Here is a 57,671-nt window from a genome sequence, read left to right on the forward strand (position 1 = left end):
TAACGGGTGATGCCAATGGTGATTTCAACGTTCAGATCGATGCCAGCGGTGTTGCTCCGGCTAACCTGAATGTCGTTGATGTACAGGGTACCAATAACGCGCGCTTTGCACTGGCTAATGGCCCGGTAGATCTGGGTAACTATAAGCACAACCTAGTCAGTAATGGTCAAGGCGGCTTCAAACTGGTAGCCGATAAAGCAGCTCTGACACCAAGCACCGCGGGTGTGCTGGCTGTCGCCAATACCATGCCGGTTATCTTTAATGCTGAGTTAAGTTCAATTCAGAATCGTTTGGATAAACAAAGTTCGTCAGCTAACGAAAGCGGTGTGTGGCTCACTTACCTGAACGACAGCTATAACGTGAAAGGCACAGCGGCCAACTTCAACCAGAAGTTGAATGGCATGACTTTAGGTGGCGATAAAGCCATTGATTTAGGTAATGCCGTATTCAGTATCGGTAGCTTCGCCAGCTACAGCAGCTCAAATATCAAATCTGATTACCAGAGCAGCGGCAGTGTGGAAAGCAACTCATTGGGTGCTTACGCGCAATATTTGGCTAACAGCGGTTATTACATTAATGGTGTGCTGAAAACTAACCAGTTTAAACAGAACCTCAGTGTGACTGCTAAAGGCGGCAGCGCCACCGGCAATACTAACTTCTCCGGTCTGGGTCTGGCCATGAAGGTAGGTAAACATATCAATATCAATGAGATGTATATCTCTCCTTATGTCGCGCTGAACACCTTTAGCTCCGGCAAGAGCCAGTACCAACTGTCTAACGGCATGGAAGCACAGAGCCAAGGCGCACGTTCTACCACTAGTACTTTGGGGATGAACACCGGTTATCGCTTTGTGTTGAATGGTGGTACTGAAATTAAGCCTTACGCTATCTTCTCAGTGGATCATGACCTGATGGCCAGCAACAAGGTGATGGTTAACAACGAAATGTTTGATAACAGCCTGAAAGGGACCAGAGCTAACGCAGGTGTGGGTGTCAATGTAAACCTGACCTCTAACCTGTCAATCGGTTCTGAAGTGAAAGTCTCTAAAGGTAAAAATATTGCGACCCCAATGACCATTAATATGGGCGTTGCTTACACCTTCTAAATAACACGTTAAGTTCTTCATGTAGCAATGAGAATGGTGTGTCAAAAAAGGGAGCCAGTTACGGCTCCCTTTCCTATATCTAGCTAACCTGACCCGCCAACAGCGAGTTAATGGCTGGTCGAGGGAATCACATTTCTCAGCCAACTGCCCCAACGGCGCTGATAAAACGCCTGCGTATGGGTCATCAGATAGTGGCTTACCCCACGCTCTTTCTCATTAACCAGACAGAAATCGACCGGGCGATCATCCGGTGCATGGTCACTGGCCACATTGCCCGCTTCCTGAATTAGCTGATCTATCTCTTCGGGCGAACCATCCACTTCTAACCCAATCAGTAAGTTAGCTTGCTCATCCACACTTTTATCATGCATCAATGCCAGAAAAGCACGCCGCACCGGTTTGCGCTGGCTGAACAGTTGGATCAACGCATCAACCATCGCCGCCGGATACTCTTCCGGCTGGCCCAACAAGATTTGGCTCTCTTTATCCACCATCATTTCAGCCGGTTGGGCTAAACCGCCATTTTCCAATAGCATCGCCACTTCTTGCGGCCAAAACTCTTTGCCATGTTCTGATTTCGGGTTCAGGAACAGATGTGCACCCTGTGTCATTTCAAATAACACTCGTACTGGCATAGCAACAAAAGGCTGCTTTTCGAGGTCAGTTTGCTCATCCTCAGCCTGGCTCAGCGCCTGTTGCAATACTTCTGGCGAACTGAAGAAAGGAATAACTGATTCACCATCCTGCTTTTCCCAATGCAGAATATTGACCCCATTGCCCGCAGTGAAGGTCATCTCGCTATCCTCACCGCCCGGTTCTGAGCCGGCCACCAGCACTAACACCGTGGCGTCCAGTAACGTGCGGAAAAAAGCAGTGCGATAAATTGACTCAGTTGCCGCCAATTTTAGCAACGACTCCAGACTCTGGTCCTCATCATGGTGGTGATCATGGTTATCATTGGCAGGTGGTTGTAGCAAACTCATCTTGTACTCCGAAAAACGTCAAGCAGATCGAACAAAGGGACGTAAATGCGCCCCATTAGTAGCTTACAAAGCCAAACGAAGGGGAAGCGCGCCGTTCGGGTCGTAGCGGCGTGAGCCGCCGGAGTGCCCGTGGGTGTGCTAGCCCCTTCATTCACCAAACTTACTGTTTTGCTTTCGCCAACAACAAATTAGCAATGGTACGAACACCTAAACCTGTAGCACCGGCAGACCATTGTTCAACCGCACTTTTACGGTAAGTGGCAGAGCAGTCAATATGGAGCCAACCTTGTTGGTAGTTTTTCACAAAATGCGACAGGAATGCGGCGGCAGTACTGGCACCCGCACTGTAGGCAGCGCCCGCCACATTATTCAATTCAGCAAAGTTAGATGGCAACTGGCTGCGATGGAATTCCGCCAGCGGTAAACGCCAGAAAGGTTCATGTTCACTTTGCGCGCTGTTCAGCAGCGCTTGTGCCAGTTCATCATCAAAGCTGAACAGAGCATGGTAGTCGTTACCCAATGCCGTTTTGGCCGCACCGGTTAAAGTGGCAGCATCTATAATCAGCGGTGCGTTTTGTTCAGCGGCATCAATCAGGCCATCAGCCAGTACCAGACGCCCTTCAGCATCGGTATTCATGATTTCTACAGTTTTACCATTGCGGTAACGGATAATATCACCCAGTTTAAAGGCATTACCGCTAACCATATTGTCGGCACAACACAGATACAACTTCACACGCTGTTTCAAGCCACGCGCCGCCGCCAGGGCCAAGGCTCCCATCACGGTGGCTGCACCGCCCATATCGGATTTCATCGAGTCCATGAACGCACTCTGCTTCAGGCTGTAACCGCCGGAATCAAATGTAATTCCTTTACCTACCAGACAGGCCATTACCGGCGCATCAGGATTACCGGTTGGGTTATAATCCAAGGCCAGCAATACCGGTGCACGATCAGATCCACGACCCACGGTATAGATCCCAGCATAACCCTGCTCGCGTAGATCTTCGCCTTTGGTAATACGGTAACTGACCGCATCGCACGAGACGGCACACATCAAATCAATGGCATTTTTAGCCAATTGCTCTGGACCTAAGTCTTCCGCCGGTGCGTTGATCGTGTCGCGCACCCAATCGATAATTTTTATGCGTTGTTTCAGTTCAGTTTTTTCGTTCTCTGGCAGTTCTGCCCACTCCACGCTGCGCTGACCTTTTGGCCCACGGAACCCTTGCCAAAATGCCCAACTTTGCTCCAACCCCCAGCCCTCGCCAGCCAGTTTTATGTGCTTGATTCCCTGCCCATCTATTTTGCGCGCAGCACGTTGAATCGCACCTAATTTACCGTTGTCCGTCAGGTGGATAGTCATCCCTTCAGCATCGGTACTCAACAGCGCTTTCTCGCCCCAACGGGCATCTGCCGGATTATGCGACAGGGATACTTGCATCAATTCTGTTGTCATTATTACCTCGTTATTATTTTTTGCTGTTATTCAGCTAGTTATACGCAGCCCTGTGTTGACTGCGGCGGACCCAATAATATTTCTTTGTATAAGGTATCAGATCAGGTACAAAAAAGGCCGCTTTCGCGACCCTACGATACTCACTCAAACTCATCCAACCACACTAATAGAATGGCCTCTAGCACTTTTTCATTCGATTTCTGCGGATCGTCGTCAAAATCTTCCAGAGAGCAAATCCATTGATGCATATCGGTAAAACGCACAGTTTTCGGATCGGTATCCGGGAATCTGTCGTAGAGTGCTTCACCGATTTCCCGAGTATCTTGCCACGTTAAGCTCATATCAATGCTCCCGCGCATGGTTAATGGTATAACGCGGGATCTCAACTACCAAGTCTTCGTCGGTCACTCTAGCTTGGCAGCTCAGGCGACTCTCCGGCTCCAGACCCCAGGCTTTATCCAACATATCATCTTCCAACTCACTGCTTTCTGGTAAGGAATCGAACCCTTCACGCACCACGCAGTGGCAGGTGGTGCAGGCACAGGATTTCTCACAGGCATGCTCAATATCGATCCCATTGCGCAAGGCAACGTCGAGTATCGTCTCACCTTGGGTTGCTTCCAGTACTGCACCATCCGGGCAAAGGTCTTTATGGGGCAGAAATACTATTTTGGGCATGATTAAACCTCATCCACTGAATGACCAGCCAACGCACGGCGAATGGAAGCATCCATCCGGCGCGCAGCAAAATCTTGCGTTTGCGCATCTAACGCTTTGATCGCAGCTTCGATTGCGTGTGGGTCGTTACCCTGCATCTGCTGCTGTAATAAGGCCATCGCCTGAGCGATAGCGGTACTTTCTTGCTCACTGAGTAATGCTGCATCTTCTGCCAATGCGCCTTGTAAACTCTCCAGCACACGGGATGCTTCGACCTGTTGTTCCGCTAACTTACGCGCACTGACATCACTTTGCGCATTCGCCATCGAATCTTTAATCATATTGGCAATTTCATCATCAGATAGTCCATAGGATGGCTTAACCTGAATCGATGCCTCAACACCGGTGGACTTCTCCATCGCGGTAACACTCAATAACCCGTCAGCATCTACCTGGAAAGTAACACGAATATGCGCACCTCCTGCAGGGAGTGGCGGTAGGCCACGCAAGGTAAAGCGGGCTAATGAACGACAATCTTGCACCAATTCACGCTCGCCTTGCAGCACATGGATGTTCATCCCACTCTGCCCATCTTTAAAGGTGGTGAACTCCTGCGCGCGGGCCACTGGAATAGTGGTATTGCGCGGAATAACTTTTTCCACCAGGCCGCCCATGGTTTCCAGCCCCAATGAGAGCGGGATAACGTCAAGCAGCAGCATGTCACTATCGGGCTTATTACCCACTAAAATATCGGCCTGGATGGCGGCACCGATCGCCACAACTTTATCGGGATCAATCGAGGTTAGCGGCGTGCGGCCAAAGAATTGCCCGACTTGCTCACGCACCAGCGGCACACGGGTTGAACCACCAACCATCACCACTTCCAGCACCTCATCAGGAGTCACTGCGGCATCTTTCAACGCACGGCGACAAGACATTAATGTCCGTTTGATTAACGCTGCAATCAGCGATTCAAACTGCCCACGGGTTATTTGCCCCTGCCAGCCAGCAACAGAGACATCTACAACCTCGGCGTCACTCAACGCGATTTTAGCCGCGATCGCGGCATCAAGTAATTGCCGCTGAATACCATGATCATCACGGGAGTCAATACCTGCTCGTTCACGCAGCCAATCGGCTAATAGATGGTCAAAGTCATCGCCCCCCAGGGCAGAATCACCACCGGTTGCCAACACTTCGAACACACCACGGCTCAAACGCAAAATAGAGATATCAAAGGTGCCACCGCCAAGATCATAAACGGCAATCACCCCTTCCTGACCTGAATCCAGGCCATAGGCAATTGCCGCTGCGGTCGGCTCATTAAGCAGACGTAATACATGTAGCCCCGCCAGACGTGCCGCATCTTTGGTACCCTGACGCTGAGCGTCATCAAAATACGCCGGCACAGTGATCACGACACCATCCAGATCACCACTCAGTGCCGCTTGGGCACGTGCAGACAATACTTTAAGAATATCAGCAGACACCTGGATCGGATTCACCAACCCGCTGGCAGTCTGGATCATCGGCAAGCCATTTTCGCTGGGCTGGAATTGGTAAGGAAGATTAGGATAGCGCTGTACGATATCTGCCAAAGAGCGACCTATCATACGTTTAATTGAACTGATGGTATTGACTGGGTCCAATGCCGCCAAATTGCGGGCATTCCAACCAACATCAATACTATTTGCTTGATAATGAACCACTGAGGGCAAAAGATCCCGCTGTTGCTCATCAACCAGCGTTTGTGCTTTACCGCTACGCACGGTGGCGACCAATGAATTGGTCGTACCTAAGTCTATGCCTGCGGCCAGCCGACGTTGATGCGGCTGCGCAGTTAAACCAGGCTCACTAATTTGTAATAAGGCCATGTTGAGCTTCCATCAATCTATACTCGTCATACTTCAAGCTGCATATTCGTTGGCTACGTTCGTTACTCGGCCCATCCATAGGCCTCGCCTCTACGAGGCCGCTGCGAGCAGCGTTCAAATCTGCTCCCGGCAGATTTGTCACCAGAATCATTGACACCCGTCAACTCATCGGGACTCATTCACTTGCCGCCTTCCTGCAACTCGAATTATTTAGAGCATATAAAAACGTTAGTGACGCGCCCTAATAAGAAGTAGCTGGGCATTGCAGTCATCAATAAATTGAATTTTATTTATTCTTATCAATTAGATACAATTTCATTACCTTATCAGGCACTCAGGAAAAGTCATCAAACAGGCGCTCTTCAAGTTGTTCAACCTGCTGTTGTAACTTATCCAAAAAACGCAATTTACGCACAGTATCAGCCGCCAGTTCCCACTGTTGCTTATCCAGTTGCTCCACCATTTGCTGACTGCGCGTTTGTGTCATCAATGCTAAGCGGCTACCGAATGCAGCAAGCTGCGTTTCAGCATCGGGTTTGCGTTCAATCTCATCAAGCTCTTCACGCAGTTCCAACTGCTCTATCAGAAACGCAGTATCACGCATGGTGTGCTGTTCATTGCCTAAATCAAAACCCTGCAAAGATAACATATACTCGGCACGTTTTAACGGATGCTTGAGGGTTTGGTAAGCGTCATTGATGGTTGCGGCTTGTTGCAACGAGGCTAAACGCTCGCGTTCAGGCTGGTTAGCAAAACGGTCAGGGTGGAATTGACGTTGTAATTCCTGATAGCGGGTAGTGAGTTGGTTGCCGTCAACCAGATAGCGGGGCGGCAGCCCGAACAATGTGAAGTAATCCATAGCATGCTCTGGAATATAGTGATGACTTAGCAAATATTATACAGCCCTCTTGTTATGCAAGAGAGCTGTATGAAGCACAAGTGCCTGAGGTAGAAACAAAAACAGGAGTCAAACGTTAAAGCTTTCACCACATCCGCACTCACTTGAGACATTCGGATTGTTAAACTTAAAGCCTTCGTTCAGCCCTTCCTTGACGAAATCTAATTCGGTGCCATCAAGATAGACCATGCTTTTGCCGTCGATGATCACTTTCACACCTTTGTCTTCAAAAATGACGTCATCGTCGTTCATTTCATCAACAAATTCGAGTACATATGCCATACCAGAGCAGCCCGATGTCCTTACGCCCAAGCGCAGACCCAAGCCTTTACCACGGTGATTTAAAAAGGCACTGACCCGTTGTGCAGCACTGTCGCTGATTGATATCGACATACACCTTCCTCAACTCTGCTAACAATTGATAACCTATGTTACAACTACTTGGCAGTATGTTTGCTTTTGTAGTCGGCGATAGCTGCTTTAATGGCATCTTCTGCCAGAATCGAGCAGTGAATTTTGACTGGCGGTAACTCCAGTTCTTCAGCGATTTGAGTATTTTTGATCGCTTCAGCCTGATCGAGAGATTTGCCCTTCATCCATTCAGTTACCAGAGAGCTGGAAGCAATGGCTGAACCGCAACCATAAGTCTTGAAACGAGCATCTTCAATAATACCGGCTTCGTTGACTTTGATCTGCAATTTCATGACATCACCACAAGCGGGTGCGCCAACCATGCCACTACCAATAGTAGGGTCTGCGTTGTCGAATGAACCGACGTTGCGTGGATTTTCGTAATGATCGATTACTTTTTCGCTGTAAGCCATGTGATTACTCCTGAGTCTTAAAGTCTGGAATTAATGGTGAGACCATTCAATGCTGCTGATATCCACGCCCTGTTTGAACATATCCCATAACGGGGACAAATCACGCAGACGGCCAATAGATTTACGCACCAGTGCAATGGCGTAATCTACCTCTTCTTGAGTGGTGAAACGCCCCAGAGAGAAACGAATTGAACTGTGAGCCAGTTCGTCGTTCATCCCCAACGCACGCAACACATAAGAAGGTTCCAGACTCGCGGAGGTACAGGCTGAACCTGATGAAACAGCCAGATCTTTCAGTGCCATGATCAGCGACTCACCTTCAACATAGTTGAAGCTAATGTTCAGAATGCCAGGTGCGCCATTCTCTAAATCGCCATTCAGGTAAACTTCTTCGATATCTTTCAAACCATTCCACAAACGCAGGCGCAGTGAGCGCAGACGCGCAGCTTCGCTTTCCATCTCTTCTTTGGCGATACGGTAAGCTTCACCCATACCGGCTATCTGATGGACTGGCAAGGTGCCTGAGCGCATACCACGCTCATGACCACCACCGTGCTGTTGTGCTTCGATGCGAATACGTGGTTTACGGCGAACAAACAGCGCGCCAATGCCCATCGGACCATAAACTTTATGGGCTGAGAAGGACATCAAATCAACTTTCAGTTTGCTCAGATCAATCGGTAATTTACCAACACTTTGCGTTGCATCGACGTGGAAAATGATCCCGCGACTGCGGCACATTTCGCCGATTTCAGCGATATCCTGCACCACACCGATTTCATTATTCACGTGCATGATAGAGACCAAAATGGTGTCTTCACGCATGGCCGCTTCAAGCTGTTTCAGGTCGATAATACCGTTTGACTGTGGTGCCAGATAAGTCACGTCGAAGCCTTCACGCTCCAGTTGACGACAGGTATCCAGCACCGCTTTATGTTCGGTTTTACAGGTGATGATGTGCTTGCCTTTCTTTTGATAGAAATTAGCCGCACCTTTTATTGCGAGGTTATCAGACTCAGTTGCACCGGAGGTGAAGACAATCTCACGAGGGTCAGCACCTACCAGAGCAGCAATATCATTACGTGCAATATCAACGGCTTCTTCTGCCTGCCAACCGAACTTATGAGAACGCGAGGCGGGGTTACCGAAAATACCGTCCAGAGTCAGATACTGCATCATTTTTTCAGCGACACGAGGGTCTACCGGGGTGGTTGCTGCATAATCCAGATAGATCGGTGTCTTTATTTTTGATTCGGTCATTGCTCTTATGCTCCGTACATCACTTCCAAAACGTAAAATTCCGCAGATTCTGCTTATGCGCGCAGATTGACGTTAATCGTCTCTTGCGGTCGGCCATTAGCCGTACGGCGCGTATCGTTATTCTGACGATCCGCAACCTCTAGGATATCTTGGTTATTCACCAGCTCTGCCAGCGTAATATTGTTAAGGAAGCTGCTGATGCGCTCACTCAGATCACGCCACAAGGTGTGAGTCAGGCAACGATCACCGCCCTGACAGCCTTCTTTACCCTGACAACGGGTAGCATCGACAGATTCGTCTACGGCGGTGATTACTGCACCTACCGCGATTGCTGATGCATCTTTGCCCAGCAGGTAACCGCCACCTGGACCACGAACGCTGGCAACTAAGCCATTTTTGCGTAACCGTGAAAACAGTTGTTCCAAATAGGATAATGAGATCCCTTGGCGTTCAGAAATATCTGCCAGAGGAACTGGCCCGTCCTGGGAATGTAATGCCACATCAAGCATGGCGGTCACGGCATAACGGCCTTTGGATGTCAGTCTCATAGCTAAAATTACCTGTTGGTGAAAACAAGCCAGAATTCTGACATTCTTGACTGTTTTAGTCAACTATTTAACCTAGTAATTTACTCAAGTATTATTAACCTATTCCATTTTGAATAATATGGCAGGATTTTAATAATAACCAATTGATATAAAACCTTATTTTTTGTTATCTAACGCACTTTCACCCGCATCATGCTGTGGGTATTTATCCTGTTTTTCAATGGATGTCAGCATACCGCGCAAGATATTTAGCTCTTGAGCCTCTGGGCGTGCACGGGTAAACAGACGGCGCAATTTACTCATAATCTGGCCTGGATGTGCCTGTCGGATAAAACCAGTATGGGATAACACCTGCTCCAAATGCAGATAAAAGCGCTCCAGATCATCTACCAAAGGATAAGGAGCTTCCTCTTCTTCTATTACCGGTGCCGCAGCCTGCTGGCGATCAAGGAATGCTACCCGCACTTCATAGGCTAAAATTTGTACCGCCATCGCCAAATTTAATGAACTGTATTCGGGGTTTGCCGGGATCGCCACATGATAATGGCATTTCTGTAGTTCATCATTCGTCAGCCCTACCCGCTCGCGGCCAAATACCAATGCAACCGGAGCATGTTCTGCTTCGTGGGCGCTGCGCACACCACATTCACGCGGCTCTAACATTGGCCAAGGCAAGGTGCGTGAACGGGCACTGGTACCGACAACCAGACTACACCCAGCCAATGCTTCATCTAAAGTATCGACAATAGTAGCATTACCAATGACATCACTGGCGCCGGCAGATAGCGCAATCGCCTGCGAATCGGGTTTGACTAAAGGGTTAACCAGATACAAGTTGGTTAATCCCATGGTTTTCATGGCTCTGGCTGTTGAACCCATATTGCCGGTGTGCGAGGTTTCGACCAAAACGATACGAATATTGTGTAGCATACAAACTCTGAAGATAACGGGGAATCGCCATATCTTAACACAGACATATACCCAAGCTACTTCGAGTTGCAGGCAGGCGGCAACCGAGTGAGTCCCTGGGAGCTTAGATAACTAAGTGACCAGGGCAAATAAGGGCAGCCAACACCTCTGCATCTTGAAGGGTGACGGGTATAGGCATTTATCAGAACCCCTGCTATACTGCGCCCCGTTTCTCGTTCTTTAACATCCTAGTGGAAGATACCCATGCATCCGATGCTGACTATCGCCATACGCGCTGCGCGTAAGGCCGGTAACCTGATTGCCAAAAATTATGAAACCCCGGACGCTGTCGAAGCGAGCCAGAAAGGGACTAACGACTTTGTTACTAATGTAGACCGTGATGCAGAGCGCCTGATTGTCGAGGTCATCCGTAAATCTTACCCAAAACACACCATTATTGGTGAAGAGTGCGGTGAGTTGGTTGGTGAAGACGATGATGTACAATGGGTTATTGATCCACTGGATGGCACTACCAACTTCATCAAACGCCTCCCTCATTTCGCTGTTTCTATCGCTGTACGCATCAAAGGCCGTACCGAAGTGGCAGTCGTTTATGACCCAATGCGTAACGAATTGTTTACAGCCACCCGTGGTCAGGGCGCGCAATTAAACGGTTATCGTCTGCGCGGCACCAATGCTAAAGATTTAGACGGCACTATTCTGGCGACCGGCTTCCCATTCAAAGTAAAACAACATGCGCCAGCTTATCTGCGCGTGGTGGGTAAACTGTTTGAACAGTGTGCAGATTTTCGTCGCACCGGTTCAGCGGCGCTGGATCTGGCTTATGTGGCCGCTGGCCGTGTTGACGGTTTCTTTGAGATTGGTCTGAAGCCATGGGATTTTGCTGGTGGCGAACTGTTGGTACGTGAGTCTGGCGGTATCGTGACTGACTTTGCTGGCGGTCATAACCATTTCAGTTCTGGCAATATCGTAGCCGGTAATCCACGTATTGTTAAATCTATCGTTCAAGCGATGAGCGATGAGATTAGTGATGCATTGAAACGTTAATATCATATACCCGTCATCTTTCAAATTGCAGGTGTGTTGGCTGCTCTCGTTCACCCGAATCACTTACTCGAGTAAGTGATTCGGGGTTCTCTTGTTTGCCGCCTTCCTACACCTTGAAATCTATAGGGTATATACGCATCCAGCCATATAAAAAAAGCCAGTCGGCTAATCCTGACTGCCTTTTTTCTTTGTTAACTTTAGCGGCCAAAGGGCCGTATGCCGCCGATAAACTCCGGCTGACTAGAAAGATAGAGCAGCACACCGGCAAACAGCAGAATAATCCCGCCGGTTAATGCCAGAGTAGACCACGCAATAGCCCCCCAGGCTACCGGTGCACGATTACGGCTTAAGTACACCGCCAGACGCCGCGCATAATGGACAAACAGCGCCAGTAGCGAAATGGTCAGGGATGTTCCGATTGCCATCGCTATCGCTGACAAAATCCCCCACCCGTAGACGCCGATCACTTTGGCAAATAACAGCACCATAATCGCGCCGGAACAGGGCCGCATCCCCATCGCCAGAACAATCGCCAGACGAGTGCGCCAGTCATCACCAGCTTGTAGCTCTTGAGCACTAGGGAGATGGCGATGCCCACAACCACAATGGTCACTATGAACATGGTTGGCAGGCAACGGTTGTATACGTTGGATGCTGACTTTTTGCGGTTTGAGCAGTTTAATCTGCTGATAAAGACGCTTTAAGGCCCGTAAACACAGCAAAACCCCCAGTGCGATAACCAGCAGAAAACTGCCCTTCTCCAACCAGAAACTGCTTTGATGCAAATACCGTGATGAGAGTTGTAAAACACCCAGCAGTAACGTTACCAACAAGATAGCCACACCACCTTGCAATAGTGAGGCGGCAAAAGTTAGCTTCAGACTCTCTTTTAATTGTGCCGGATGGGTCGCCAAATAAGTGATAATCACCACTTTGCCATGCCCCGGCCCCATTGCATGCAATACGCCATAAATCAGGCTAAACATCATCAATGTAAAACCAGTCTGATGGGGATTAGCTTTAACTTGTTGCAGTAATTGGGCCATCTGCTGATGCATGCTTTTCTGCCAAACGACTGTTTTGAAAAGCATCTCAGGCCAATAAAGCCATGCCAGCTGGGCTGCACAGGCTAAGATCAGTAAAAACAGTATTAGCGGCCATAAATTTATCAGCCAGTGCCGGGGGCGTGAAACTGCCGTGATACCTACTGACATTGTACGGTAACCCGCTGTGCAAACTGTTTTCCTAGTTCCATGTCTTCTCCTGGCGAATCACTTTTATCCAACGATAATGCATACGCTTGTAACGAAGCATTGGGATCTGGGGTAAATAAGGTTAACTGGCAACTTTTCTCCATGTCAGTTGATAACCTTACCGCCTTGTTGCCCGCATAGGTCATGTCAACAAAATAGGTCGGGTCGTAAGTGGAGATGATGAAAGGCTTCCCCGCCAACGGTTGGGGTTCTGCCAGTGGCAAAATAAACTCTAAAACTGCCTGATGCCCCTTGCGGGATAAGTGATACTCTGTTGGTAAGTTTTTATATTTCACCGGTTTACCGTCACGATAAATATCGGTGAAATAATGCTGCCCCAGCACATTAGCCATCACTTCAGCCGCCAGTTTTTTCCAGATTTCAGAGTCACTTTTGGCATTTTCTGCATCATATAACAGATCGGCAGATGTGATTTCATCCATAGTCCATACCATTTTCATCCCCACCAGCATCTGTTTATCGCTAACGAAAGTGGCATCCATATCAATAAAACTGTGCGGATGGGCCTGCGCCAACTGGCTATAAACAAAAATCCCCCCCGCCAGCAGCAAAGCTATCCGTCGTTTAACCATCATATTGTTATGGTATAACATATCACACATTAATCAATCCTTAGATATTTTATGATGTGCCCAAAGTCATTGGTGTTACCGGCAGGCAGTCAGCTAACGACCCTATAGCTCAAGCACTACGGGGAAAACTGTGATGTAAGTTATAAGTCGATGTAAAAGCCCAGAGCCCCACTAAACCGAATAGAATCTCTTTTGCTATGCTTAAGCCTGATAAACAACAACACATTCATCACGGAAGGTTATATGAGCTTGGACACTCCCTCTGTGCCCCAGTTATCCGATCAACCGCTATCCGGTCAACAACGACGCTGCCATATGGTGCTGATGCTATTCATGCCTGCACACAAGGTACAACTGGACACCATCAGCCAATTCAATGGCGTCGGGCTAGCGACTACCCGGCAAGATATAACCGAGGTTGCTAATGAAATCCAGCGTTTCTACCATTTGCAGCTTAGCGCCGATAGTGACGATAGTTGTCTGATTCACGGTAGCCATCTTGATAAAAGGCTGTGCCTAATTCATTGGCTACGGCGTGGGTTACGCTATTGCCCGCATTTCGTTGAGAACCAGTTTGCTCCCCACCTGTATCAGGCTTTGTCATGGGATAACACGGTGCTATCGCAGCATCTGCCACAGATAATCAGCCAATGTGAACCCCATCTCAGTCGACAGTTAAATGAAAAAGACCGTCAGTTTTTACAACTGTATTTGGCTTATTGTGCTTGGGAAAATCGACAGCAGGTGTTGCCGGAATTATCACCCACTCAGCAACAGTGGTTAGAATGCAAACCCGCACTGGCGGCGGCTGACAGCTTGTTTGATTCATTTAATCCGTTATTAGGTCATGCGCTGAATAGAGTTGAACGGGATATGCTGATTCTGATGCTAACGATGATTAAAGCACACAGCTATCACAGCACTCAATCAGCGGAAGATGCCCGTCTAATCAACGCCATTCACCAATTGATCACGCATTTTCAGCAACTTTCGGGGATGACACTCAGTAGCAATGAAGCACTTATCAGCCAACTTTTTGCCCATCTCGCTCCCGCAATTGAGCGCTGTTATTTCAATATCGGGATTGATAATTCTTTGTTGGAAGAAGTTATCCAAAAATACCCGCGGCTGTTACGAACCACGCGACAGGCGCTGGCTACTTTTGAACAGGAATATCAGATTCAATTTTCTGTCGACGAAGTCGGTCTGATTGCCATTAGCTTTGGTGCCTGGCTGATGCAGGAAAATGCATTACAGGAAAAGCAGATTTTACTGCTGACGCGGAATAACCCAGAATTGGAAGAGCAAGTGGAACAGCAGGTACGTGAGTTAACCTTACTGCCATTACATATTAAATATTTACCCCACGACGTTTATCTGCAATCGGGTGCCCCGCCCGGTACTACTGTGGTGCTCACACCGTATGCCGTACGGCAACCTGAATCAACGCCCCCGCTGATTCAGGTACTACTACCGCTCACTGAGCAACAAAACAAGCAGTTACGCAGTGTGTTGGAGCTGCCTTAACTGGCAGACTCTGGCTGACTCGGCACTACCCGAGGGCGAATAAACAGTGCCGGGATCACAATCAATGCCATAACCCAGAACACCCCTCCCTGATAATGCTCAAACAGGAAACCGGAGATCACCGTCATGACCGCAATTCCCCCGCCCATCGCCAGTGCAGAATAAACTGACTGTAAACGGATCACATCCGGCCCACGTCGCGCGGCAATAAAACGCATGGCTGCCAAGTGGCAGACAGTAAACGAGCCACAATGTAAAATCTGAATCAAGATCAACCACGGCAATTCGGTGGTTGATGCCATTAAGCTCCAGCGCACTATCCCGGTGATCGCCGAAAGCAGTAATAAGCTGCGGGCAGTCCAGCGGCGAAATAGTACATTGCTAAATGCGAACACCAGAATCTCAGCGACCACGCCCAACGACCATAAATAACCAATGGTGGCGGCGGAATAACCAGCATCTTGCCAGTAAATAGAGCTAAAACTGTAATAACCGGCATGCGCACCTTGTAATAGGGTCACGCAGAGTAAAAAACGCCAGACCTGTGGCTCAGACAGTAATACTTTCCAGTGGGTGGCGACAACATTACGATGTTTAATCTCACCCTGCGGCATAATACTGGGTTTGAGGAGCGCCCCGAGTAACATGGCGGCGATACCGAAAGTCAGGCTATAGAGAATAGCCGTGTGGCCCCAAACAGAGACCAGCTTACCGGTCAATGCCGAACCGATAACAAAAGCCAGTGACCCCCACAGCCGGACCTTGCCGTAATCCATGGTTATCTGTTTCTGCCAGGTGGCCGCCAACGCATCGGTCAGTGGCACTAGTGGGCCAAAAAACAGGTTAAAACCCGCAATAACCACCATCAACCAGGCCCAACCATTACCAAACCAAAAACCCACCGCAAAGGCCAATGTCAGTAGTGCCAAAATTCGGATTGCTGTCACCAGATGAGAAGGATCTTTGACGCTGGGGGCAATGATCAGACTGCCAAGGAAACGGGAGATTAAACCGGCGCCCAGCAAGATACCAATGGTTTCCGGTGGAATGCCTTCCCCTTGTAACCAGATGCCCCAAAAAGGCAGGAAAATGCCATAAGAAAAAAAATAGGTGAAATAGCTGAGCGACAGCCAACGTGTTGATTGCAATACCATGAATCCCTCCAGGCTCAGCCCGATACTGTGACAGAGGCCTCTTCCGCTGGCAACGTTGTAATTATGCAAACATACAGTTTGAGATGAACTTCACATTTAAATAGGGTAATTTACAAAGTAACAACAGATTGCGCGGCCGCTATCGCATCGTTACATTCACGCTACAGATATCAATATCAGATATAAAAAAACCCGCATTCGCGGGTTTTCATTACAGCTTAACGATATCCAGCAATATTATGCGTAAACCGGTAAGCGGGCGCAGATAGCCAGTACTTTCTGTTTCACGCGCTCAATGGTTGCTTCATCGTTGATGTTATCCAACACATCACACATCCAGCCAGCCAGTTCGCGAGATTCCGCTTCTTTGAAGCCACGGCGGGTAATCGCTGGGCTACCGATACGCACGCCTGAAGTCACAAACGGACTTCTTGGATCATTAGGTACGCTGTTTTTGTTCACGGTAATATTCGCACGGCCCAAAGCGGCATCGGCGTCTTTACCGGTGATATCTTTATCCACCAGATCCAACAGGAACAGGTGGTTCTCAGTACCACCAGAAACCACTTTATAGCCGCGCTCCTGGAACACTGACACCATCGCTTTGGCATTGTTAACTACTTGTTGCTGGTAAATTTTGAACTCAGGCTCCATGGCTTCTTTCAATGCTACCGCTTTACCGGCAATAACATGCATCAATGGGCCACCCTGGTTACCAGGGAAAACAGAAGAGTTCAGTTTCTTGTACAGATCTTCATCACCGCCTTTCGCCAAGATCAGACCGCCACGTGGGCCAGCCAATGTTTTGTGCGTGGTCGTGGTAACGACATGTGCATGTGGAACTGGGTTAGGATAAACGCCAGCAGCAACCAGACCTGCTACGTGAGCCATATCGACAAAGAACCATGCGTCGATGCTATCAGCGATTTCACGCATTTTTGCCCAATCAACGATACCGGAATAAGCGGAGAAGCCACCGATAATCATTTTTGGTTTATGAATTTCGGCCTGACGCGCCAGATCTTCATAATCAATCTGACCAGATTCATCGATACCGTAAGGTACGATATTGTACAGTTTACCGGAGAAGTTAACCGGTGAGCCGTGGGTCAGGTGGCCGCCATGGGCCAGGTTCATCCCCAATACAGTATCACCGGGTTGCAGCAATGCAGAGTAAACAGAGACGTTTGCCTGAGAACCGGAATGTGGCTGAACGTTAGCGTAATCGGCACCGAACAACGCCTTAGCACGGTCAATGGCCAGTTGCTCAACAACGTCAACATACTCACAGCCACCGTAGTAACGTTTGCCTGGATAACCTTCAGCATATTTATTCGTCAACTGAGAACCTTGCGCCTGCATAACACGCGGGCTGGTGTAGTTCTCAGAGGCAATCAGCTCAATGTGCTCTTCCTGGCGCACCACTTCTTGCTCCATTGCACGCCATAAATCTGCATCATAATCGGCAATGTTCATTTCACGCTTTAACATCCGGCTCTCCTGACTTAGCTAACAAGTTATACCTAGTGGGCTACCCGTTTGGGTTCTAGCCCACAGTGTAAACTGTTTCCCCCCCGGTAAGATAGGTCTTGACAGAGGTTTTTACGCAAACGATTGGCTTCAGACTGCGTAAGGCTTTGACCTGTTCAGACTTCATCCAGTGCAATGGAATTATCCTCATATTCATCATGTGATTTTTTCACATTCTGTGAGCTGACACGTCAAGGTAATCCCTTATAAGTGGAATCTGCATTTACAAATTAGGGTGCAATCTATAAGATGCATTTAAAATACATGTATTGATTTACACACTATAATACCCAAAGTAATTAGCGTGGCAGCAAGGCTCGTAGATGGGCCGAGTAACAAAACCGCTGTGACGCCGAGTACCACGGGAATAAGGAGCACACCATGCTAGATAACCAAACCATCGCTACCGTTCAGTCCACCATTCCGTTACTTGCAGCCACCGGCCCCAAACTCACTGCACATTTTTATGATCGCATGTTTGAGCACAACCCTGAGCTGAAGCACATTTTCAATATGAGTAATCAGTTTAATGGCGATCAGCGTGAAGCTCTGTTTAATGCGATTTGCGCCTATGCAGCCAATATCGATAATTTGGCTGCACTACTGCCCGCTGTTGAGCGTATTGCTCAGAAACATACCAGCCTGAATATTCAACCTGAGCACTATGCCATTGTCGGCCATCATCTGATCAGCACTCTGGATGAGATGTTCTCCCCCGGCCAAGAAGTGTTAGATGCCTGGGGTAAGGCCTATGGTGTGTTGGCAGATGTTTTTATTCAGCGAGAAAGTCAGATTTATCAGCAGGGAGAGGCCAGCACCGGTGGCTGGCGGACCTTACGCCGTTTTCGTATCATTAAAAAAGAGATGCAGAGCGAGGTGATTTGCAGCTTTGTGTTAGCGCCGGAAGACGGTGGCCGGGTATTGGATTTCAAACCGGGGCAATATCTGGGGATTTATATTGAAGATGAACAACTTGAATATCAGGAAATCCGCCAATACTCACTCACTGCGGCACCCAATGGCAAGACTTACCGTATTGCGGTGAAACGCGAAGAACAAGGCACAGTTTCTAACTATTTACACCAGCAACTGCACGAAGGAGATAGTGTACGTATCGCTCCCCCTCGTGGCGATTTCTTTCTCGATATCTCACCAGAAACGCCTGTTGCATTGATTTCTGCCGGTGTCGGCCAGACGCCAATGTTAAGTATGCTCAATACCCTTCATGATAACCAACATGCAGCGCCGATACATTGGCTACATGCCGCTGAAAATGGCCGGGTACACGCGTTTGCCGATGAAGTCGCGACCCTTGCACAGAATATGCCGAATCTTAGCCGCCACGTGTGGTACCGCGAACCCACCGCTCAGGACCGTGCCGGTGATGATTATCACAGCCAAGGGCTGATGGATCTCAGTTCACATCAGTGGCTGGCGGCCGATCCCAATAGACATTATTATTTCTGTGGCCCGCTGGCATTTATGCAATATGCTGGCAGCCAGTTATTGGCGCAAGGGGTAGCATCCGCGCATATACATTATGAATGTTTCGGCCCACATAAAGTCATCTAACTATTGAATTTATCATCGAGAGGCTGCTCAGCCTCTCCTCTATTTCTGTTCTAAAAAAACCATCTGGTTATTACGTTTAAATTTGGTAGAACGTGATACAGATCTCATATATCCTACCTTAATATTGCCACGATGAGACATTCGGATGAATGTCTAGCTATCCATACAACTAAAATTAATAGTGTGGCTACAATTATCCCCTTACTATTTATTACTCGGTAATAGATTTTATTGCTGAGTGAAATAAGGCTGAATTGACCTACCATGAGTAAGAAATTCATAAAAAAAGAAGGGTTGGCATTGGTATCCATGGCGCGCTATTTAATTGGTGAGCGCCCCGGTAATCGACTTAAAACCATCGATGAATTATCAGAAGATTTCGGTATCTCAGTCGGTGTAGTTCAGCACGCATTAAAAGTACTGGAAGCTGATGGGGCGATCATCGTTGAGCGTCGAGGCCGTAATGGTACCTTGCTTATTGACCTGAATATGCCGCAGTTACTGCAACAGGCTGATTTAGGCAATATGGTATGCGCCATGCCACTGCCCTATACCAAGCTTTATGAAGGCTTGGCCAGCGGCTTAAGGGAACAATTCACCCTACTTCCGCTCTATTTTGCCCATATGCGCGGGGCCGAAGTACGTATCGAATGCCTGATAGATGGTGTCTACGATATGGCCGTCGTATCGCATCTGGCAGCGAAAAGTTATCTGAACGAAGGGAAAGTGTCACTGGCATTAAATCTGGGTAATGGCTCTTACGTGGACGGCCACCAGCTTATTTGCCGCCCTGGTGAGCAGCACAAAATTCGGCGGGTGGGATTGGACCCGCGCTCACCCGACCAATGTTTGCTGACTGACATTAAATTTGCTGGCCAACCCATTGAGCGGGTTGAATTACCTTATAGTGACTGTATCGCACATATTAACCGTGGTGATATTGATGCTGCTATCTGGAATCTGGCCGAAGATATTCCTCATGAACACTTGCAGGCGATCAAATTACAAGGTGATGAGCGATATATTCAGGCTTCGCAGGCGGTGATCCTCATCCGGCCAGATAACCATCCAATCAAATTATTACTGGAAAAAGGCATCAATGAGGCATTGTTGCTTAACCATCAGCGGGCAGTACAAAATGGCGAGATAGAGCCTCGCTATTAATATTATTTGCCTGGCTGCAAACTAAGCCATTTTCAGGAGGTCAACTCTTTGGAAATTTGTATTGATGCGCGTCTTAATATTCTGTGTCAATCAGGGATTATCGATACCGACATTGGTCAAGGTTTAGACCAAGTTATCAACCGCTTAGAGAATTTTTGGCAGCTACCGGTTAGGGGTGAGCAGGGCATGATGGCCATTACCCATATGGCGAATGCATTAATGCGCACCCGCCGGGGCGAAGAGATCCATGCCCTGGATCCGGCGATATTAGCGGAAATTACCCAAAGTGAAGAAATTTACTATATCCGTGAGATCAATCAGGATTTATTGGCCTATTTTTCACTAAAACCGACAGAAAACGAAATAGGATATTTACTCGCGAACCTTTACGGTCTATACCTTTCTAGTGACATACCTCCGCTGCGCTGAAATGAGCTTCGCGGATGTGTCGTTAAACAAACAACATCAGGGTCTTTTTTCACTAAATATTCAAAATAATAATAATTTAGCAAAATAATTCTGCCTCGGGCGCCCTTAGGACATCAAATGTTTTTAAAAACCCTTTTAAAACAAAATACTAAATTAATCGATGCCGCTATCTCATATTGGCAACAGGGGGAAATTTATCCAGACAGCTATGTTATTGACGTCGAACAAACTGAGGCCAATGCCCGTCTACTGGTTGAAACCGCCAGTCGGTACCAGATAAAACTGTATCTGATGAGTAAACAGTTTGGGCGTAACCCTGAACTATGCCGCCGTCTGCTGGCATGTGGTTTTCAGGGAATGGTCGCGGTTGATTTTAAGGAGGCGCGGCAACTATACCGCCATGCTATTCCTGTCGCTCATGTAGGTCATTTAGTACAGCCGCCCTCAGCAATGGTCGAGGAGATAGTGCGCCAGCGGCCAGAGGTCATTACTGTTTTCTCGTTGGAGAAGGCACTGGAGATCTCTCAAGCCGCGTACCGCCAACATACTATCCAACCGCTGATGCTGAAAGTATCTCAGCCAGGAGACGTACTGTATGCCGGGCAGGAAGCCGGTTTCGCCTTAGAAAATTTACCCGTAACTATTGCTGCCATCAATGAAATGCCAGCCGTGCGCCTGGTCGGGATAACACACTTCCCTTGCATGCTGTATGACCCCCACTCGCGCCAGACCTTGCCGACCGCTAATATGCATACCTTGCTGGCGGCCCGCGATATCCTGTTGGCACAAGGCGTTAACATTCAACAGATCAATGCCCCGTCAGCCACCAGTTGCACTACCCTGCCCCAATTGGCTCAATTAGGCGTGACACACAGTGAACCCGGGCATGCCCTCACCGGCACTATCCCCGCCAATCAGCATGCTGACCAACCAGAACAGATTTCTATGCTTTATCTGTCTGAAATCTCACACCATGTAGCTGATAGCAGCTATTTTTTTGGCGGCGGTTATTATCGCCGTGGCCATTTGCAAAACGCATTAATTTGGCATGACAATCAGTTCAGCCAACGCGCGGTATCTCCGATTGAAGATAGCAGTATCGATTACTGCCTGCGTTTGGCCGGTAAATTCCCAATTGGTAGCCCAATTATCATGAGTTTCCGCACTCAGATATTTGTTACCCGCAGTGACGTGGTATTGATGGATGGAATTCAGAGCGGAAAACCCCGGCTACTGGGCTGTTACGACAGTCAGGGTAATCAACTCAGGTAAAACAAGAAGCCAATGCTTTAGCCCTGGTAATAGGTTCTAATGATGGTCTTATTGAATGATATGGCCGATAAACAATATTGTTACTGTACTGATTGATAAAACTGCCGATATATTAGTTGTCGATATCGTAAGCACTACTAATGAAATTATGCATTCAGTAATAAAAAACTGCCGATATCTGGATGAAATTTCGCCCCTATACAAACCCTCTTCGGAGCCTACCCGATGATCAATCCTAACGGATACACCTACGCACACGAGCATCTCCACATTGATTTGTCTGGATTTAAAAATAATCTGGACTGTCGCCTCGATCAATATCAGCCGATTTGTGACGAAATGCGTGAACTGGTGAGTAAAGGGGTACTGAACATCATCGAAGTGACCAACCGATACATGGGCCGTAACCCTCAGTTTTTATTGAATCTGATGCGTGACAGTGGCATAAATATCATCGCATCAACCGGTTACTACACTGACAGTTTTTACCCGCAGAGGGTGCGTGAAAGTAGCGCACAGCAATTGGCACAAACCATGATTGATGAGATCGAGACAGGTATTGATGGCACGGCACTAAAAGCGGGCGTCATTGCCGAGATAGGGACCAGCGAAGGGGTTATTACCCCTGATGAGGAGAAAGTGTTTCATGCTGCAGCATTGACTCATCATGCAACTGGCCTGCCCATCTCAACCCATACCAGTTTCAGTACCATGGGATTGCAGCAAATTGCACTACTCAAACAACATGGTGTAGCGCTCGATCGCGTCGTTATCGGCCATTGTGACCTGAAAGAGCAAACTGATCTTATTGTGCAAATGATCGAGATGGGCGTGTATGTCCAATTCGACACCATAGGTAAAAATAGTTATTTCCCGGACCAACGCAGGGTCGCGATGTTAGTGGCGTTGGCTGAACGCGGGTTGCTGGACAGAGTCATGTTGTCGATGGATATCACCCGTCGCTCACATTTAAAAGCGAATGGCGGTAGCGGGTTTAGTTACTTAGTTGATTCGTTTGTTCCCATGTTACTGGCCGCAGGGATTTCCCACGCTCAGGTGGAAATGATGTTGCGCCACAATCCTAATAAATTTTTCGCCACGCAAGGAAAGTGATTATGAAGAAGATTGGCATTGCCGGGCTGCAACGAGAGTTAATACGCGAAATGATTGAGCAGACGGCACCTAATACCTTTGAGACATTTATTCTCTCGGACATGGATGCGGCTATCAAAGTGAAAGAAGGTCAATTGGACTATTATATCGGTGCCTGTAACACTGGTGCTGGAGCGGCATTATCAATGGCTATCGCGATTATTGGTTATAACAAAAGTGCCACTATCGCCAAGCCTGGAATCAAGGCGAAACCTGAGCAAATAGAGAAATTGGTGACTGAGGGCAAAGTGGCATTTGGCTTATCCGTCGAACATATTGAACATGCAATCCCACTACTGATTACACAGTTGCGCTAAAGGGGACACCACCGTGGATTATATTCATATTGTTGTGGTTGCTCTGCTGACAGGGATGACCGCGCTGCTTTCTCACCGTTCCGTTGCCGTGTTTCATGACGGTATCCGCCCTATTTTGCCACAGTTGGTTGAAGGGAATATGAGCCGCCGTGAAGCGGGGAGTATTGCTTTTGGTCTGAGTGTGGGTTTTATCGCCTCAGTCGGTATCTCATTTACCCTCTCGACCGGCTTACTTAACTCCTGGTTACTGTTTTTGCCAACTGACATCATTGGTGTGCTGGCAATCAATAGCTATCTGGCATTTGCTCTGGGTGCTGCGTGGGGTATTTTGGCCCTTACCAGCTTACCGGCAGTTAATACTGCGCTCACCTCATTACCAGTGAATTTTATCGGTTCTCTGGGGGAGTTGAGTAGCCCAGTGATATCCGCCTTTGCCCTATTCCCGTTGGTGGCTATTTTCTACCAATTTGGCTGGAAGACTGCGGTTATTTCCGCCTTTATCGTGCTGCTGACCCGTCTGCTGATTACCCGTTTCACCGGGCTATTCCCTGAATCAATTGAAATTTTTGTCGGTATGATTCTGCTTATCGGCATTGCCATTGCCCAAGACTTACGGGCAAAAACCCACCTGGGAGGTGGTGGCGGACACTCGGTATTTGAAGAGCGAACCCAGCGAATTATTAAGAACTTGCCGATGCTGGCGGTAGTGGGTGGATTAATTTCAGCCGTCGCCAGTATGAAGATTTTTGGTGGTAGCGAAGTATCAATTTATACACTGGCAAAAGCTTACGCGCCGGGTATCACGCCGGAAGAGTCATTGGCATTAATCCATCAGGCATCACTGGCTGAGTTTATGCGTGGCCTCGGATTTGTGCCGCTGATTGCTACTACGGCACTGGCGACCGGTGTTTATGCCGTTGCAGGTTTCACTTTCGTGTTTGTGGTCGGTTATCTGGTTCCAAACCCCTTACTGGCAGGGATAATCGGCGCGGTGGTGATATCACTGGAAGTGCTAATGCTGCGTTCCATCGGAAAATGGTTAGGCCGCTTCCCATCAGTACGTAATGCGTCTGATAATATCCGTAACGCCATGAACTTGCTGATGGAATACGCGCTGTTAATCGGGGCAATTTTTGCGTCGATCAAGATGGCCGGTTATACCGGTTTCACTATCACTACCGCCTTATATTTCCTGAATGAAGCTATTGGTCGCCCGGTGATGAAGATTGCCGCACCAGTGGTGGCGGTGATTCTTGCAGGTATCGTGTTGAACCTGTTCTACTGGCTGGGGTTATTTGTTCCAGCATAAATCCTTGGTACTTGAAGTTGCAGGAGTGTTCGCTTGCGGCCTACCTGCAACGCCAATTACTTCGAATTTAGGTGTAAAAAAGCCCGCTTGTGGAAACGGGCTTATTATCATGTCAATAGGTGGGGAAATGTGCCGAATGGGTCGTAGCAGCGTGCCCATCGGTGCAGTCTCTCCACCAGTCGCCAAATTTAAATCGCTTCTTCGTCTTGCTCACCGGTGCGGATACGCACCACACGAGAGACATCAAATACAAAGATTTTGCCGTCGCCAATTTTACCTGTCTGGGCCGTTTGCATAATCGCTTCAACGCAGGTATCGACAATATCGTCAGCAACCACAATTTCTATTTTTACTTTTGGCAGGAAATCCACCATATACTCAGCGCCACGGTACAGTTCGGTATGCCCTTTCTGGCGACCAAAACCTTTTACTTCTGTCACTGTCATCCCGGTGATACCAACTTCAGCCAGTGCCTCACGGACATCATCCAGTTTGAATGGCTTAATAATCGCGTCAATTTTTTTCATGGTGAATCCCTGTTTTACCAATTCTTGCGGCCAAAGCCTGATGTAATCGGATAGCGTCTATCTTTACCAAAATTGCGGGCAGTAATACGTGGCCCGACAGCCGACTGACGCCGCTTATATTCATTGATATCTACCAGGCGAATGACCTTACGCACGATAGTTTCATCAAAACCGTCTGCGACCAAATCAGTCACCGACTTATCCTGCTCGACGTACCCTTCGAGAATAGCGTCCAAAATATCATAAGGTGGCAGACTGTCCTCATCTTTCTGATCAGGAGCCAGCTCAGCTGACGGTGGACGAGTAATCACCCGCTGTGGAATCACATAAGAGACGGTATTACGGTATTCCGACAGTTTAAACACCAAGGTCTTTGGCACATCTTTCAATACATCAAAACCACCGGCCATATCACCGTACAGCGTGGCATAGCCCACCGCCATTTCACTTTTGTTACCGGTAGTTAATACAATACTGCGACGCTTGTTAGACAAGGCCATCAATACAACACCGCGGCAGCGTGCCTGTAGATTCTCTTCCGTGGTATCGCGCCCTGTTCCGGCAAACATCGGTGCCAGTTGGCCCATAAAAGCATCAAACATCGGCTCGATGGACAGCACATCAAATTCAATACCGAGAATTTCAGCTTCTTCTTTAGCATCCGCAATACTGATATCGGCGGTGTAGCGGAACGGCATCATCAATGCCTGGACTTTATCTTTGCCCAGCGCATCAACTGCAATCGCCAGTGTCAGCGCCGAGTCAATCCCACCGGACAAGCCCAGTACCGCGCCATTAAACCCATTTTTGGTCACGTAATCACGCACCGCCAACACCAGCGCTTCATACACTTGCGCTAATGGCGGTAACTCTGCGACAGGGGCCGTCATAGGGACCACATTGCACTCATTCAATTGCAATAAGGTAGTCTGTTCCGCAAAAGCCGCCAAACGATGCGTCATATTACCCGCCGCATCGAATACCTTGGAGCAACCATCAAAAATCAGCTCATCCTGCCCACCAATCTGGTTGAGATAGACCAATGGCAACCCGGTACGCTGGCAATGTGCTGCCATCAGAGTTTTACGAATATACGGTTTTTCACGGTTATATGGCGAGGCATTGATCGACAATATCACCTCTGCACCGGCAGCTTTAGCGGCATCTACCGGGCCATCGAACCATAAATCTTCACAGATAAGCAGCCCCAACCGGTAGCCATTCAGTTCCACGACACAGCTTTCATGACCGGCAGAGAAATAACGTTTTTCGTCGAACACACCGTAGTTAGGCAATTGTTGTTTAAAATAGCGCCCTAGCAATTTACCATCAGCAAACAGGGACAATGCGTTATACAAGTTGCCCTCTTCGCGCCACGGATGCCCCACCAGTATCGCCGTATGCTGCGTTGCCGCCTGCAAACGATCCAGTTGCGCTTCACAACGTTGATAAAAATCATCACGATACAGCAGATCTTCTGGCGGATAACCGGACAAAGCCAGCTCGGAGAACATAACCAGTGAGGCACCCGCCTTCTGCTGCTCATTTAAGGTTTGCAACATACGTTCAATGTTGCCTTCAATATCGCCAACCAGCCAATTCAACTGGGCTAACGCAATGGAAAGTGATCTGCTCATTTGTATTTAAACTCTATTTCAGCTTTATCAGGGAATAACTATTGCCACGCATTCACAATAATTATTCTTTAAAATCATTGGCATCCAGCTCATGGCGCGACAATAACTTGTAAAACTCGGTACGGTTACGCCCCGCCATCCGGGCAGCCTGGGTCACATTACCGGTGGTGATTTGTAGCAGCTTACGCAAATAATTCAATTCGAACTGATTACGAGCTTCAACAAAGGTTGGTAATGCCGTGTTTTCCCCTTCCAGTGCCTGCTCAACCAATGCTTCACTAATGACCGGAGCTGAGGTGAGTGCCACACATTGTTCAATCACGTTGACCAATTGACGCACGTTACCCGGCCAACTGGCGGTCATTAACCGCTTCATAGCATCAGTTGAGAAACTGCGGACAAAGGGCTTATGCCGCTTAGCTGATTCACGTAATAGATGATTAGCCAGCAGCGGGATATCTTCTGAGCGCTCATGCAGTGCCGGGATCTTCAGATTCACCACATTCAAACGATAGTAGAGATCTTCGCGGAATTCATTTTTTGCCATGGCTTTAGGCAAATCACGGTGGGTGGCTGAAATGACCCGCACATCGATACTTAAATCACGGTTACTGCCCAGCGGACGCACTTTGCGTTCTTGCAGCACTCGCAGTAATTTAACCTGTAAAGACAGTGGCATATCGCCAATTTCGTCTAAAAACAGCGTGCCGCCTTCTGCGGCTTGAAATAGCCCTTCACGGCTACTGACCGCACCGGTAAACGCGCCTTTAGCATGACCAAACAGTTCTGACTCCAACAACTGTTCCGGCAATGCACCACAGTTAATGGCGATAAAGGCTTTTTTCGCCCGAGGGCTGGCAGCATGGATAGCTTGCGCCAGAACCTCTTTACCGGTTCCACTTTGCCCGATAATCAGCACACTGACGTCAGATTGCGCCACCATTTTAGCCTGCTCCAGCAGGCGCAACATAACCGGGCTGCGGGTCACTATCTCTTCACGCCAGGTATCATCACCGGCAGGAATAGAAAGCTCTAAAGCTGCATCAATGGCTTTATACAAAGCATCGCGATCAACCGGTTTGGTCAGAAAACTGAACACCCCTTGCTGGGTGGCAGCCACCGCATCAGGGATAGAGCCGTGGGCGGTCAGGATAATCACTGGCATACCTGGCTGATGTTTCTGAATTTCGACGAACAGCGCCATGCCATCCATTTCATCCATACGCAAATCACTGATAACCAAGTCTATCTTTTCACGCATTAACAAACGCAATGCTTCCTGGCCGCTTTCAGCCGTGGTGACATTAAACCCTTCGCTGGTTAAACGCATCCCCAGTAACTTAAGTAAGCTGGGGTCGTCATCAACCAGCAGTAGATTGGCCGGTTTGCGTGGCGTCATGAGATTCCTTATTGGTGGCAGGTGGTACATCCGTTGGTGGTACCACTGGCGGAGTATAAGTATCAGCCGGTTTTTCTACCGATTGTGGGGCCGCTTTAGTATCAGCTTGAGGCGCTGTCGGCTTGGTTTCTGCCGGTTTGGTTTCAACCGGTTTAGCTTCAGTCGGTTTAGCTTCGGTCGGTTTGGCTTCAACCGGTTTAGCTTCAGTCGGTTTGGCTTCAACCGGTTTAGTTTCAGTCGGTTTGGCTTCAACCGGTTTAGCTGGCTCAACTTTGGGCTGTGGTTTAGCTTCTAGCGGTTTCGGCACGATGGCTGGTTTGCTATCCACATCCGTTTCTGGAATTTCATTCTGCAACTGCTTGCGTGATGAAAGCTGCCGTTCGATATCAGTCAGGTTTTCCAGCTTACGGGTAGTATCCAGTAAGTTATATTGCAACCGGACCTGGCTTTCTCGCAGGCGATCAATCTGGGTGTCCGATTCGTCCTGTAAGCGCTGGTAGCGAATGCGCTCTTCTGCCAGAGAGATGCGCAGCACCTGTTGCTCACGCCATAGCTGAATCAGTGGGCGCACAGCGCCAGGGACGCTTTGGCTATAACTGTTCAAACGCTCAACCACTTGACGACGTTCCGCCATTGAAGGCTCGGCACTGCTGACTAAAATGCCCTGCTTGAAGGCCGAAGGCCATGCCACTACCGGCAATGACTTCGCTAATGCTCGCGCTTGAGTAGACCCCATACGCTCTGCACAGTCCATTGCCCGTAGCCAGTACAGGGAGTTTTCCAGTGTCTCTTTATCATCAAGATCCCACAGCACATCGCAGGATAAGGTCCGATAATCAACGATTTTCGTTTCCGGTATGACCAACTGCACTGCTTGTGAAAAACGGCTACTGGCGGGATTATCAGTACATCCGGTAAGTAAGAGTGGGGCCAGCAACAATGCTCGCCAAAAAATACCCGTACCAGATTTGCCCGCGGGCATAGCTGCCGCAATTGATGTCGGACATGATAAAAAGACGGTCTTTTTAATAATGCTGCTCATAGACCATTTGTACATTATTCATTCATTCTCGGCGGTTAATGGCAATTCAACACGAAAGCAAACCGCAGCGTAATCAACAGCTACCAGTTGCAAGTCGCCCTGCATACGTCTGATGCAGTCCTGAGCAATACTCAGCCCCAACCCACTACCTTTGACGGCCCCTTTTCGCTGATGGCTTCCCTGATAAAAAGGCTCAAATATCATGGTTTCTTCAGAACGCGGGATCGGCGCCCCGGTATTGGCAATATCAATTTGTACGCGGTTATCTACCCGACGGCTGCGAATCCAAATGGTACCGGATTCCTCGCCATAGTGCACCGCATTGGAGTAGAGATTATCCAATACCCGCATTAATAATGTCGGATCTGCCCAACAAATGTCCGCTTGCAGATCCGTCTCAGTATGTAGAGTCTTGGCCCGTGCGGGTAAACTATGGGCTGAGATAACATCCTCAACCATTTCCGCCAGTTCAATATTCTCATGTTCACCGGGGCCGTCTGCCAGTTTACGGTTATAGTCTAATAATTGCTCAATCAATAATTGCAAATGACGACTGCTGTTATCAAGGATTGCCACAACTTCTTTTTGATCTTGCGTCAATGGTCCGGCAACCTCATCCGCTAACAATTCGGTCCCTTCGCGCATACTGGCGAGTGGTGTTTTCAATTCATGAGAGATATGGCGCAAAAACTCGTGGCGCTGTGACTCTAACCACGCTAAGCGCTCGCTGAGCCAAATAATACGCTGTGCCAGTGAGCGTAACTCGCGTGGCCCTTTAAATAGCGCCGTATTACCTAATGGTCGCCCTTCACCTAAGCGATTAATCATCCGCTCAATGCCTTTAACCGGCCCGATTATCATCCGGGTGAACAACACCACTAACAGCACACTGACCAAAAACAGCAACAGGGATTGCCAACCAAAGAATTGCCCACGTTCGGCAATATCTTTTTGTAATTGCTGACCGCGGGAGAAAATCACATCGCGCGTTGCCTGTACCATTTCGGCATTGGAGCGGGAGAACTGCTCTAATAGCGTTGACGCATTTTGTTCCGGGCCACTATTTTTACATTTAATATCAGAAAGTTGTGTCAGTAAACTGCTCAGAGTCTGATAGTAACGGGCATCTGGCAGGATAGAGGCGTGCGCATCAAGCATTTGAGCGTACTGTTTACGTTGGTGCTGATATAACTTTGCCAGTGTTGCATCATCTAATACACAGTACTGGCGATAACTACGCTCCATTTCGAGCGCCACACTGGTCATCGCCTCACTGCGCCGCGCATCTGCCAGCGTAGTACGATTAATGTCGGCCGCCTGCGTGCTTAGATGGTCAAGGCTTTGATAAGCCTGATATGCCAGCACCAATAAAGGTAACAGCACCAACAGAAATGCCATGAGCACCAATTGACGTAAAGAACGGGGGAATAAACGCCATCTTTTCAACGAAATCATCTCATTACCTATCATTCTGTGGTGATGCTAACTGACTGCGTGAGGATTACAATGCTTGTGCCCCAATTACCCGTCATATTTTAAGTTGCAGGTGTGTTGATTGCACTCAATAACCCGAATCACTGACTGATGTCAGCTCATTGGGATTAATGAGCCTCATCCTTGAGGCTCACCCTGCGGGCTAGCAGAAATGTTGTTCAAATCGGTTCCCGACCGATTTGTATCTCGTTTGCCGCCTGCCCACAACTTGAAGTCTATTGGGTATGTACCAGGAACAATGTCTCTTGATTGAGATAAAAAAAAAGCACCTGGCTTTGAGCTAAGTGCTTTTAATTAATGCGGCTTGTCCATTATCGTCAGAATCATCATCAGACCTGCTTTTATTGTTATTTGCAGTAAAAACGGCGAGCGTAGCGTATCTTTGACCATAATATACCCTAAATAATTCGAGTTGCGGGAAGGCGGCCAGCGCACATGCAGCTTGAAGTATGGCGGGTATAGATGTGACAACGGGGCAATAAATTGCCCCGTCGCAGAATATGTGGATGCCCTTAAGCATCGTCTCCAGTTTGATGAAGCCGAAGCAATCATCGGGAGGATGAGACGAATAGCATCCAAACATGTCCAAAATTGATGAACCATTCATCACAGCAGGACATAGGCGGTACCTCACTCAACGTGTCGTCCGATGTTTGATAAAGTGAATTCACACGATATCGGTTTGGTGGACGATAGGTACCAGTCTTAGGCATCATTCGATGGTTTATGAAGCGCATATTCCGCTTAACTGCGGGACTATCATAATAAGTTGAATGAGCAACTGTAAGTAATAATGCAGCTTGCGTGCCAAGTTTATTAAAAATAAATTAAGATTATGATTTAAAAGAAAAATAAACTTATTGAGCCGATTATTATCCACGTAATGCCCGCCAACTTGCATCAATTACTGCTGTTTTGTCGCCAATCCCCGACAGCAATCCCCTTATTAAATAAAAATGATATAAATCAAATATTTATATGTCTCCTATTTGAGACAGGTTGCAGGGCTATTGTCGCAATTTACCGACAAAACAATAAAGACATTTAAAATCAGTAAGTTAAAAAATATAGTGGCATTTAATTATCCGTGCATCTTTTGACCGCCCGTTACTCTTCCCTTTGGAGGCATGCTGTTTAAATCATTATTACTTTATAAATTATGAGGTTTGATAACTCACAAATATGAGTAACGTTGATTACTTGACTCAGGTACCGACAAGAAATTGCCAAAATGCAGCAAAAGAAAACACAGACAGCGACACTTATTGATAATCGCTCTAAAAATATGACCTTGTTTTTAGTGAACTTGCCACCTGGGAACTATCGATTAGTCGTTACAGGATTGGCAACCGACCACCAGATTTCTAGCAAAACCTTTCATATGACATTAGCGAATCAGACCACGGGGTATGACTCAATTTATTAAAGATAAATGAATATATCTTAAGCCCTTATCAGCATGCGTAAAAAAGGGGCATCAACTGATGCCCCTGTTATCACAATCAAAGCCGATTCACTTAACCTAATTGCTTACGCGCATTACGGAACATACGCATCCACGGGCTATCTTCGCCCCACTCTTCTGGATGCCAGGAGTTACTGACGGTGCGGAAGACCCGCTCTGGGTGCGGCATCATTACTGTTGCCCGCCCATTGGCGCTAGTCACCGCAGTAATCCCGTGAGCTGAGCCATTCGGGTTAGCCGGATAAACCTCGGTCACCTCACCCTGATTATTCACAAAGCGCAATGCCACCAGATTGTTCTGCTCAAGCTGCGCCAGATGGGCCGCATCACGCACTTCAACCCGCCCTTCACCGTGAGAAACAGCAATTGGCAGGCGAGATCCGGCCATCTCTTGCATAAACAGTGATGGACTATTGGCCACTTCAACCAAACTGAAGCGTGCTTCAAAGCGATCAGACAGGTTGCGGACAAAGCGTGGCCAATGTTCAGCCCCTGGAATAAGTTCACGCAGATTAGACATCATCTGACAACCGTTGCAGACCCCCAAGGCCAATGTTTCTGGGCGATGGAAGAAGGCTTCAAACTCATCACGAACCCGGTTGTTAAACAGAATAGATTTCGCCCAACCTTCACCCGCCCCCAGCACATCACCGTAAGAGAAACCACCACAGGCCACTAAGGTCTGGAATGATTGCAAATCAGTTCGGCCGGCCAGCAGGTCACTCATATGTACATCGATTGCATCAAACCCGGCACGATGGAAGGCGGCAGCCATTTCTACGTGGGAGTTAACACCCTGCTCACGCAATACGGCCACTTTTGGCCGAACCTGCTTGATGATATAAGGTGCGGCAATATCTTCTGCGGGATCAAAGGTCAGTTGGACATTCAGGCCCGGATCAGTTTCAACCTGTTTAGCTTGATGCTCTTGATCAGCACAATCAGGGTTATCGCGCAGCCGCTGCATTTGCCAGGTAGTTTCTGCCCACCACAAGCGCAGAGTACTGCGTTTCTCGCGGTATACCACCTCAGTGCCACTGCGAATATCGAAGCTATCCCCCTCAACAGCACGGCCCAGATAGTGAACACAGTTTGCCAGACCGTGGTCTGCCAGAATTTTTTCCACCTCAGCACGCTGTTCAGCACGTACCTGAATCACTGCTCCCAGCTCTTCATTAAACAGCGCCGCCAGCGCGTCATCACCCAAGGTGTGAATATCAACCTGCACCCCACAGTGACCGGCAAAGGCCATTTCAGCCAGTGTCACCAGTAAGCCGCCGTCAGAGCGATCGTGATAGGCCAGTAATGCCTGAGAGGCCACTAAGCACTGCATCGCATTAAAGAAACCTGCCAGTTGCTGTACATCGCGCACATCAGCAGGTTTATCACCTAACTGACGGTAGACTTGCGTCAGGGCGGTTGCACCCAGGGCATTGTGGCCAGCACCTAAATCAATCAGTAACAGCGCGTTATCGCCTTTATCAGTGCGTAACTGTGGTGTCACCGTATGGCGAACATCTTCGATACGGGCGAAAGCAGTAATGACCAGAGAGAGCGGTGAGGTCATTTCGCGCTGCTCATCACCTTCCTGCCAGCGGGTTTTCATCGACATGGAGTCTTTGCCCACCGGGATGGTAATCTCCAGCGCAGGACATAGCTCTTCGCCCACCGCACGCACCGCCTCGTACAAACCGGCATCTTCACCCGGATGACCGGCTGCTGACATCCAGTTAGCTGACAGTTTAATGCGCTTTAGCTCACCAATCTGAGTGGCCGCGATATTGGTCAGTGCTTCGCCTACCGCCAGACGGGCTGAGGCGGCAAAGTCTAGCAATGCCACTGGCGCACGTTCACCCAATGACATCGCTTCACCATAGTAGCTGTCCAGACTGGCACTGGTAACCGCACAGTCGGCCACCGGAATCTGCCACGGGCCAACCATTTGATCACGTGTCACCATGCCGGTCACACTACGGTCACCGATGGTAATCAAGAAGGTTTTCTCTGCCACTGCCGGTAAATGCATCACCCGTTTGACCGCATCAGCGATGCTTATCTCAGCACGTTGCAATGCATCACCCTGTGCCTGAAGGCGGGTGACATCACGCAGCATCTTCGGCGTTTTACCCAGCAAGACATCCAAAGGCATGTCAATTGGCTGATTATCGAAGTGACGGTCATTCAGTGTCAGATGTTTTTCTTCAGTGGCTTCACCTATAACGGCATAGGGCGCACGTTCACGGCGACAAATTTCATCAAACTGAGCCATCTGCGCGGGGGCAACAGCCAGAACATAACGCTCCTGAGACTCGTTACACCACACTTCCAGCGGGCTCATGCCCGGCTCATCATTGAGGATGTCACGCAGCTCAAAACGGCCGCCACGACCACCATCACTGACCAGTTCTGGCATGGCATTAGACAAACCGCCCGCACCGACGTCATGAATAAATAGAATCGGGTTGTGGTCACCTAACTGCCAGCAACGGTCAATCACTTCCTGACAGCGGCGTTCCATTTCCGGGTTATCACGTTGTACCGAAGCAAAATCCAGATCCGCATCTGACTGACCCGATGCCATGGAAGAGGCCGCGCCGCCACCCAGACCGATATTCATCGACGGGCCGCCGAGCACCACCAGCTTGGCACCGACTGTTATCTCGCCTTTTTGTACATGATCGGCCCGAATATTACCGATGCCACCAGCCAACATGATCGGCTTGTGGTAGCCACGTAACTCAGTGCCGTTATGACTGTTGACGCGCTCTTCATAAGTACGGAAGTAGCCCAGCAGCGCCGGACGGCCAAATTCGTTGTTAAAGGCCGCGCCGCCCAGTGGACCTTCGGTCATGATATCCAGCGCAGTCACAATACGATCCGGCTTACCGAAATTCTCTTCCCACGGTTGTTCAAAACCGGGAATACGCAGGTTAGAAACAGAGAAACCCACCAAACCGGCTTTAGGTTTAGCGCCACGCCCGGTAGCACCTTCATCACGGATTTCGCCACCAGACCCGGTAGCAGCACCCGGCCAGGGTGAAATTGCCGTCGGATGGTTATGAGTTTCTACTTTCATCAGGATATGCGCCGCTTCCTGATGGTAATCATAAACGCCATTATCAGGTGCAGCAAAGAAGCGCCCGACCTGAGAACCTTCCATCACCGCCGCATTGTCTTTATAGGCTGACAACACGTAATCCGGCGTGTGTTCAAAGGTATTTTTGATCATTTTAAACAGTGTCTTAGGCTGAGAAACACCGTCAATTATCCAATCTGCATTAAAGATTTTATGCCGACAATGCTCAGAGTTTGCCTGAGCAAACATATACAGCTCAATATCCGTCGGGTTACGCCCCATACCGGTAAAGGCGGCCAGCAAATAGTCAATTTCATCTGGAGCAAGAGCCAGGCCCAGCTTAATATTAGCCAGCTCCAGTGCACTGCGGCCCTGCGCTAAGATATCCACCCGTTGTACTGGGGCAGGTTGATGATGAGAGAATAACTGCTCTGCTTGCTGCAAATCGGTGAATACCGTTTCCATCATGCGGTCATGCAGCAGCGCCGACAATTGCTGCCATTGGCTTTCATTCAGGTCTGGGCCTTGAATATAGAAAGCCAGGCCACGTTCCAGACGCAGAACCTGTGGCAACGCACAGTTGTGCGCAATATCCGTCGCTTTGGAAGACCACGGAGAAATGGTCCCCGGCCTTGGCGTAACCAGTAACAAACGCCCTTCTGGCGCATGTTCAGGGAGAGAGGGTCCATACTTAAGCAGCCGTTGGAGCCTGGCGTGTTCATCAGCACTTAACGGAGCGCTAACATCGGCAAAGTGAACATATTCGGCGTAGATATCACTCACCAAAAGGTGAGCATCCAGGCAACGGGACAGCAGTTTGGTAATACGAAAAGCCGACAAAGCGGGCGAACCACGCAGTATTTCCATAATCTAAGTTTCTCTCTCTTCGAAGCGACTGGAACAGCACTTCATTGGGCGCAGCATTTATTGGCGCAAAACAGGGGAAAACGCGGGCATTATAGTGAATCTACGCCTCCGACGAAACCGTTTGCGTAGCTATTATTAATAATTGAGTCAGAAATTGTCGTTATCTAGAGAACACCAATACTGAATAAATAAGCTCGCAATAAAGTTGCACACTGACGATTTGTTGCGCAAAATGCCACTCCACTGGGGTTTTAACCATGTCGATTCTTACTTCACAACACACACATAAAGAGCGCTGCCGAGAGATAACTATTTGACGCGCATAAAATTAAATTACTTTGTTATCGGTGTAGTTGCCTTACTTCTGGCCCTCGCGCTGTGGCCCAATATTCCCTGGCGCAGTAGTCAAGAAGGACAACTAGACCGTATAAAAGCCCGTGGCGAGCTACGTGTTAGCACGATTAGCTCACCACTTATCTACTTTACCGGAAAGGATGGCCCTTCCGGTCTTGACTATGAGCTAGCCAACCGTTTTGCGGACTATCTGGGGGTTAAGCTCGTCATTACCCCTCATCATAATATTGATGACTTGTTTGATGCACTTGATAACGATGATGCAGACATGCTGGCTGCCGGGCTAATTTATAACCGTGAGCGTCTTAATCGGGCGCGTACTGGCCCTGCCTATTATTCAGTCTCGCAACAGTTAGTATACCGATTGGGTAAACCACGACCAAAATCATTCAGTGATCTAAAGGGTCAATTGATAGTCGCCTCTGGATCGGCCCATATGACCACCCTCAAACAACTTAAGCAGAGCAAATATCCCGATCTTAACTGGGGATCATCCGTTGATCGTTCTGGCAAAGAGTTACTGGAACAGGTCGCGGACGGCAAACTTGACTATACCCTGGGTGATTCGGTGACAATTGCCCTACTGCAACGCATCCATCCGCAATTAGCGGTTGCCTTTGATGTTACGGATGAAGAGCCAGTAACTTGGTATTTCCAGAAAGGGGACGATGATAGCCTGTATGCCGCCATGCTCGATTTCTACAGCCAGATGGTTGAAGACGGTAGTCTGGCGCGGCTGGAGGAAAAATATCTCGGCCATGTCGGTAGCTTTGATTATGTCGATACCAAAACCTTCCTGTCAGCCATCGACAGTGTGTTGCCCTCTTTCCAATCCTTGTTTGAAAAACATGCCGGGGAAATTGACTGGAAACTGCTGGCGGCGATTGCTTATCAGGAATCCCATTGGAACCCACAAGCCACCTCACCGACTGGCGTGCGGGGGTTAATGATGCTAACCCGCGCCACAGCAAATGGTTTAGGGGTTAAAGACCGGGTTGATCCTGAGGAAAGCATTAAAGGCGGTTCCATTTACTTGCAGCGGTTAATGCAAAAAGTGCCGGAGACCATTCCAGAAGATGAGCGTATCTGGTTTGCGCTGGCCGCCTATAATCTGGGTTATGGTCATATGCTGGATGCTCGCCGCCTGACTAAAAATCAGAATGGTAATCCAGACAGTTGGGTTGATGTAAAAATGCGCCTACCGATGTTGAGTCAAAAGCGCTACTACCCAAGTACCACTTATGGCTACGCCCGTGGCCATGAGGCTTATAACTATGTGGAAAACATCCGTCGTTATCAGGTCAGTCTGGTGGGATATTTGCAGGAAAGAGAGAAAAAAGCAGCCCAACATGCCGCTATCGAAGCTGAGCTGGGTAAAGCTTATCCGGTTGTCGGCCCAGGCTGGTCAATCAATAACTAACATGATGCGAAAACACGTAACTAACCAATAGATTTCAATATGCTGCCAGCAGTGGCCTCCTAGACGCAAGGCCCACGGATGGGCCGAATCATGGCTGCCGCGCGAGTTTCAACGCCTTTTGCTGCTCACGTCGTAGGCGGAAAAAAGCACTTAATTGGTGGGAACACGTCTCTGCCAGTACCCCGGCACTGACCTCTATTTGATGATTCATCCCCGGATGGCGCAAGATATCCACCAGCGAACCGGCAGCACCGGTTTTTAAATCATTGGCCCCATAGACCAAGCGACGGATCCGGCTGTGTATCATGGCTCCGGCACACATTACGCATGGCTCCAGCGTCACATATAGCGTGGCTTCCAGCAGACGATAGTTCTGCACCACCTGCCCGCCTTGCCGTAGCGCCATGATTTCTGCATGAGCGGTAGGGTCGTTATCGCGAATAGACTTATTCCACCCTTCGCCAATCACCTGGTTGCCCAGCACTAACACCGCGCCAACCGGGACTTCTCCCTCTTCTTGTGCCCGCAGAGCCAGCGTCAACGCCCGTAGCATCCAGTACTCATCACTGTATTCAACAGGTAAATCAAATTCAGAAAACAAACTTTTATCAGCAGACACATTAACCTCTCTGGTACTTTGGCGGCGTGCATTATACACAGCCAGCGACAACCGCTATACCCACTATCTCCAATATAAAGTAGCTCAGTCCATAATGATCGGTTAATGTTCCGGCAGGATATAAATCATTCCTGATATAAATTATCAGCATATGGAAGCCAGCTACATGAAGCTCAGCAAGAAAAATGCCGCGGTAGTACGTAAAACCCTGAATGGATGGGCCAGTGAAGGCGTTATCCCTGAGGAAGAGCATCAACGTTTGTTACAGAATATCGATGTTCAACCGTTTGACTGGCGCAGATTAGCCGGTTACGCCTTTCTTGCCGCACTGGCTTCGCTGGTTATCGCCATTGGCAGCCTGATGGCTGATACTTTCTTACTCAACTGGATAAGCCAGTTTTTCCGCTTTGATCCCCCGGTACGGGTGGTGGTCACGGCGATATTGGCCGCCGTATTTTACGGCTGGGGCTTTAACCGCCGCCGGCGAGATCCCAGTAAGATCTACAGTAATGAAGCCGTACTCTTTCTCGGCGTAATATTTACCGCAGCCGCCATCGGCCAACTCGGTGAGTGGTTGGATAATGGTAGTGGCCGCATCTCAGTATTACTGCTGTTGGGTACCGTCATCTATGGTGTGGTGGGCTGGTTTGGTCGTGCGCCATTAGTATGGCTATTTGCCTTGCTGTCACTGGGTAATGCGTTTGGGGCAGAAACTGGCTATTTGTCCGGTTGGGGTGCCTACTGGCTGGGAATGAGCTACCCGATACGCTTTATTGCTTTTGGCCTGCTACTTTGTGCAGCGGCACTGGTGTTGCAACCGCAGTTGGCACAACGTCGGCTAGATCGGGTGTCACAGGCGATGGGGCTGCTTTATCTGTTTATTGCCCTGTGGTTATTGTCTATTTTTGGCAATTACGGTGACCTGGACTATTGGTATCAAGTGCGCCAGATAGAGTTGCTGCATTGGAGTCTATTGTTTGCCATTGCCGCCAGCGTCGCTATTTGGCTGGGACTAAAACGAGATGATGCCATGTTGCGCGGCTTCGGCCTGACATTTTTGGCCATCAACTTGTATACCCGTTTCTTTGAGTTCTTCTGGGATGCGATGCCGAAAACTATCTTCTTCCTGCTGCTCGGCATTAGCTTGTGGTTACTGGGTCGGCATGCCGAACGAATATGGCGGCTCGGCCACCATGATAATGACGTCACACACTAGAGCCAAAACCACTTAAAATGGCGAATGACTGCAATGGGCGTTTATTCTAATTGCTGTAATTCGCCGCTTTTACTGACCCGCCAGCGATGCTCGCAAAAATACAATAGTGGGTTATCCTGCTTGCTGTCCGAGTATCCGCTATAAAGTTTCAGCGGCGATCCCAAACGCTGTTCCAGTTGCACCACTTTCTCTGGCCCCAAACAGCGCAGAGGTAGCACCCAGCCGCCATTACGCCGCGCCATGCGGCTACCGACCAACCGCAAACGGTGAATAAACGCCGAATCATGATAAACCTGCTCCACCAGCCGTTGCGGCGAGCCAGTTATCAACCATACCTGTGCGTCATGGCTCTCCAAATATTGGCGCAAACGCATCACGACCACGGGAAATTCGGTAACTTTTTGGCGAAAATCATTCACAAAACGTAATTCTAAATCTTTCAAATGCGCTTCGCGCCGACCGAAGGTTATCGCCCACAGTAACAGGCTCATTGGCCAACGAGCGCAACGACCGCCCTGCAGCAATCCCAACCCAATCACCGGCAGTAATGGGACCACCAGCAACAGATTTAGCGGCAAATGTCGCAACAAAAAACGCAAAAAACTGCCAAACATGTCCTGTTGATGTAACGTGCCATCCAGATCAAAGAAGACAATGCGTTTGGCGTTTTCTGATAATGCCTCGGCCGTCCCCTCGCGGTTACTGTCAGTTTGCTCAAAGGTCGATGTGGCCTGCTCTGCGCTCAAACGTTACTCCTCAGGATCATTGAATCCCATAAACCAGTTAAATATGAAACCTGCAAGTATGGTGACAATCATCGCGACTAAATACAACATCACTTTGCCTGCGGCATCGAGGCCAATTATCAACGAGTGCTAATCCCCTGAGTGTGAGTCTTACAATGCTGCACGCAAATAGCCATTATGTTGCTGTAGATCCTGGCGAGCCTGCTCGGCACTCACGCCTTTCAGAATCATCAAAATGGCTGGTTTTACGTCAAACTCGGTTTGTGATAAGGCATTTTCAGCCTCTGCACGGCTGGCCCCGGTGGCTTCAACCACAATACGACAAGCGCGATCAACCAACTTCACGTTGGTCGCTTTCACATCTACCATCAGATTTTGATAAACCTTACCCAGTTTCACCATCGCCCCAGTGGATAACATATTCAGCACCAACTTTTGTGCAGTACCCGACTTCATACGCGTAGAGCCAGTGAGGGCTTCCGGCCCTACTACCGGTGAAATCGCAACCTGAGCTTCTTGCGCGATAGGAGAGTCTGGGTTACAAGAAATAGCCGCCGTTGGGCAACCAAGTTGGCGGGCATAACGTAGCGCACCGATGACATAAGGCGTGCGACCAGAAGCTGCCAGCCCGACCACCATATCAGTTGCCATCAGCTTTAAATCTTGCAGATCCCGCACACCGAGCGCGATATCATCCTCAGCACCTTCCACCGCTTTGAATAAAGCACCCGGGCCACCGGCAATTAGACCAATCACCCTGCCATGAGGCACACCAAAGGTCGGTGGGCATTCGGAAGCATCCAGCACGCCGAGCCGACCACTGGTACCGGCCCCCAGATAAATGAGCCGACCACCTTGCTTTAAGGACTCCGCGGCTAAATCTACCGCTTGAGCGATAGCCGGTAACACCAAACGAATGGCCTCCGGCACTTTGCGATCTTCATCATTAAAGCAGGTCAACATTTCGAGCGTAGAGAGCTTATCCAGCTCCATCGTGGCCGGATTACGACTTTCTGAAATCAATGATCCTAGATTCATGACATATTCCTCTTTGAATATTTAATTCGTAAAATTAAATATATAATTGAATATTATATTCTATAAAGCGACTATTTTCTTGCGCCATTCATCGAATGATCAGCAAAAAAGGGTGCTATGCTCCATCACTTGCCCTTTATCTTGAGTCTTTCCGGGTATTATTAAGTTCTCCCGCATTCAGGAACTGATTTATGAGTAGTCTTCTTCGCATTCGTCAGCTTTATCCAACGCTGGCACAAAATGACCGTAAGTTAGCCGATTTTCTGCTAACCAATCCTGAGCAGGCACGTCATCTTAGTTCGCAAAAGTTGGCGCTGCAAACCGGGGTTAGCCAATCTGCAGTGGTTAAATTTGCCCAAAAATTAGGCTATAAAGGCTTCCCGGCGCTAAAACTGGCCCTGAGTGAAATTGTCGCGGCACCGGCACAGGCAGTGACACTGCATAATCAGATCTTGAGCACTGACAGTTTAAAAATCGTTGGGGAAAAACTCCTGAGCGAGAAAGCCGCAGCACTACGGGCCACCTTGGATATCAATAGTGAAGAACGACTTACGCAAGCATTAGAGATGTTATTGTCGGCACGACGGATTATTCTAACCGGTATTGGTGCTTCGGGGCTGGTGGCAAAAGATCTGGCTTATAAGTTACTGAAAATAGGCATTATGGCGGTCTCCGAAACCGATATGCATGCACAACTGGCCGCCGTACAAGCATTGGATGCACGGGATTTACTGCTGGCTATCTCATTTAGCGGCGAACGCCGTGAGATAAATCTGGCGGCTGAAGAGGCACAGCGTTGTGGTGCCAAAGTGCTGGCATTGACCAGTTTTTCCCCCAACAGTTTGCAGCAACGTGCCGATCATTGCTTATATACCATTTCGGAAGAACCCGCGATTCGCAGTGCCGCGATCTCCTCTAGCACCGCGCAATATGCTCTGACTGATCTATTATTTATGGCGATGATCCAACAAGACTTGGAAAGAGCGCAGGCGAGTATTAAGCACAGTGCGGCACTGGTAAAAAAACTGGTCTAAGGATACCAGAGGGGTATAATCCCCCGCAGTTGAGAATACCCGACCTAAGGTAAGAGAAAGCATGGCCCTGTTGATCACTCGTAAATGTATTAATTGCGACATGTGCGAGCCGGAATGCCCTAATGAGGCAATTTCCATGGGTGCAGAGATCTATCAGATTGATCCGATGCGCTGTACGGAATGTGTCGGTCATTACGAAACACCAACCTGCCAGTTGGTCTGTCCTATCGATAATACGATTGCTATCGATCCTGCCTGGGTTGAGAGTAACGAACAATTGTGGGATAAGTTTGTCCAACTGCATCACGCCGAACGTTTGTAATCCCCGCAGCAAGACTCGTTTTTAATACCAACAATATATTCGCGCATAACAAAAAGGGCGGCATTCGCATGCACGCCCCTGCTCTCTTTCACCACTATTCGCGGCTAAAACGGGCCTAGCTTTCAATAATTACGGTTGCGCAGGCATAACGTCGTTCATCGGCCAACGTTACATGTAAGGATTTGACACCCAGCTCAGCGGCCAATTCTGCCGCGCGCTGATGTAAACGCAGCGTCGGCTTACCCAGTGCATCGTTAACAACTTCAAACTGATTAAATGCCAAGCCATTACGAATACCAGTACCAAATGCCTTGGCCGCGGCCTCTTTAACGGCAAAGCGTTTTGCCAGAAAACGAATTGGCTGCTGATGCTGCTGATAGTGCTGCCATTCCGATGGGCTAAGGATACGCCGCGCCAGTTTTTCGCCACTGCGCTCCACCACCGCTTCAATCCTTGAAATTTCAACAATATCAGTGCCTAACCCCAAAATCGCCATTAACGACGCGCTTCCCGCATTAATACTTTCATCTCAGTAACGGCAGCCGCAAGGCCCGTCATTACTGCCTGACCAATAATTGCATGGCCGATATTCAGCTCATGAATCTCTGGTAAGGCTGCGATCGGTTGCACATTGTGATAGGTCAGGCCATGACCGGCATTCACTTTCAACCCTTTGCCTGCGGCATAGGTCGCAGCTTTGGTGATACGCACTAATTCAGCTTGACGCACCAAATCGGTGGTGGCATCTGCGTACGCGCCGGTGTGGATTTCAATATAAGGGGCACCCACAGTAACGGCTGCATCAATCTGGCGCATATCGGGATCGATAAACAGTGACACCAGAATGCCGGCCTCAGATAATCGGCTCACCGCAATGGTCATTTTATCGAGTTGACCGGCAACATCTAGCCCGCCTTCGGTGGTAACTTCTTGGCGTTTTTCCGGCACCAGACAGCAAAAGTGCGGTTGTAACTCACAGGCAATATCAACCATTTCATCGGTAACCGCCATCTCCAGATTCATGCGGGTCTGGATAGTTTGGCGCAAGATGCGTACATCTCGATCAGTGATATGGCGGCGATCTTCACGTAAATGCACGGTAATACCGTCGGCACCCGCTTGCTCGGCAATAAACGCGGCCTGAACAGGGTCGGGGTAAATGGTCCCACGTGCATTTCGTAATGTCGCAATGTGATCGATATTGACGCCCAACAACAAATCAGCCATGACAGCCCTCCAGATATGGATGCATCTTTAATAGGTCAATGAGCACGCAAAAACCGGCCCTTAAACGCATAAGTGCCTTGCAGTTTACACCGACTAGACTGTCAGCGGATAGGTTACTGTACGGGAAAGTTGATGATGGGCAGTTTAAAAATGAAGGTATTGCTACTACGGCACTGGATCCGCTGGTGGCTTAATCACAAACTGACGAAACAGTTCGCGACTTTTTAACGGTTTACCCCCCAAATAGGGTTTGAGGGCGATGCGGGTGAAGCGCTTGGCTGCACGTAAAGTATCGGCATCAGGAAATTCACGGTTAGCCAAAGCCGATAATTGGCGGCCAGTAAAGCTATAGTGATCAACCACCAAGCTGGCGATAAATCCTTTTTCTTCCCGATAGCGGTAGGTCATGGTCTCAGACACCGGCTGACCACTCCCCGCACAGTGGAGAAAATCCACACCATAGCCAAGATGAGCCAATATCGCCAATTCAAACTGGCGCAGGGCATATTCGGGCGATCCATCACTGCCTGCCAAAGCCTGTAAGCAATGCAGATAATCGAAGAATAAAGCAGAGTAATTGGTTTGATGTTCTAACACGCGGGAAAGCAGCTCATTGACATATAAACCGCTATACAACATAGAGCCAGTCAATGGAAGAGCCAGTGATACTGGCTCAGCACTGCGTAAGGTTTTAACTTCACCACGCCCGGTCCAGCGAACCAATAATGGCGTAAAAGGCTGCAAGCAGCCTTTTAGATTGGAGCGGCGACCCCGCGCACCTTTGGCCAGCACCCGCATGCGGCCCTCTCCTTCAGTAAATAAATCCAGCATCAAACTGGTTTCACTGTAGGGTCGCCCATGCAGGACAAATGCGCGTTGCCAACCGTCCATTGGCAAGTCTTACTTCAGATCGTCGGTATAGCCTAAGCTGCGCAATGCACGTTCGTCATCTGCCCAGCCTGATTTCACTTTCACCCACAGCTCAAGATGCACTTTTGCTTCGAACATTTGTTCCATGTCCTGACGGGCTTCAATACCAATGGTCTTGATTTTCGAACCTTTATTACCGATGACCATTTTCTTCTGGCCTTCGCGTTCAACCAAAATCAGCCCATGGATGTTATAACCACCGCGCTCATTTGGGACAAACTGTTCAATTTCAACTGTGACTGAGTAAGGTAATTCCTCACCCAAGAAGCGCATCAACTTTTCGCGAATGATTTCTGACGCCATAAAACGCTGAGAGCGGTCAGTGATATAATCTTCCGGGAAATGATGACCCGCTTCCGGCATAAGCTTGCGCACGATGCCAGCGATGGTATCCACGTTCATCCCTTTCTCGGCAGAGATTGGTACGACGTCCAGGAAATTCATCTGCTTACTTAAGAACTGAATATGGGGCAACAGCTTGGTTTTGTCTGTTACGTTATCAACTTTGTTGATCGCCAATAATACCGGGCATTGTAAACTGCGCAGCTTATTAACAACCATTTCATCGTCGGCAGTCCAATTGGTGCCTTCGACTACAAAAATCACTAATTCCACATCACCGAGAGAGCTGCTTGCCGCGCGATTCATTAAGCGGTTAATCGCGCGTTTTTCTTCAATATGCAGTCCCGGGGTATCAACATAAATGGCCTGATAAGGCCCTTCAGTATGGATCCCCATAATACGGTGGCGTGTGGTTTGTGGTTTACGTGAAGTGATGGAGACTTTTTGCCCCAACAGTTCATTTAGCAAAGTAGATTTACCCACATTCGGGCGACCTACAATTGCAATAAAACCACAATACGTTTTTTCTACTTCGCTCATTCAAGCTCCAACTGTTTCAGCGCTTGTTCCGCTGCCGCCTGCTCAGCTTTACGGCGACTTGAGCCGGTACCTATTACCGGTTCATTCAAGCCACTCACCTGGCAGTGGATAGTAAATTCCTGGTCATGTGCTTCTCCGCGAACCTGCACAACCAGATAAGAGGGCAATGGCAGATGACGGCCTTGCAAATATTCTTGCAAGCGCGTTTTCGGGTCTTTCTGCTTATCACCTGGGCTGATTTCTTCCAACCGACTGCGATACCAGTCGAGAATCAGCCGTTCAATCATATGAATATCGCTATCGAGGAATATACCGCCAATTAAGGCTTCGACGGTATCTGCCAAAATTGATTCACGGCGGAAACCACCACTTTTCAATTCACCCGGCCCAAGGCGTAAACATTCACCGAGGTCAAATTCACGGGCCATTTCAGCGAGTGTATTTCCTCTAACCAATGTGGCACGCATCCGACTCATGTCCCCTTCATCGACACGGGGAAAGCGACGATACAGCTCATTGGCAACAACGAAACTTAATATAGAGTCACCCAGGAACTCCAAACGCTCATTGTGTTTGCTACTGGCGCTACGATGAGTCAGTGCTTGCAGCAAGAGCTCCTGCTGTTGAAAAGTGTAGCCCAGCTTCCGCTGTAGCCTGTTTATTACGATGGGGTTCATGAGTTACCAATAGATCAAGAATGCGTCAAAAACTACAGCATACGGAACAGGTCTGATCCGCCAATATTGCAGGACAAAACTGTTTCGTTTGCAGTGGCTCCCATAAAGAAGCCAACTTTTATCGCTCGAAGGGTTATTCTACAACGAGTGGAAATATAATGCTGCGTTTAAATACCCTGCTTACTTGAAGTTGCAGCAGTGCTAGCGGCGTTCAAATCTACTCCCAGCAGATTTGTCACCCGAATTACTGACTTTTGTCGGTTCATCGGGATGTGCTCGTTTGCTACCTGGCTGCAACTCCACCATCTGGGTATAGCCGATACTAATGAATTCCACCAATTCGACTTAAACGAACACCCGTTGGCCATTCACCTTCTTGCTTTTCAAAACTCATCCAAATAGCAGTGGCCTTGCCAACTAGATTACGTTCCGGCACAAACCCCCAGAAGCGGCTATCTGCACTGTTATCCCGGTTGTCGCCCATCATAAAATAATGACCTTCCGGCACCACCCAAACCCCTAAAGGCTGGTTAGGTTGTTGATAATAAGCGCCTATCTGCTCCTGACGCCCAGGGACGGTCAGAATATGGTGTGCCACCGGTCCAAGAGTTTCGGTGCGCTCACGCAAACGTACCCCACCATCAGGCACTGCCTGATTTGTCGGGATTTGGAAGAAGCCAGCAGAAGCCTCGCCATTGCCGCTATAGCGGAATGTCTGCACAAAATCGCTTGGCTCAGATGCACTGTAAGTAATTGGCAACGCACTATCACAAGAAGTACCGGTATTACATGCAGGCTGCACCGTCACTTCCTTGCTGATTGGATTATAGCTAACGCGGTCACCCGGCAAGCCCACTACACGTTTGATATAGTCCAAACGCGGATCGAGTGGATATTTAAATACCGCGATATCACCACGTTTTGGATGTCCCGTAGGGATCAGCGTAGTTTGCGTGATGGGATCTTTAATACCATAAGCAAACTTCTCAACCAGGATGAAGTCACCGATCAATAGCGTTGGCATCATCGAACCAGAAGGGATCTGGAACGGTTCGTAAATAAACGAACGAACGATAAATACCAGAGCTAACACCGGGAAGACTGAAGCACAAGTCTCTATCCAGCCAGGCTGCCTTGCCGCCTGTGCTAAAGTCTTATTATCTACAGCACAACCCGTTTGTGCCTTGATCGCCGCAGTTTGCGCATTAACTGCCGCAATTTTTGCCTGGCGAGCCGGTCCCCATTTAAACCGCTCGAAGCACCAGATAATCCCTGTCAGCAGTGTTGCTATCGCTAAAATCAAGGCAAACATGTTAGCCATCAAAACTCCTTATTTACTGTCTTTTCCAACGTGCAGAATAGCCAGGAAAGCCTCTTGCGGTAATTCAACGTTACCGACCTGTTTCATACGTTTTTTACCGTCTTTCTGTTTCTGCAAAAGTTTCTTCTTACGGCTAACGTCACCGCCATAACACTTCGCCAGTACGTTTTTACGTAACTGTTTCACAGTAGAACGGGCAATGATGTGGTTACCGATAGCAGCCTGAATTGCAATATCAAATTGCTGGCGCGGGATCAATTCTTTCATTTTCTCAACCAGATCACGGCCACGGTATTGCGCATTATCACGATGGGTAATAAGCGCCAGCGCATCTACACGCTCGTTGTTGATTAACACATCAACACGCACCATGTCAGAGGTCTGGAAACGTTTGAAATTGTAATCCAGCGAGGCGTAGCCACGGGATGTCGACTTCAGGCGATCGAAGAAATCGAGCACCACTTCAGCCATCGGAATTTCATACGTCAGCGCCACTTGGTTACCGTGGTAAACCATGTTGGTCTGCATACCACGTTTTTCAATACACAACGTGATGACGTTACCCAGGTATTCCTGCGGCAACAGCATATGACACTCAGCAATTGGCTCGCGTAGCTCTTCGATGTTGTTCAACGCAGGCAGCTTGGATGGGCTATCAACGTAAACAGTTTCCTGACTGGTGGTGATCACTTCATATACGACCGTCGGTGCGGTGGTGATCAACTCCAGATCGTACTCACGCTCCAGACGCTCCTGAATGATCTCCATGTGCAGTAAGCCAAGGAAGCCACAGCGGAAACCAAAGCCCAATGCGGTGGAGCTTTCTGGTTCGTAGAACAAAGAGGCGTCATTAAGACTCAACTTGCCCAGTGCATCACGGAAAGCTTCATAATCGTCTGAACTAATAGGGAACAGACCTGCATAAACCTGTGGTTTTACTTTCTTAAAGCCAGGTAATGACTTCTCCGCCGGGTTACGGGTCAGAGTCAATGTGTCGCCGACCGGTGCGCCTAAAATGTCTTTTATCGCACACACCAACCAGCCAACCTCACCGCAGTTCAACATATCGCGATCTATACGTTTTGGTGTAAAAATACCGAGGCGCTCAGCATTATAACTCTGCCCGGTACTCATTACTTTAACCTTATCGCCTTTACGCAATGAGCCATTTTTAATACGAATTAACGATACAACACCCAGATAATTATCAAACCAGGAGTCGATAATTAGCGCTTGCAATGGACCATCAGGATCACCCTCTGGCGGCGGAATATCACGCACCAAACGCTCAAGGATATCGGGTACACCTACACCAGTTTTCGCTGAGCAACGTACCGCATCAGTCGCATCAATGCCCACGATGTCTTCAATTTCTTCCGCAACACGCTCAGGGTCAGCAGCCGGCAGGTCGATTTTATTTAAAACAGGAACCACTTCCAGATTCATTTCCATCGCGGTGTAGCAGTTCGCCAGCGTTTGTGCTTCAACGCCTTGCCCTGCGTCAACAACCAGCAACGCCCCTTCACAAGCCGCTAAGGAGCGGGAAACTTCATAAGAGAAGTCAACGTGACCAGGGGTATCGATAAAATTGAGCTGATAGGTTTGACCATCTTTAGCATGGTAATCAAGCGTCACACTCTGTGCCTTGATGGTAATACCACGCTCACGCTCCAGATCCATAGAATCCAGTACTTGAGCGGCCATTTCACGCTCAGATAATCCGCCACAAATCTGAATAATACGGTCCGACAGTGTCGACTTACCGTGGTCAATATGGGCAATAATAGAAAAGTTTCTTATGTGCTTCATTTATATGAATTTTTCTCTAGTCGTTGTCTTTAATTAATTATTGGTGGACACAGCGATGGACTCAAACCCAAAACTACCCACATAAATATGCACGCATCTTACACTGTAAGTCTGCCTCGTGAAAGGCATCACACTTAGCTTGTTAGCTGATTTATCCTGTAAAAATGTATCAACGCCTTACCTTACATCGCTATTGATAGTACATACTCTTAGCGCTGTTCCGTGCTGATATCCCGGTAAAAATAGTTTAATACCAATAACTTTATTGTGCCTATCGCTTATAAAGCGCGCTAGTGTCTATTATTTAACTGATTATAATCAGCACGATAGATACCCTACCCGCCTAATTTAGGGGTGCACATATTTCTATTTTGTCGAACTGATGATTAATTCATTTTCGGAAAATGCTCATTTACCCGGTTGGATAATAATTTAAAGTATTCATGTGACTTTATAACAACCAAGTGAAATATCCTCTTGGCGGCCATATGGAGAATATTATGATTGATGAAGGAAAAATACTGAGCCGCCATGAGTTTAGAAAAAATAACTCCAGAGCCACTATCGTCGCAATAATACTTATATTAGTATTTAGTTTTATAATAATTACCTTATCAATAGCGACATCTATTTTTTCAACCCCATCAATTCTTTCGATCTTATGTGTCGCTATTGCAGCTATCTCGCTGAGTACCTTCCTGTATTTGCGCTTACACTGTAATCCAATGTTTACCTACTTTCTTTATGAGAAAGGAGTACGGGTCTTCAATCATCACAGTGGAAATGTCTATTTTATTACATTTAATAAAATACAATACATTCATAAATACCATACAGGAGTAAACCCTAATGGCAAAATTAACACAATGGCATTTCGCACCTCTAAATTGCAGCCATGGAATATTATAATTAATAATATAACTAATGCTTACCCGCTGATAAACACAATAATCCATCAACAAGTCATGCATGTCGGGATAGTAAGTTTAAACTCTTTATCCCGAGGAAAAAAAATAGTATTTGATGTAATTAAAAAGAATGACAACTGGCTAAAATCACTCATATACCATGGTCTTTTAAATGTAATCATGGTGAAAAATGTTCAGATAGATACAACTCCACTTTCACTTAGTGCACACTCATTAATTACAACAGACGGTATTATCAGCATTGAAGACATCCTGCGTGTCGAGACGTTACGCGAGAAAGATCATGATAAAATACGCTTATTTGATGCTAAAGGTAATATACTTTTCTCAGTAGATTACTCAGCGCTTATCAGTGCCGATCTTTTTATTGCTTTAGTTGAACATATGATACAGAACCGTATTCCGGCCTATCATGGGTAAGAGGAAAGGAATTATTCTGTTACTGAATTCGTATAGTCGTTGGGGGTAAACCAATCTGTAGAATCATTGGTTGATAGTCACTCTGTCCTTCAATTCTGCTGGCTAATGTTCTGGCGAGCAAAAAACCTAGCCCCGCACCTAAAATAGCGCCTAGAGCAGTAAAAGCATCGGTGACAAATAAAGCCTGAAATAAACCGCCACCCGCAATCAATCCGGCTAAAGGCGTTAGATAAACCAAAGAAGCAGAACGTAATAAACTCCCCTCACTAATACCGACTTCAACCTTTTGGCCAGGTTCAAGCGGTTGCGAGATAGCTATTTGTAATTGGTGCTCCGACTCCGGCCCCAATTCATTTAATAAATGACTACCGCATCCAGTGCGCGCATTGCAACTCCCACAACCAGACTGTGGTTCACAACGCAATAGAGCAACACCATTTTGCCACGAAATAACTGTAGCCCATTCTTTCATCATTTTGTTGATTCCAAAACAATACTGTCAGCGATACGTTTTGCAGTTGTAGGCGGAAGCTCGCCAACTATGGTAATTTCAACATTATTACGAGCTTCAGTATGCACAGTTCTACGACCTTGACGTAAGGATTGCTCTGAAGGCGCATCTTTACCTGCCGGATTTATATTTACTGAAAAACTGAATAACCCATCAGAATATAATCGTGATTCTGTTGGTGCCTCCATATTCGGTAATGTACGGCGACTGCGTGAAATCTCGGAAACACCTTCCGGCAACCAACGTGGGGCCCAGGTAAAATCAACCTTGGTTTTAGCAGGTAATGCAAGTAATGGCGGTAAAGAGAGCTTTACCAGACCTTGCAAAATATCCTGAATAGGTTCACCGATAGCAAAAGAAATCACACGAAATTGCTCAAGTGTTTCACCATCACGATCTAACAAATCTACCCGCATTGGGAGTTTGCTCGTTTCATCCATCCAAATAATATAGCTGTATCGGGTACTGTCACGGGCGACTACCCGAATAACCTGACATGGTCGGTCTGCAATACGGGCACGGCCAAGTGCAATATAGTTATAGTATTTTGACAGTTTTTCAAAATCGGGGAATACGATAGATGGTAATGCATCAACTATATGTTCACCCGCCAGAGTGAAAGCATCGAAACCAGGTTCGAAATAACTTATTTCATTACCACGCTGTAAGATCTCAGTACGTGGGCCATCCATACGCAGCAATTGCGCAAAGGTTTTTTTATCTAAAATAGCATGTCGATAGCGAAGAGAATCAATCCCTTGCTTATTAACATTAATGTAGGATAGCTCATAGTTGAGCGACTGGCTGGCACTGCTCATTTCCTGCAACATTGCTATCGGCGTCGTTTCCGCCGAAGCAATTGTTGGCATGAACAGGCTGCCCGTCATTAAACAGACGGAGAACCAAAGTTGCTTCATTACTGCTGCTGCATTCCTAAGGACTGAGTTCCGGGAACCTGAATAGCGGCTTGTGTCGATGTTGAAGGCTGCTGCAACACGTCAGTTTGTGGCAAGCGGCGTTGCAATTCAAAATCTTGCAATTGAGTCATCATATTGACTCGCCGACGTTGCTCCTGAACCTGATGCTGTTGAGACGTTCCGAAAGAACCATCAGCAGGCACACCAAAACTTACTGGCGAGGCTTTACCCATCATCGGTAAGGTATTAAATGCAGGTGATTCTGGTTGCAAATTACCTGATTCGGGCTGGTTGTATTGTTGAACCCCAACAATTACCGCTAGAGAAACACACGCGGCAACCCCAACCTGAGTAATCTGGCTGGCCCATGGGCGAACTTTTTGCCAGAAAGGCATTTTCTGCCAGACATGAGGTTGTGGCTGAGATTCAGGCACAGCAATAGGTACAAAACGAGCAGGCTCGTTTTTGAGTGCCTCTGCGACTCGGCTGGCGATATCCAGATGCAAGACTTCACCAACATCCCCCCGCAGGGTATCACGGATTAAATGGTAGCTCTGCCAGCTTTGCTGCAATGCTTTATCTTTCGATAAAGAACCAAGCAGCTCACTATCGAGAGTTTCTCCGTCCATCAGAGCGGAAAGCTTTTCTTTCTGCATGCCAAATACCCTTTATGTGTCCGCTTATCGCTGAATTAGCGGCTGAACTTTATTATCGATAGCCTCTCTGGCACGGAAGATACGGGAACGAACAGTACCGACCGGACAGTCCATAATCACAGCTATCTCTTCATAGCTTAGACCATCTAACTCCCTGAGTGTAATTGCCATCCGCAGATCCTCAGGAAGTGACTCTATGGTTTTAAAAACTATCTGCCTCAATTCTTCAGACAACATTAAGTTCTCAGGGTTCGATATTTCTTTCAATGCACCCGCATTTTCGTAATTTTCAGCATCATTTGCATCCACATCACTGGATGGTGGGCGCCGCCCCTGAGCAACTAAGTAATTTTTTGCTGTATTCACAGCAATACGGTAAAGCCACGTATAGAAAGCGCTATCGCCACGAAATGACTCCAATGCACGATAAGCTTTGATAAAAGATTCCTGAACTACATCAGGGACATCACCCTGAGGCACATAGCGGGATACAAGGCTCGCAACCTTATGCTGGTATCGAATTACCAGTAAATTGAACGATTGCTGATCACCTTTCTGGACCCGTTCAACCAGCATCTGATCCGTTAACTGCTCGCTCATCCGAGGTGAACTCTCCCGAAATCTATCCTCACGCTAAAAGTAGTACTGCCAGCCATATCTTTATTTTCCTGAGCAAGCACACGCTTGGAGTTTATAAAAATTGCAAAGTTCCATGTTGCCAGATTATTTGTCTGAATATTCTTTAGACATCTTATAGCCATAGCTTTTGCTCTGGCAGATAGGCTAACATGAATTTCACTCTTCTTCTGCACACATCATACGATATGCAATCATCATCTGAACACGTTAGCGATGTATTGATCATCGGGAGTGGCGCTGCCGGTTTGTCATTGGCTTTACGCCTGGCGCCACATTGTAAAGTAACTGTTCTGAGCAAAGGGCCACTTAATGAAGGTGCCACTTTTTATGCTCAGGGAGGTATTGCTGCCGTTTTTGATGAAACTGACAGCATTAGTTCACATGTCGATGACACCCTGATTGCTGGGGCCGGGCTTTGTGACAAAGACGCCGTAGAGTTTATTGCCAGTAACGCCCGCTCTTGCGTGCAATGGCTTATTGATCAAGGCGTCCTGTTTGATACCGAAACCAATGCCAGCGGCGAAGAACGTTATCACCTTACCCGTGAAGGCGGCCATAGCCATCGCCGTATACTGCATACTGCTGATGCTACAGGTAAAGAAGTAGAAACTACCCTGGTAGGTAAAGCAAGGACCCACCCTAACATTTTAGTGAAAGAACGCTGTAATGCTGTCGATCTTATCACGTCCAATAAAATTGGTCTGACGGGCACTAAACGTGTGGTCGGCGCTTATATCTGGAACCGGGAGCTTGAGAAAGTTGAAACTTTTCGGGCTAAAGCGGTCGTTTTAGCTACCGGTGGTGCCGCCAAAGTTTACCAATATACCACTAACCCCGATATCTCTTCTGGCGATGGTATCGCCATGGCATGGCGTGCTGGGTGTCGTGTCGCTAATTTAGAATTTAACCAATTTCATCCTACCTGCTTGTTCCATCCGCAAGCGCGTAACTTCTTACTGACCGAAGCATTACGTGGCGAAGGTGCTTACCTTAAGCGCCCTGACGGCAGCCGCTTTATGCTTGATTTTGACCCCCGAGGGGAGTTGGCCCCGCGTGATATCGTCGCCCGCGCCATAGACCATGAGATGAAGCGCCTTGGTGCTGATTGTATGTATCTGGATATCAGTCATAAACCGACTGATTTCGTGATGCAACACTTCCCGATGATCTACAAAAAACTACTGTCGCTCGGTATCGATCTGACCAAAGAAGCCATTCCTATCGTACCTGCTGCTCACTATACCTGTGGCGGTGTAATGGTAGACCAACATGGGCGTACTGACCTGGATGGTTTATATGCGATTGGCGAAGTCAGCTATACCGGCTTGCATGGCGCTAACCGCATGGCTTCTAACTCTCTACTCGAGTGCCTGGTGTATGGCTGGTCTGCCGCTGAAGATATTCTTATGCGCTTGCCACATGCCAAATTGGCGAAACATTTGCCAGACTGGGACGAAAGCCGTGTTGATAACTCTGATGAACGTGTCGTCATTCAGCATAACTGGCATGAACTGCGTTTATTCATGTGGGATTACGTCGGTATTGTGCGCACCACCAAACGCTTAGAGCGCGCTTTACGCCGTATCAACACATTACAGCAGGAGATTGATGAATATTATGCCAACTTCCGTATCTCCAATAATCTGCTGGAATTACGTAACCTCGTGCAGGTCGCTGAGTTAATCGTGCGCTGTGCCATGGAGCGTAAAGAGAGCCGTGGTTTGCATTATACGCTTGATTATCCTGATCAAATAGAGAATCCACAGCCTACCATTCTCCATCCATAATAGCTTTTCAGGGCGCGTTTCACTATCGCGCCCTGCTTATCCTGATTTTTGGCTTATCACTACAACCACTTATCACGATAACTAATAGTTGAGATAAAACTCGCTGATCAACTGACAAAACTCAGGGGAATAGACCCCTTCAGATTGACGCAAAGCTAAATGCTGATACTCCGTCTCTCCCGTCTGGCGCGATAACGTCAATAACATTCTATTTAGCGGCTTACCAGGACGATCCCTGATGTCTACTTGGCAGTGAACGAACCAGTTTTGTTGAATAGCAAGGCGGGAGAGTTCAATTCCCAAGTCATGAGGTAAAACCACACAAAACGCACCGCTCGGTGTGATAAGCTTCTCAGCACAGTTTAGTAAAGCATCATGCGTTAAGGAGCCGGTGTAACGCGCAGTATCGCGGGCCTCATCCCGGCAGGCGACCGCCGGAGCAAAATAAGGTGGATTGCTGACAATCAGATCATACTGATGAGGGTGGTTTTCAGCAAACTGGTGCACGTCCTGCTGATAAATACGAACCCGCTCAGCCCAGGGAGATGACGCCGCATTGCTGCTTGCCTGCCGTGCGGCTTCTGGCTCCAGTTCAACGCCATCAATCAATACCTCAGATGTTGAACGTTGAGCAATCATTAGAGCAATAAGTCCACTGCCACAACCGATATCCAGCACTTTACGGGCTTTTTCCACCGGCACCCAAGCCCCAAGTAGAACACCATCAGTGCCTACCTTCATCGCACAGCAATCATGTGCCACAAAGAATTGTTTAAAAGTGAAACCACCACCACGTAACACCGGTTTTTTTTTCAATTGTTCGCCCACATTAGTCACCAGAATCCATAACCGGCGTAGCATAGGACAATATGATTGAAGGGAAAAGACATCATTACCGCTTAAACAGGTGAAGAATTCGGCTAACCCGTCTATAATCGGCGCCCCAAGTAGAGGAAGACCATGACTGTAACCAATTTTTCCGAACTCGATCTCGATGAACGCCTGATTGACGCACTGCGCGACAAAGGCTATGAGCGCCCTACCGCCATTCAAGCTGCGGCTATTCCGCCAGCTATGGATGGGCGCGATGTATTGGGTTCGGCTCCAACAGGTACTGGCAAAACTGCCGCCTTTTTGCTGCCTGCCTTGCAGCATTTGCTCGATTTCCCACGCAAAAAATCTGGCCCGCCACGGATACTGATCCTGACGCCAACCCGTGAATTAGCCATGCAAGTTGCGGATCAAGCCCGTGAATTGGCCAAGCATACACAACTGGATATCGCCACGATCACCGGCGGTGTGGCTTATATGAACCACGCGGAAGTGTTTAGTGAAAATCAGGATATCGTTGTTGCGACCACTGGCCGCTTGTTGCAATACATCAAAGAAGAGAACTTTGACTGTCGGGCAGTAGAAACCCTGATTCTGGATGAAGCCGACCGTATGCTGGATATGGGCTTTGCGCAGGACATTGAAACCATCGCCGCAGAGACTCGCTGGCGTAAACAAACCTTACTGTTCTCCGCCACGCTTGAAGGTGAAGCTATCCGTGAGTTTGCGGAACGCATCCTGAATGAGCCGGTAGAGTTGGAAGCCGATCCATCTCGTCGCGAACGTAAAAAAATTCAGCAATGGTACTATCGTGCTGACAATATCGAACACAAAACCGCGCTGCTAGTGCATCTGCTCAAGCAACCGGAAGTGCAGAAATCCATCATTTTCGTCAGAACCCGTGAAAAGGTACACCAACTGGTCAGTTGGCTACGTGAGGCCGGAATTAACGCCTGGTTCCTCGAAGGTGAAATGGTTCAGGCGAAGCGCACCGAAGCCGTTATTCGTTTAGGCGATGGCC

The 57,671-nt window shown here is 48.2% G+C and carries 52 protein-coding genes and 2 pseudogenes (2 of these 54 running past the window's edge); 17 read left to right on the top strand and 37 right to left on the bottom strand.

All coding sequences use genetic code 11. The features are described 5' to 3' along the window. Positions 1 to 1,106: the 3' portion of an autotransporter outer membrane beta-barrel domain-containing protein gene (locus Q2T72_RS16160; RefSeq protein WP_372569468.1), read on the top strand. The gene continues 2,539 nt to the left of window position 1, outside the view; 1,106 of the gene's 3,645 nt are visible here — the last part of the coding sequence; the start codon falls outside the window, past its left edge; the stop codon is at positions 1,104 to 1,106. Positions 1,107 to 1,213: 107 nt separating this feature from the next. On the opposite strand, the gene sseB is transcribed toward Q2T72_RS16160, so the two are convergent. The 11 genes from sseB to trmJ all read right to left on the bottom strand — a co-directional run bounded on the left by sseB (position 1,214) and on the right by trmJ (position 10,539). After that, entirely contained in the window at positions 1,214 to 2,089 is an 876-nt protein-coding gene (gene sseB / locus Q2T72_RS16165) for an enhanced serine sensitivity protein SseB (protein WP_372569469.1), read from the bottom strand. A 160-nt stretch (positions 2,090 to 2,249) separates the two neighbouring features. After that, entirely contained in the window at positions 2,250 to 3,548 is a 1,299-nt protein-coding gene (gene pepB / locus Q2T72_RS16170) for an aminopeptidase PepB (protein WP_372569470.1), read from the bottom strand. Between the two features lie 140 nt (positions 3,549 to 3,688). After that, positions 3,689 to 3,889 carry a Fe-S cluster assembly protein IscX gene (gene iscX / locus Q2T72_RS16175; protein ID WP_372559672.1) on the bottom strand — a complete coding sequence of 67 codons (201 nt, stop codon included), beginning with the start codon at positions 3,887 to 3,889 and terminating at the stop codon, positions 3,689 to 3,691. Between the two features lies 1 nt (position 3,890). After that, positions 3,891 to 4,226 (bottom strand): ISC system 2Fe-2S type ferredoxin, encoded by a 336-nt coding sequence (gene fdx / locus Q2T72_RS16180; RefSeq protein WP_004713939.1) that lies wholly within the window; start codon positions 4,224 to 4,226, stop codon positions 3,891 to 3,893. A gap of 2 nt (positions 4,227 to 4,228) precedes the next feature. Continuing rightward, complete coding sequence (hscA, locus tag Q2T72_RS16185) at positions 4,229 to 6,079, bottom strand: Fe-S protein assembly chaperone HscA (RefSeq protein ID WP_083163177.1); 1,851 nt, start codon at positions 6,077 to 6,079, stop codon at positions 4,229 to 4,231. Between the two features lie 334 nt (positions 6,080 to 6,413). Next, a complete protein-coding gene (gene hscB, locus Q2T72_RS16190) occupies positions 6,414 to 6,938 on the bottom strand; it encodes a co-chaperone HscB (RefSeq protein WP_083163175.1) in 525 nt (174 codons plus the stop codon). Positions 6,939 to 7,046: 108 nt separating this feature from the next. Continuing rightward, a complete protein-coding gene (gene iscA, locus Q2T72_RS16195; RefSeq protein WP_005192709.1) occupies positions 7,047 to 7,370 on the bottom strand; it encodes an iron-sulfur cluster assembly protein IscA in 324 nt (107 codons plus the stop codon). 44 nt (positions 7,371 to 7,414) lie between these two features. Then, positions 7,415 to 7,801 (bottom strand): Fe-S cluster assembly scaffold IscU, encoded by a 387-nt coding sequence (gene iscU, locus Q2T72_RS16200; protein WP_005159510.1) that lies wholly within the window; start codon positions 7,799 to 7,801, stop codon positions 7,415 to 7,417. Between the two features lie 30 nt (positions 7,802 to 7,831). Continuing rightward, positions 7,832 to 9,046 (bottom strand): IscS subfamily cysteine desulfurase, encoded by a 1,215-nt coding sequence (locus Q2T72_RS16205; protein ID WP_083164132.1) that lies wholly within the window; start codon positions 9,044 to 9,046, stop codon positions 7,832 to 7,834. Between the two features lie 68 nt (positions 9,047 to 9,114). Beyond that, positions 9,115 to 9,609 (bottom strand): Fe-S cluster assembly transcriptional regulator IscR, encoded by a 495-nt coding sequence (iscR, locus tag Q2T72_RS16210; RefSeq protein WP_004707916.1) that lies wholly within the window; start codon positions 9,607 to 9,609, stop codon positions 9,115 to 9,117. Between the two features lie 156 nt (positions 9,610 to 9,765). Continuing rightward, positions 9,766 to 10,539 (bottom strand): tRNA (cytosine(32)/uridine(32)-2'-O)-methyltransferase TrmJ, encoded by a 774-nt coding sequence (gene trmJ, locus Q2T72_RS16215; protein WP_372569471.1) that lies wholly within the window; start codon positions 10,537 to 10,539, stop codon positions 9,766 to 9,768. A 243-nt stretch (positions 10,540 to 10,782) separates the two neighbouring features. On the opposite strand from trmJ, the gene suhB reads away from it, so the two are divergent. Further along, positions 10,783 to 11,586 carry an inositol-1-monophosphatase gene (suhB, locus tag Q2T72_RS16220; protein WP_005192722.1) on the top strand — a complete coding sequence of 268 codons (804 nt, stop codon included), beginning with the start codon at positions 10,783 to 10,785 and terminating at the stop codon, positions 11,584 to 11,586. Positions 11,587 to 11,783: 197 nt separating this feature from the next. On the opposite strand, the gene Q2T72_RS16225 is transcribed toward suhB, so the two are convergent. Then, positions 11,784 to 12,800, bottom strand: a complete 1,017-nt coding sequence (locus Q2T72_RS16225) for a nickel/cobalt transporter (protein ID WP_372569472.1) — start codon at positions 12,798 to 12,800, stop codon at positions 11,784 to 11,786. After that, on the bottom strand, positions 12,791 to 13,462 hold the full coding sequence (locus Q2T72_RS16230; RefSeq protein WP_372569473.1) for a DUF1007 family protein: 672 nt from the start codon (positions 13,460 to 13,462) through the stop codon (positions 12,791 to 12,793). The genes Q2T72_RS16225 and Q2T72_RS16230 overlap by 10 nt, the downstream gene beginning before the upstream one ends. 213 nt (positions 13,463 to 13,675) lie before the next feature. On the opposite strand from Q2T72_RS16230, the gene csiE reads away from it, so the two are divergent. Further along, positions 13,676 to 14,959 (top strand): stationary phase inducible protein CsiE, encoded by a 1,284-nt coding sequence (gene csiE / locus Q2T72_RS16235; RefSeq protein ID WP_083163167.1) that lies wholly within the window; start codon positions 13,676 to 13,678, stop codon positions 14,957 to 14,959. Here the strand turns inward: csiE and Q2T72_RS16240 are convergent. Both Q2T72_RS16240 and glyA read right to left on the bottom strand, forming a co-directional pair. Then, complete coding sequence (locus tag Q2T72_RS16240; protein ID WP_372559679.1) at positions 14,956 to 16,113, bottom strand: 3-phenylpropionate MFS transporter; 1,158 nt, start codon at positions 16,111 to 16,113, stop codon at positions 14,956 to 14,958. The genes csiE and Q2T72_RS16240 overlap by 4 nt on opposite strands. A 237-nt stretch (positions 16,114 to 16,350) precedes the next feature. Then, a complete protein-coding gene (gene glyA / locus Q2T72_RS16245) occupies positions 16,351 to 17,604 on the bottom strand; it encodes a serine hydroxymethyltransferase (protein ID WP_372559680.1) in 1,254 nt (417 codons plus the stop codon). A 411-nt stretch (positions 17,605 to 18,015) separates the two neighbouring features. Between glyA and hmpA the strand changes: the two are divergent. From hmpA to Q2T72_RS16280, 7 genes and pseudogenes are all read left to right on the top strand, one after another. Next, positions 18,016 to 19,215, top strand: a pseudogene (hmpA, locus tag Q2T72_RS16250) (NO-inducible flavohemoprotein); the annotation flags it as partial. 264 nt (positions 19,216 to 19,479) lie between these two features. Next, the gene (yhfZ, locus tag Q2T72_RS16255; RefSeq protein WP_083163159.1) at positions 19,480 to 20,379 is read left to right on the top strand and encodes a GntR family transcriptional regulator YhfZ; all 900 of its coding nucleotides are present in this window, start codon (positions 19,480 to 19,482) and stop codon (positions 20,377 to 20,379) included. 48 nt (positions 20,380 to 20,427) lie between these two features. Then, positions 20,428 to 20,808, top strand: coding sequence for a PRD domain-containing protein (locus Q2T72_RS16260; RefSeq protein ID WP_372569474.1), 381 nt, complete (start codon positions 20,428 to 20,430; stop codon positions 20,806 to 20,808). A gap of 117 nt (positions 20,809 to 20,925) precedes the next feature. Then, on the top strand, positions 20,926 to 22,080 hold the full coding sequence (locus tag Q2T72_RS16265; protein ID WP_083163156.1) for a YhfX family PLP-dependent enzyme: 1,155 nt from the start codon (positions 20,926 to 20,928) through the stop codon (positions 22,078 to 22,080). Between the two features lie 225 nt (positions 22,081 to 22,305). Beyond that, positions 22,306 to 23,193 carry a phosphotriesterase-related protein gene (locus Q2T72_RS16270; RefSeq protein WP_372569475.1) on the top strand — a complete coding sequence of 296 codons (888 nt, stop codon included), beginning with the start codon at positions 22,306 to 22,308 and terminating at the stop codon, positions 23,191 to 23,193. Positions 23,194 to 23,195: 2 nt separating this feature from the next. Further along, positions 23,196 to 23,549, top strand: coding sequence for a DUF2620 domain-containing protein (locus Q2T72_RS16275; protein ID WP_372559686.1), 354 nt, complete (start codon positions 23,196 to 23,198; stop codon positions 23,547 to 23,549). Between the two features lie 13 nt (positions 23,550 to 23,562). Next, positions 23,563 to 24,858, top strand: coding sequence for a YhfT family protein (locus tag Q2T72_RS16280; RefSeq protein ID WP_083163153.1), 1,296 nt, complete (start codon positions 23,563 to 23,565; stop codon positions 24,856 to 24,858). Between the two features lie 188 nt (positions 24,859 to 25,046). Here Q2T72_RS16280 and glnB read toward each other — a convergent pair whose 3' ends face one another. The 6 genes from glnB to purL form a co-directional block, all read right to left on the bottom strand. Further along, a complete protein-coding gene (gene glnB, locus Q2T72_RS16285; RefSeq protein WP_002231018.1) occupies positions 25,047 to 25,385 on the bottom strand; it encodes a nitrogen regulatory protein P-II in 339 nt (112 codons plus the stop codon). A 14-nt stretch (positions 25,386 to 25,399) separates the two neighbouring features. Continuing rightward, positions 25,400 to 27,022 carry an NAD+ synthase gene (locus Q2T72_RS16290; RefSeq protein WP_372569476.1) on the bottom strand — a complete coding sequence of 541 codons (1,623 nt, stop codon included), beginning with the start codon at positions 27,020 to 27,022 and terminating at the stop codon, positions 25,400 to 25,402. 61 nt (positions 27,023 to 27,083) lie between these two features. After that, a complete protein-coding gene (glrR, locus tag Q2T72_RS16295; protein WP_032907964.1) occupies positions 27,084 to 28,421 on the bottom strand; it encodes a two-component system response regulator GlrR in 1,338 nt (445 codons plus the stop codon). Continuing rightward, positions 28,384 to 29,403 (bottom strand): two-component system QseEF-associated lipoprotein QseG, encoded by a 1,020-nt coding sequence (qseG, locus tag Q2T72_RS16300; RefSeq protein ID WP_372569907.1) that lies wholly within the window; start codon positions 29,401 to 29,403, stop codon positions 28,384 to 28,386. Before qseG ends, glrR begins: the two co-directional genes overlap by 38 nt. Before the next feature lie 78 nt (positions 29,404 to 29,481). After that, the gene (locus Q2T72_RS16305) at positions 29,482 to 30,918 is read right to left on the bottom strand and encodes a sensor histidine kinase (RefSeq protein ID WP_372569477.1); all 1,437 of its coding nucleotides are present in this window, start codon (positions 30,916 to 30,918) and stop codon (positions 29,482 to 29,484) included. A gap of 1,556 nt (positions 30,919 to 32,474) precedes the next feature. Further along, the gene (purL, locus tag Q2T72_RS16310) at positions 32,475 to 36,365 is read right to left on the bottom strand and encodes a phosphoribosylformylglycinamidine synthase (RefSeq protein ID WP_372569478.1); all 3,891 of its coding nucleotides are present in this window, start codon (positions 36,363 to 36,365) and stop codon (positions 32,475 to 32,477) included. A 313-nt stretch (positions 36,366 to 36,678) separates the two neighbouring features. Between purL and mltF the strand changes: the two genes are divergently transcribed. Then, positions 36,679 to 38,139: a membrane-bound lytic murein transglycosylase MltF gene (mltF, locus tag Q2T72_RS16315; protein WP_083163148.1), complete on the top strand. Its 1,461-nt coding sequence runs from the start codon at positions 36,679 to 36,681 to the stop codon at positions 38,137 to 38,139. A gap of 88 nt (positions 38,140 to 38,227) precedes the next feature. Here mltF and tadA read toward each other — a convergent pair whose 3' ends face one another. Further along, complete coding sequence (tadA, locus tag Q2T72_RS16320; RefSeq protein ID WP_102970581.1) at positions 38,228 to 38,797, bottom strand: tRNA adenosine(34) deaminase TadA; 570 nt, start codon at positions 38,795 to 38,797, stop codon at positions 38,228 to 38,230. A gap of 127 nt (positions 38,798 to 38,924) precedes the next feature. On the opposite strand from tadA, the gene Q2T72_RS16325 reads away from it, so the two are divergent. Beyond that, entirely contained in the window at positions 38,925 to 39,974 is a 1,050-nt protein-coding gene (locus Q2T72_RS16325) for a DUF2157 domain-containing protein (RefSeq protein ID WP_083164126.1), read from the top strand. A 41-nt stretch (positions 39,975 to 40,015) separates the two neighbouring features. Here the strand turns inward: Q2T72_RS16325 and yfhb are convergent, their stop codons facing one another. From yfhb to murQ, 3 genes and pseudogenes are all read right to left on the bottom strand, one after another. Next, positions 40,016 to 40,720, bottom strand: a complete 705-nt coding sequence (gene yfhb, locus Q2T72_RS16330; protein WP_193784796.1) for a phosphatidylglycerophosphatase C — start codon at positions 40,718 to 40,720, stop codon at positions 40,016 to 40,018. A gap of 3 nt (positions 40,721 to 40,723) precedes the next feature. Further along, positions 40,724 to 40,819 (bottom strand): annotated as a pseudogene (locus tag Q2T72_RS16335) (PTS N-acetylmuramic acid IIB subunit / PTS N-acetylmuramic acid IIC subunit); the annotation flags it as partial. A 51-nt stretch (positions 40,820 to 40,870) separates the two neighbouring features. Beyond that, the gene (gene murQ, locus Q2T72_RS16340) at positions 40,871 to 41,758 is read right to left on the bottom strand and encodes an N-acetylmuramic acid 6-phosphate etherase (protein ID WP_372569479.1); all 888 of its coding nucleotides are present in this window, start codon (positions 41,756 to 41,758) and stop codon (positions 40,871 to 40,873) included. 191 nt (positions 41,759 to 41,949) lie between these two features. Between murQ and Q2T72_RS16345 the strand changes: the two genes are divergently transcribed. Next, positions 41,950 to 42,792, top strand: coding sequence for a MurR/RpiR family transcriptional regulator (locus tag Q2T72_RS16345; RefSeq protein WP_083163145.1), 843 nt, complete (start codon positions 41,950 to 41,952; stop codon positions 42,790 to 42,792). Between the two features lie 61 nt (positions 42,793 to 42,853). Then, complete coding sequence (locus Q2T72_RS16350) at positions 42,854 to 43,114, top strand: YfhL family 4Fe-4S dicluster ferredoxin (protein ID WP_032906988.1); 261 nt, start codon at positions 42,854 to 42,856, stop codon at positions 43,112 to 43,114. 115 nt (positions 43,115 to 43,229) lie between these two features. Here Q2T72_RS16350 and acpS read toward each other — a convergent pair whose 3' ends face one another. The 7 genes from acpS to lepA form a co-directional block, all read right to left on the bottom strand. Then, entirely contained in the window at positions 43,230 to 43,610 is a 381-nt protein-coding gene (gene acpS, locus Q2T72_RS16355; protein WP_083163143.1) for a holo-ACP synthase, read from the bottom strand. After that, positions 43,610 to 44,341, bottom strand: a complete 732-nt coding sequence (gene pdxJ / locus Q2T72_RS16360; protein WP_083163141.1) for a pyridoxine 5'-phosphate synthase — start codon at positions 44,339 to 44,341, stop codon at positions 43,610 to 43,612. Before pdxJ ends, acpS begins: the two co-directional genes overlap by 1 nt. Positions 44,342 to 44,506: 165 nt before the next feature. After that, positions 44,507 to 45,232, bottom strand: coding sequence for a DNA repair protein RecO (recO, locus tag Q2T72_RS16365; RefSeq protein ID WP_083163139.1), 726 nt, complete (start codon positions 45,230 to 45,232; stop codon positions 44,507 to 44,509). 9 nt (positions 45,233 to 45,241) lie between these two features. Beyond that, positions 45,242 to 46,153 (bottom strand): GTPase Era, encoded by a 912-nt coding sequence (era, locus tag Q2T72_RS16370; RefSeq protein WP_083163137.1) that lies wholly within the window; start codon positions 46,151 to 46,153, stop codon positions 45,242 to 45,244. Further along, positions 46,150 to 46,830 carry a ribonuclease III gene (gene rnc / locus Q2T72_RS16375; protein WP_083163135.1) on the bottom strand — a complete coding sequence of 227 codons (681 nt, stop codon included), beginning with the start codon at positions 46,828 to 46,830 and terminating at the stop codon, positions 46,150 to 46,152. Before rnc ends, era begins: the two co-directional genes overlap by 4 nt. A 322-nt stretch (positions 46,831 to 47,152) precedes the next feature. Then, positions 47,153 to 48,151, bottom strand: a complete 999-nt coding sequence (gene lepB, locus Q2T72_RS16380; RefSeq protein ID WP_083163133.1) for a signal peptidase I — start codon at positions 48,149 to 48,151, stop codon at positions 47,153 to 47,155. Between the two features lie 9 nt (positions 48,152 to 48,160). After that, positions 48,161 to 49,960: a translation elongation factor 4 gene (lepA, locus tag Q2T72_RS16385; RefSeq protein ID WP_083163131.1), complete on the bottom strand. Its 1,800-nt coding sequence runs from the start codon at positions 49,958 to 49,960 to the stop codon at positions 48,161 to 48,163. A gap of 500 nt (positions 49,961 to 50,460) precedes the next feature. Here lepA and Q2T72_RS16390 point away from each other — a divergent pair, with 500 nt between their 5' ends. Beyond that, positions 50,461 to 51,309: a hypothetical protein gene (locus Q2T72_RS16390; RefSeq protein ID WP_083163128.1), complete on the top strand. Its 849-nt coding sequence runs from the start codon at positions 50,461 to 50,463 to the stop codon at positions 51,307 to 51,309. Between the two features lie 19 nt (positions 51,310 to 51,328). On the opposite strand, the gene rseC is transcribed toward Q2T72_RS16390, so the two are convergent. Genes rseC through rpoE form a run of 4 tightly spaced genes read right to left on the bottom strand, consistent with a single transcriptional unit; the run spans position 51,329 to position 53,993 of the window. After that, positions 51,329 to 51,784: a SoxR-reducing system protein RseC gene (gene rseC, locus Q2T72_RS16395; protein ID WP_083163126.1), complete on the bottom strand. Its 456-nt coding sequence runs from the start codon at positions 51,782 to 51,784 to the stop codon at positions 51,329 to 51,331. Continuing rightward, positions 51,781 to 52,737, bottom strand: coding sequence for a sigma-E factor regulatory protein RseB (gene rseB, locus Q2T72_RS16400; protein ID WP_083163124.1), 957 nt, complete (start codon positions 52,735 to 52,737; stop codon positions 51,781 to 51,783). Before rseB ends, rseC begins: the two co-directional genes overlap by 4 nt. After that, complete coding sequence (gene rseA / locus Q2T72_RS16405; RefSeq protein ID WP_083163122.1) at positions 52,737 to 53,393, bottom strand: anti-sigma-E factor RseA; 657 nt, start codon at positions 53,391 to 53,393, stop codon at positions 52,737 to 52,739. Before rseA ends, rseB begins: the two co-directional genes overlap by 1 nt. Positions 53,394 to 53,417: 24 nt before the next feature. Further along, positions 53,418 to 53,993, bottom strand: coding sequence for an RNA polymerase sigma factor RpoE (gene rpoE / locus Q2T72_RS16410; RefSeq protein WP_005159396.1), 576 nt, complete (start codon positions 53,991 to 53,993; stop codon positions 53,418 to 53,420). Between the two features lie 224 nt (positions 53,994 to 54,217). Between rpoE and nadB the strand changes: the two genes are divergently transcribed. Next, the gene (gene nadB, locus Q2T72_RS16415; RefSeq protein ID WP_372569908.1) at positions 54,218 to 55,819 is read left to right on the top strand and encodes an L-aspartate oxidase; all 1,602 of its coding nucleotides are present in this window, start codon (positions 54,218 to 54,220) and stop codon (positions 55,817 to 55,819) included. Between the two features lie 81 nt (positions 55,820 to 55,900). On the opposite strand, the gene Q2T72_RS16420 is transcribed toward nadB, so the two are convergent. Next, positions 55,901 to 56,647 carry a tRNA1(Val) (adenine(37)-N6)-methyltransferase gene (locus Q2T72_RS16420; RefSeq protein WP_193784872.1) on the bottom strand — a complete coding sequence of 249 codons (747 nt, stop codon included), beginning with the start codon at positions 56,645 to 56,647 and terminating at the stop codon, positions 55,901 to 55,903. Between the two features lie 132 nt (positions 56,648 to 56,779). On the opposite strand from Q2T72_RS16420, the gene srmB reads away from it, so the two are divergent. Beyond that, positions 56,780 to 57,671, top strand: the 5' portion of a protein-coding gene (gene srmB, locus Q2T72_RS16425; RefSeq protein ID WP_005188653.1) for an ATP-dependent RNA helicase SrmB. Its footprint extends 434 nt past the window's final position; 892 of the gene's 1,326 nt are visible here — the first part of the coding sequence; its start codon is at positions 56,780 to 56,782; its stop codon lies beyond the right edge, outside the window.

The sequence above is a fragment of the Yersinia sp. 2466 StPb PI genome (assembly GCF_041538325.1).
In the GTDB taxonomy this organism is placed as follows: Bacteria; Pseudomonadota; Gammaproteobacteria; order Enterobacterales; family Enterobacteriaceae; genus Yersinia; species Yersinia enterocolitica_E.

Excerpts from the sequence above, each read along its gene's own strand:
- sseB (WP_372569469.1), bottom strand. The coding sequence starts at position 2,089 with ATGAGTTTGCTACAACCACCTGCCAATGATAACCATGATCACCACCAT.
- pepB (WP_372569470.1), bottom strand. The coding sequence starts at position 3,548 with ATGACAACAGAATTGATGCAAGTATCCCTGTCGCATAATCCGGCAGAT.
- iscX (WP_372559672.1), bottom strand. The coding sequence starts at position 3,889 with ATGAGCTTAACGTGGCAAGATACTCGGGAAATCGGTGAAGCACTCTAC.
- fdx (WP_004713939.1), bottom strand. The coding sequence starts at position 4,226 with ATGCCCAAAATAGTATTTCTGCCCCATAAAGACCTTTGCCCGGATGGT.
- hscA (WP_083163177.1), bottom strand. The coding sequence starts at position 6,079 with ATGGCCTTATTACAAATTAGTGAGCCTGGTTTAACTGCGCAGCCGCAT.
- hscB (WP_083163175.1), bottom strand. The coding sequence starts at position 6,938 with ATGGATTACTTCACATTGTTCGGGCTGCCGCCCCGCTATCTGGTTGAC.
- iscA (WP_005192709.1), bottom strand. The coding sequence starts at position 7,370 with ATGTCGATATCAATCAGCGACAGTGCTGCACAACGGGTCAGTGCCTTT.
- iscU (WP_005159510.1), bottom strand. The coding sequence starts at position 7,801 with ATGGCTTACAGCGAAAAAGTAATCGATCATTACGAAAATCCACGCAAC.
- iscR (WP_004707916.1), bottom strand. The coding sequence starts at position 9,609 with ATGAGACTGACATCCAAAGGCCGTTATGCCGTGACCGCCATGCTTGAT.
- trmJ (WP_372569471.1), bottom strand. The coding sequence starts at position 10,539 with ATGCTACACAATATTCGTATCGTTTTGGTCGAAACCTCGCACACCGGC.
- suhB (WP_005192722.1), top strand. The coding sequence starts at position 10,783 with ATGCATCCGATGCTGACTATCGCCATACGCGCTGCGCGTAAGGCCGGT.
- Q2T72_RS16225 (WP_372569472.1), bottom strand. The coding sequence starts at position 12,800 with ATGTCAGTAGGTATCACGGCAGTTTCACGCCCCCGGCACTGGCTGATA.
- Q2T72_RS16230 (WP_372569473.1), bottom strand. The coding sequence starts at position 13,462 with ATGTGTGATATGTTATACCATAACAATATGATGGTTAAACGACGGATA.
- csiE (WP_083163167.1), top strand. The coding sequence starts at position 13,676 with ATGAGCTTGGACACTCCCTCTGTGCCCCAGTTATCCGATCAACCGCTA.
- Q2T72_RS16240 (WP_372559679.1), bottom strand. The coding sequence starts at position 16,113 with ATGGTATTGCAATCAACACGTTGGCTGTCGCTCAGCTATTTCACCTAT.
- glyA (WP_372559680.1), bottom strand. The coding sequence starts at position 17,604 with ATGTTAAAGCGTGAAATGAACATTGCCGATTATGATGCAGATTTATGG.
- yhfZ (WP_083163159.1), top strand. The coding sequence starts at position 19,480 with ATGAGTAAGAAATTCATAAAAAAAGAAGGGTTGGCATTGGTATCCATG.
- Q2T72_RS16265 (WP_083163156.1), top strand. The coding sequence starts at position 20,926 with ATGTTTTTAAAAACCCTTTTAAAACAAAATACTAAATTAATCGATGCC.
- Q2T72_RS16270 (WP_372569475.1), top strand. The coding sequence starts at position 22,306 with ATGATCAATCCTAACGGATACACCTACGCACACGAGCATCTCCACATT.
- Q2T72_RS16275 (WP_372559686.1), top strand. The coding sequence starts at position 23,196 with ATGAAGAAGATTGGCATTGCCGGGCTGCAACGAGAGTTAATACGCGAA.
- glnB (WP_002231018.1), bottom strand. The coding sequence starts at position 25,385 with ATGAAAAAAATTGACGCGATTATTAAGCCATTCAAACTGGATGATGTC.
- Q2T72_RS16290 (WP_372569476.1), bottom strand. The coding sequence starts at position 27,022 with ATGAGCAGATCACTTTCCATTGCGTTAGCCCAGTTGAATTGGCTGGTT.
- glrR (WP_032907964.1), bottom strand. The coding sequence starts at position 28,421 with ATGACGCCACGCAAACCGGCCAATCTACTGCTGGTTGATGACGACCCC.
- qseG (WP_372569907.1), bottom strand. The coding sequence starts at position 29,403 with ATGCCCGCGGGCAAATCTGGTACGGGTATTTTTTGGCGAGCATTGTTG.
- Q2T72_RS16305 (WP_372569477.1), bottom strand. The coding sequence starts at position 30,918 with ATGATTTCGTTGAAAAGATGGCGTTTATTCCCCCGTTCTTTACGTCAA.
- purL (WP_372569478.1), bottom strand. The coding sequence starts at position 36,365 with ATGGAAATACTGCGTGGTTCGCCCGCTTTGTCGGCTTTTCGTATTACC.
- Q2T72_RS16325 (WP_083164126.1), top strand. The coding sequence starts at position 38,925 with ATGAAGCTCAGCAAGAAAAATGCCGCGGTAGTACGTAAAACCCTGAAT.
- murQ (WP_372569479.1), bottom strand. The coding sequence starts at position 41,758 with ATGAATCTAGGATCATTGATTTCAGAAAGTCGTAATCCGGCCACGATG.
- Q2T72_RS16345 (WP_083163145.1), top strand. The coding sequence starts at position 41,950 with ATGAGTAGTCTTCTTCGCATTCGTCAGCTTTATCCAACGCTGGCACAA.
- Q2T72_RS16350 (WP_032906988.1), top strand. The coding sequence starts at position 42,854 with ATGGCCCTGTTGATCACTCGTAAATGTATTAATTGCGACATGTGCGAG.
- acpS (WP_083163143.1), bottom strand. The coding sequence starts at position 43,610 with ATGGCGATTTTGGGGTTAGGCACTGATATTGTTGAAATTTCAAGGATT.
- pdxJ (WP_083163141.1), bottom strand. The coding sequence starts at position 44,341 with ATGGCTGATTTGTTGTTGGGCGTCAATATCGATCACATTGCGACATTA.
- recO (WP_083163139.1), bottom strand. The coding sequence starts at position 45,232 with ATGGACGGTTGGCAACGCGCATTTGTCCTGCATGGGCGACCCTACAGT.
- era (WP_083163137.1), bottom strand. The coding sequence starts at position 46,153 with ATGAGCGAAGTAGAAAAAACGTATTGTGGTTTTATTGCAATTGTAGGT.
- rnc (WP_083163135.1), bottom strand. The coding sequence starts at position 46,830 with ATGAACCCCATCGTAATAAACAGGCTACAGCGGAAGCTGGGCTACACT.
- lepB (WP_083163133.1), bottom strand. The coding sequence starts at position 48,151 with ATGGCTAACATGTTTGCCTTGATTTTAGCGATAGCAACACTGCTGACA.
- lepA (WP_083163131.1), bottom strand. The coding sequence starts at position 49,960 with ATGAAGCACATAAGAAACTTTTCTATTATTGCCCATATTGACCACGGT.
- Q2T72_RS16390 (WP_083163128.1), top strand. The coding sequence starts at position 50,461 with ATGATTGATGAAGGAAAAATACTGAGCCGCCATGAGTTTAGAAAAAAT.
- rseC (WP_083163126.1), bottom strand. The coding sequence starts at position 51,784 with ATGATGAAAGAATGGGCTACAGTTATTTCGTGGCAAAATGGTGTTGCT.
- rseB (WP_083163124.1), bottom strand. The coding sequence starts at position 52,737 with ATGAAGCAACTTTGGTTCTCCGTCTGTTTAATGACGGGCAGCCTGTTC.
- rseA (WP_083163122.1), bottom strand. The coding sequence starts at position 53,393 with ATGCAGAAAGAAAAGCTTTCCGCTCTGATGGACGGAGAAACTCTCGAT.
- rpoE (WP_005159396.1), bottom strand. The coding sequence starts at position 53,993 with ATGAGCGAGCAGTTAACGGATCAGATGCTGGTTGAACGGGTCCAGAAA.
- nadB (WP_372569908.1), top strand. The coding sequence starts at position 54,218 with ATGCAATCATCATCTGAACACGTTAGCGATGTATTGATCATCGGGAGT.